This window comes from Streptomyces dryopteridis, assembly GCF_049606955.1.
Taxonomy (GTDB): domain Bacteria; phylum Actinomycetota; class Actinomycetes; order Streptomycetales; family Streptomycetaceae; genus Streptomyces.
On sequence record NZ_CP187113.1, the window covers coordinates 5,606,346 to 5,662,508 of the forward strand.

The window sequence follows — 56,163 nt, forward strand, 5'->3', positions numbered from 1 at the left end:
GAACCGCAAGCGATCTGACGGGTTTTTGCCCTTACCCGAACCACCGCCCCCCGGACCTCCCCGTACGGAATCGGCCCGTCCGCCGCGCCCCGCCCCCTCAGCCTGCCCGGGTCCCCTCCGGGGCGAGCCCCAGCCGGGGGATCTCGATCGCCGGGCACCGGTCCATCACCATGTCCAGACCCGCCGCCCGGGTCCGCTCGCAGGCGGCCCGGTCGATCACGTCGAGCTGGAACCAGACCGCCGACGCGCCCTTGGCCACCGCCTCGTCGGCGACCGCGCCCGCCAGGGAGGAGTTCACGAACACGTCCACCACGTCCACCGGGAACGGGATCTCGGCCAGCGAGGCGTACCCCCGCTCGCCGTGCACCGTCTCCGCCTTCGGGTGCACCGGCACCACCCGCTTGCCGAACCGTCGCAGGGTGCGCGCCACCCCGTACGCGGCCCGCCCGGTGTTGTTCGACAGCCCGACCACGGCCCAGGTGTCCCCGGTACCGGTCAGGATCCGCCGCACCAGCTCGTCGTCCCCGCGCCCGTCGAACTCCCGCTCGTCCCCGTGCCTCATCGTCACTCCCGCTCTTTCGTCACCGGGTCCGTCACCCGCTGTGAGGGATCAACGGCCGGCGCGACCAGGGGATTCCCGCCCCGGCCGCCGTAGGGTGGCACGGGTGAAGGCAGACAGCTACGTGACGCCGGCCCGCGCCGGCGTCCACGAGACCGAGATCAACCGCTCCCGCTTCCTGTGCTCGCTCGCCCCCGTCGCGACCGAGGCGGAGGCCCAGGAGTTCATCGCCGGCGTGCGCCGCGAGCACCCCGCCGCCACCCACAACTGTTGGGCGTACGTGATCGGCGCCGACGCCTCCGTGCAGAAGGCGTCCGACGACGGCGAACCCGGCGGCACCGCCGGCCTCCCCATGCTCCAGATGCTCACCCGCCGTGACATCCGCTACGCCGTCGCCGTCGTCACCCGCTACTACGGCGGCGTGAAACTCGGCGCCGGCGGACTCATCCGCGCCTACGGCGGGGTCGTCGGCGAAACCCTCGACGCCCTCGGCACCACCACCCGCCACCGCTACCGGCTGCTCACCGTCTCCGTGGACCACCAGCGCGCCGGCCGCACCCAGAACGACCTGCGGGCCGCCGGCCGCACCGTCGTCGACCTGCGCTACGGCGCCGAGGTCGAGATCGAGATCGCCTTGCCCGAGAGCGAACTGCCGGCCTTCACCGCCTGGCTCGCCGACTCCACCGCCGGCGCCGCCCGCCTCACCCTCGGCGGCGAGACCTACGCCCCGTGAGCCCTCCGCCCACACCCGGTGACCGGCCCCGCGCGACCCCCGCGACGGGTTAGCGTAGAGGGCGGACCCGCGCGCACCACGCGGGCCCGCGGTGCCCGGGGGCGCCGGGACACACCGACGGACACGATACGGCGACGGGGCGGGGACGAGACGTGAGCGGGGACGAGACGTGACACGACACGAGGGGGCGGCCCGCGGCCGCCGGGCGGCGGCCGCCGCGTGAGGCTCCTGCACACCTCCGACTGGCACCTCGGACGCACCTTCCACCGCGTGGACCTGCACCGCGCCCAGGCCGCCTTCCTCGACCACCTCGTGGACACCGTCCGCGACCGCGAGGTCGACGCGGTCCTCGTCGCCGGCGACGTGTACGACCGGGCCGTGCCCTCGCTGCCCGCCGTCGAACTCTTCGACAGCGCCCTGCACCGCCTCGCCGACCTCGGCGTGCCCACCGTGATGATCTCCGGCAACCACGACTCCGCCCGCCGCCTCGGCGTCGGCTCCGGCCTCCTCGACCGCGCCGGCATCCACCTGCGCACCGACCCGGCCGGCATCGGCGACCCCGTCCTCCTCGACGACCCCGAGGGTCCCGTGGCCTGCTACGGCCTGCCCTACCTGGAGCCGGCCCTGGCCCGCGACGCCCTCGGCGCCGCCGAGACCCGCCACGAGTCGGTGCTCGCCGCCGCCATGGACCGGGTCCGCGCCGACCTCGCCGGCCGACCGCCCGGCACCCGCGCCGTGGTCCTCGCGCACGCCTTCGTGGTGGGCGGCGAGCCCAGCGACAGCGAACGCGACATCACGGTCGGCGGCGTCGCCTCCGTGCCCACCGGCGTCTTCGACGGCGTGCACTACGCCGCCCTCGGACACCTCCACGGCTGCCAGACCCTCACCGAGCGGATCCGCTACTCCGGCTCCCCCCTCGCCTACTCCTTCTCCGAGACCACCCACCGCAAGAGCACCTGGATCGTCGACCTCGACGCTGCCGGCGGGGTGCGCGCCGAACGCGTGGACACCCCCGTGCCCCGCCCCCTGGCCCGGCTGCGCGGCCGCATCGAGGACCTCCTCGCCGACCCCGCCCACACCCGGCACGAGGAATCCTGGGTCGAGGCCACCCTCACCGACCCCGTCCGCCCCAAGGACCCCATGGCCCGGCTCCTGGAACGCTTCCCGCACGCCCTCGCCCTCGTCTTCGACCCCGAGGACCGCGAGGAGGCCCCCGAGCGCTCCTACGCCTCCCGCGTCGCAGGCCGCACCGACCAGGAGATCGCCGAGGACTTCGTCGCCCACGTGCGCGGCGGGGGCACCGCCGGCGCCGCCGACGAGGCCGAACGCGCCGTGCTCCGCGACGCCTTCGACGAGGTGCGGGTCGCCGACGGCCGGAGGGAACGGACCCGATGAGGCTGCACAGGCTCCGCGTCACCGCCTTCGGGCCCTTCGCCGGCACCCAGGAGATCGACTTCGACACCCTCGCCGGCGCCGGCCTGTTCCTGCTCCACGGCCCCACCGGCGCGGGCAAGACCACCGTCCTGGACGCCGTCTGCTTCGCCCTCTACGGCGGCGTGCCCGGCGCCCGCCGACAACACGCCGGCCGGCTGCGCAGCGACCACGCCGACCCCGACACCGCCACCTCCGTCACCCTCGAACTCACCGTCGCCGGCCGCCGCCTCGAACTCACCCGCAGCCCCGAACAGCAACGCCCCAAACGCCGGGGCACCGGCACCACCACCGAGAAGGCCAAAAGCCTGCTGCGGGAGAAGTCCCCCGGCCCCGACGGCGCCTGGCGCCCCCTCAGCGACTCCCACCAGGAGATCGCCGAGGAGATCGGCGCCCTCCTCGGCATGAACCAGGACCAGTTCTGCCAGGTCGTGCTCCTCCCGCAGGGCGAGTTCGCCGCGTTCCTGCGCGCCAAGCCCGACGACCGCGCCAAACTCCTCGGCCGGCTCTTCGACACCCGCCGCTTCGCCGCCGTCGAGGAACACCTCGCCGAACGCCGCCGCGAGGCCGACGCCCAGGTCCGCGCCGGCGACGAGAAGGTCCTCGCCACCGCCCACCGCCTCGCCCAGGAGGCCGGGGACGCCGCCCCGCCCCGCGACTGGCCCTTCCCCGACCACGAGGCCGGCGACCCCGGCCTCGGCGCCGCCCTGCGCGGCTGGATCGCCGTCGCCCGCACCGGCGCCGTCGAACGCCGCACCGTCGCCGAACTCGCCGCCCAGGAGACCCAGACCCGGCACGACGCCCTGCGCCACGCCGCCGAGGCGGCCCGCGAACTCGACCGGCTGCAACGCCGGCACGCCGAGACCGCCCGCCGGGCCGAGGCCCTCGCCGCCGACGGCCCCGAACGCGACCGGGTCCGCGCCCGCCTGGACCGGGCCCTGCGCGCCGAACAGGTCGCGCCCGTGCTCGAACTGCGCGGGCACGCCGACACCGCCCTGCGCGCCGCCCACCTCGCCGAAGAGACCGCCCGTCTCGCCCTGCCCCGCGACTTCCGGGAGGTCGGCGCGGACCGGCTGGAGGAGATGGAACGCGAACTCAGCGAGGAACGCGGCGCCGCCCAGGCCGCGCTGCGCGCCGAGAACCGCGCCGCCGACATCACCCGCGAACGCGACCTCCTCGACACCCGGGACCGGGCCGCCGCCGCCGAACTCGCCGACCACACCCGCTGGTCCGCCGGCCGCGCCGCGCGACGCGCCGAACTCGCCGACCGCCTCGCGCGCGCCGAGACCGCCGGCGGCCTCGCCGAACACCTCGCCGCCCGCATCGAACCGGCCCGACGACACCTGGCCGACACCCGGCGCCGCGAGGAGCTCGCCGCCCGCGTCACGGCCGGCGAGGACGAGCACGCCGCCGCCCGGGACCGGGCCGGCGCCGCCCGCGAGCACTGGCTCGACCTCAAGGAGGCCCGACTGCGGGGCATCGCCGCCGAACTCGCCCAGGCCCTCGCCGCCGGCGAACCCTGCGCCGTCTGCGGCTCCGCCGAACACCCGGCCCCCGCCCGCCCCGCCCCCGACCAGGTCGACCGGGCCGCCGAAGAGGAGGCCCGCGCCGCCCACGAACGGGCCGAGGCGCGGCGCACCGAACTCGACGGACGCCTCGCCGGCCTCCGCGACACCCTCGCCGAACTGCGCGAACGCGTCGGGGACGGCTCCGTCGCCGACGCCGAACGCGAACACGCCGACCTCACCGCCCGGCACGCCGAGGCCGCCCGCGCCGCCGCCGACCTGCCCGCCGCCCGCGCCGCCCGCGAACACGCCGAGGCCGAGGACGCCCGCCGCACCGAGGACCGCGGCCGCGCCGAATCCGCCGCCGCCGCCCGCGCCGCCCGGCGCACGGCCCTGGCCGAGGAGGAGGCCGAACTGACGGCGGAACTGCGGGCCGTCCTGATCGAGGGCGCCGACACCGTCACCGCCCGCATCGCCGAACTCGACCGCCGCATCCGCCTGGTCACCGGCGCGGCCCGCACCGGCCGCGCCCTGGCCGAGGCCGCCGACCGGCTCAAGGAGGCCGACGGCCGGGTCGCCGACGCCACCTACCGGGCCGGGTTCACCCACGCCGAGGAGGCCGCCGAGGCCCTGCTCGACGGACCGGCCCGCCGCGCCGCCCAAGGCGCGCTCGACGCCTGGCAGGCCGAGGAGGCCCTGCTCGCCGAACGCTTCGCCGAGACCGACGCCGAGGCCGCCGCCCGCCGCCCCGCCGCCGACCCCGTCGGCGCCGAGGAACGGGCCGCCCGCGCCCAGCACGCCGCCCGCAAGGCCGCCTCCACCGCCGACGCGGCCCGGGCCCGCTGCCGCGAACTCGACCGGCTCGCCGCGCGCGCCGACACCGAACTGCGGGCCCTGGGCCCGCTGCGCGAACGCCACGAGCGGGTGGCCCGGATGGCCGGCCTGACGGCGGGCACGGCCAGCGAGAACGAACGCAAGATGCGCCTGGAGTCCTACGTGCTGGCCGCCCGGCTGGAACAGGTCGCCGCCGCCGCCTCGCAACGGCTGCTGAAGATGTCCGACGGCCGCTACACCCTGGTCCACTCCGACTCCCGCACCGGCCGGGGCCGCGCCGGCCTGGGCCTGCACGTGGTCGACGCCTACACCGGCCGTGAACGCGACACCGCGACCCTCTCGGGCGGCGAGACCTTCTTCGCCTCCCTGGCCCTGGCCCTGGGCCTCACCGACGTGGTCACCGACGAGGCCGGCGGGGTCCGCATCGACACCCTCTTCGTCGACGAGGGCTTCGGCAGCCTCGACGACCAGGCCCTCGACCAGGTCCTGGAGGTCCTGGACTCCCTGCGCGAACGCGACCGCAGCGTGGGCATCGTCAGCCACGTCGCCGACCTGCGCACCCGGGTCGCGGCCCGCCTGGAGATCACCAAGGGCCGCACCGGTTCCCGGGCCGTCCTCCGGCTGGGCGCGGACACCGACTGACCCCCCTCAGGGGGACAGCGGCCGGCGGGGGAGGGGGCTGCTGTAGACGATGCTCGTCGTGACCGGGCCGAGCCCCGCGATGCGACCCGTGATGGTCTCCAGATCGGGCATGGAACGGGCCGCGACCTTCAGCACGAAGCAGTCGTCGCCCGTGACGTGGTGGGCCTCCAGGATCTCCGGTGAGCTCTCCAACAGGTCGTGGAACGGCTTGTAGTTGCCGTGCGGATAGCGCAGCCGGACCAGGGCCAGGATGGACTTGCCCAGCCGCTCGGGGTCCAGGACCGCCGTGTAGCCCGTGATCACCCCGGCCTCCTCCATGCGGCGGACGCGTTCGGTGACGGCGCTCGGGGACATCGCGACCTCACGGGCCAGCTCCGCGAAGCCCGCACGCCCGTTGCGCTGGAGGGCCTCCAGGATCCGCCAGTCCGTGGCGTCGGGGGAAAACGTGGTCATGGGGCAGGTGTAGCAGGGGAATCCCCGGTCGGGCAACGAGAACGGCGGGGATTCCCTCTTCAGCTCGGGGGCTCGGGCCCGTAGATTTCTGCCCATGACCAGCACCGAGAAGCTCGCCGCCCCGACCGCCCCCGTGAACCCCGTCCTGCGGGTTCCGCCGGCCGCCCCCGCCGCCGCCGCTGCCTACTTCGCGGCGAGCCTCGCCTTCCACGCCGACGTGTCCGACGTGGCCGCCGCCTTCCGCGCGCACCGGGAACAGGGCGCGGAGCTGGGCTTCGTACTGGTCGACTCGCGGTCCACCCCGGCCTGGGACCAGGCCCACGTGCCCGGCGCCGTGCACCTGCCGACCGCCCTCATCCCCGAACAGGCCGAGCGACTGCTCGACAAGAACGTGCCCGTGGTCACCTACTGCTGGGGCCCCGGCTGCAACGGCGGCACCCGCTCCGCCCTCGCCCTCGCCGAACTCGGCTACCAGGTCAAGGAGATGCTCGGCGGCATCGAGTACTGGATCCGCGAGGGCTTCGAGGTGGAGACCTGGCAGGGCCGCTCCCGGCGCCCCGAGGCCGACCCGCTGACCGCGCCCACCGACTCCGACGACTGCGGCTGCTGAGCCGGGCCCCCGAACGCCCGGACCCCGCGTCCGCCGACACCGTGACGGCCCGGCCGCGCCCCGCTTCCCGCGGGGCCCGACCGGGCCGTTCGACGTGTTCGGACCGGGGCGCGGATCAGAGCCGGGACAGCTCGTCCACCAGGTCGTCCAGGCCCAGCGAGCCCAGCGACAGCGCGGCCATGTGCCACGCCTTCAGGTCGAAGTCCTCGCCGTGCGCCGCCCGCGCGTTCTCGCGGCCCAGCAGCCAGGCCCGCTCGCCCAGCTTGTAGCCGATCGCCTGGCCCGGCATCGACAGGTAGCGGATCAGCTCGCTCTCCACGAAGTCGGCGGGCCGGCCGCTGTGCAGGCCGAAGAACTCCTGCGCCGTCTCCGGGGTCCAGCGCTCGCCGGGCCGGTACGGGGAGTCGGCCGGGATCTCCAGGCCCAGGTGCATGCCGATGTCCACGATGACCCGGCAGGCGCGCATCATCTGGCAGTCGAGGTAGCCCAGGCGCTGCTCGGCGTCCTTGAGGTGCCCCAGCTCGTCCATGAGCCGCTCCGCGTACAGCGCCCAGCCCTCGGCGTTCGCGCTGACCATGCCGATGCCCGCCTGGTAGCGGGAGAGGCGGTCCGCCACGTAGGTCCACTGCGCGAGCTGGAGGTGGTGGCCGGGGACGCCCTCGTGGTACCAGGTCGAGACCAGGTCGTACACGGGGAACCGGGTCTGGCCCATGGTCGGCAGCCAGGTGCGGCCCGGGCGGGAGAAGTCCTCCGAGGGGGAGGTGTAGTAGGGGGCCGCGGCGCCGCCCGAGGGGGCGATCCGCGATTCCACCCGCCGGACCGGCTCGGCCAGGTCGAAGTGGGTGCCGTCGAGGCTCTCGATGGCCTCGTCCATGAGGCCCTGGAGCCAGTCGCGGACCTCGTCGACGCCCTCGATGTGGGTGCCGTGCTCGTCGAGGTGGGCGAGGGCCTCCCACGGGCCGGCGCCCGGGAGGATCTTCGCGGCCTCGGCGGTCATCTCCGCGAGCAGCCGGTGGTACTCGGCCCAGCCGTACGCGTACGCCTCGTCGAGGTCGAGGTCGGTGCCGTTGAAGTAGCGGGACCAACGCGCGTAGCGTTCCCGGCCGACCACGTCCGGGCGGCCCGCCACGGTCGGCGCGTACACCTCGCCGAGCCAGTCGCGCAGCCGGCGCAGGGCGGCGGTCGCCCCCGCCGCCGCCTCCTCCAGCCCGGCCCGCAGCGCCTCGGGGGCGGGGGCGACGAAGGCCGCGAAGAACGCCTCGGGGGTCTCGCCGGCCTCGGCGCTCTCGCCGATCCACGTGCCGAGCTGGCCGACGAAGGTGACGGTGGCCTTCGGGCCCGCGTACAGGCCGCGCGACAGGCCCAGTTCGAGGGACTCGCGGTAACCGGCCACGGCGGCGGGCACGGCGCGCAGCCGGTCGGCGACGGCGTCCCAGTCCTCGTCGGTGTCGGTGGGGGTCAGCGAGAACGCCTCGCGGACCGCGTGGATCGGCGAGTGGATGTTGCTGATCGCCCGCAGGTCCTCGTCGGCGTCGTGGACGGCGAGTTCGGCGGTCAGGCGCTCGCGCAACAGGCGGGCGCAGCGGCGCTCCTCGTCGCCGTCCGCGCCGGGCAGGGCCTCGGAGACGGTGAGCAGGTCGAGGGTGCGGCGGGCGAGGTCGGCGACGGCGGCGCGCCCGGCGGGGGAGAAGTCCGGCAGCAGGCGCGCGCTGGGGGCGTGCCCGAGGTAGGTGCCGGTGATGGGGTCGAGGGCGATGTACTCGTCGACGTAGCGGTCGGCGAGCCGGCGGGGCAGCTCGCTGCCGGTGAGGGTGTCTGACATGTGGACATCTTCATATGAAGGGGCCGGTCGCGTCACCCGCGTCCGGGGGTGAAGCTCCTGTCCGGGGCCCGGGTTCGGCGGGAATGTCCCCCGGGATCCGCGCCGATGTCCGAAAAAGCTCCCTCCCGGGCACGGTTCGACGGCGTGCCGGGACCCCTCGCCGACCGTCGTGGCCGGTCCGCGCCCCGGGCCCGCACGCCCGGGTGCGGTGCCGGGCCGCCCGGGAGGGGGCCGGCCGGAACCCGACGGGCGGCCCGTGCGGGGACCCGTCCCGTGTGGGGCCCCCGACGATGTGTCAGGTCCGCGTGCCCGGTTCGACCCGGGGCCGGACCCGCGCGGGACCTCAGGCCGCGCCCGGCGGCAGCAGCGGGCCGCAGTCCCACTCCTGGAACACCAGCCGGGTCTCCACCCGGGCCACCTCCCGGTGCGAGGTGAACTCGTCGAGCACCAGGCGTTGCAGCTCCGCCGGATCGGCGACCGCCACATGCACCAGGTAGTCGTCCGGGCCCGTGAGGTGGAACAGCGCGCGCGAGGCCGGCAGGGCCCGGACCCGCTCCACGAACGGCCCGATCAGCTCCCGCCGGTGCGGCCGGACCTGCACGAGCAGCAGCGCCTCCAGGCCCCGGCCCAGCCGCGCCGGATCCAGCCGCAGCCGGTGGCCGAGGATCACCCCGGCCCGCCGCAGCCGGGCCACCCGGTCCAGACAGGTGGAGGGCGCGACGCCGACGGCGGCGGCCAGGTCGCGGTAGGTGGTCCGGGCGTCGTTCTGCAGCAACCGCAGAATCTGCAGATCGACCGGATCCAGAGCGAGGGATTCGGGCATCGGCCGAACGTAGCACGGTCATTTCCCGCCGGCCCCGGCCGGATCCGCACAGTGGCCCCCATGGAGACGAACGCCGCGACCCCACGACGGTCCCTGGCCACCGAAGCCGTCCACGCCGGACGCGAGGACCTCGCCCCCCTCGGACTGCACACGCCCCCGCTCGACCTGTCGACGACGTACCCCTCGTACGACAGTCGGGCGGAGGCCGCCCGCCTCGACGAGTTCGCCGCCCTCGGCGCCCGCCCGGCCGGACCCCCCGTCTACGCCCGCCTCGACAACCCCACCACCGCCCGCTTCGAGGACGCCCTCGCCCGTCTGGAGGGCGCGGAGGCGGCCGTGGCCTTCGCCAGCGGGATGGCCGCCCTGACCGCCGTGCTGCTGGCCCGGGCCGCGACCGGGGCCCGGCACGTGGTCGCCGTGCGCCCCCTCTACGGTTGCAGCGACCACCTGTTGGCCGGCGGACTGCTCGGCACCGAGGTCACCTGGGCCGAACCCACCCCCGCCGGGGTCGCCGCCGCGCTGCGCCCCGACACCGGGCTCGTGGTGATCGAGTCCCCGGCCAACCCGACCCTCGCCGAGGCCGACCTCGCGGCGGTCGCGGCGGCCTGCGGGCCGGTCCCGCTGCTCGTGGACAACACCTTCGCCACCCCGGTGCTCCAGCGCCCGCTGGAATCGGGGGCCGCGATCGTGCTGCACTCCGCCACGAAGTACCTGGGCGGGCACGGGGACGTGCTCGGCGGGGTGGTGGCCTGCGACGAGGACTTCGCCCGCGAACTGCGCCGGGTGCGGTTCGCGACCGGCGGGGTGCTGCACCCGCTCGCCGGCTACCTCCTGCTGCGCGGCCTGGCCACCCTGCCGGTCCGGGTGCGGGCCGCGTCCGCCACGGCCGCCGAACTCGCCGACCGGCTGCGCCGCGACCCGCGCGTGGGCCGGGTGCACCGGCCCTCCATCGGCGGGGCGATGATCGCGTTCGAGACGGTCGGCGACCCGCACGCGGTGATCGGCGCGGTCCGGCTGATCACCCCGGCGGTCAGCCTGGGCAGCGTGGACACCCTGATCCAGCACCCCGGGTCCATCAGCCACCGGATCGTCGCCGAGGCCGACCGGCACGCGGCCGGGGTGGTGGACCGGCTGCTGCGGATGTCCGTGGGTCTGGAGGACGTCGAGGACCTGTGGGCCGATCTCGACCGCGCCCTCGCCGCCTCGACCACCGCGACCGCCTCGACCACCGAGCCCGCCGAGCCCGCCGGAACGGGGTCGGGCCCGGACACCGCGCGGGTGTCCGGGCCCGGGGTCGGGCGGCGAGCGGTCACGACCGTTCCGGCCTGACCTCCCCCCGCACGGGCTCGGGGGCGGCGGCGCGGGCGTCGGCCCCGTCGAGCCGGGCCGTGATCACCAGCGTGCCCTCCTCCACCTGGTAGTCCAGCGGCAGCCCGAGCCCGCGCATGGCCGCGACCATGCCCGTGTTGGAGGACCGGGTGACGGCGTACACGCTCGCGCACCCGGCCTCCTCCGCCAGCCCGATCAACCGGCCCAGCAGCTCGGAGCCCACGCCCCGGCGCTGCCACTCGTCCTCGACGAGCAGGGCCACCTCGGTCTCGTCCCCGTCCCACAGCAGGTGCCCCAGGGCCACGATCCGCTCCCGGTCGGGGCCGGCGGTGACGGCGAGGGTGCGGCCGAAGCGGGGGCTGAGCAGGTGCCCGAGCCAGCTGTCGGCGTCGGCCGCGGGCCCGTGGTAGCGCAGGCCGAGGGTGTGCTCGGAGCACCGCTGGTGCAGGGCGCGGGCGGCCGGCAGGTCGGTCGGGTCCGCGCGGCGCACCGTGAGCTCCTCGCCCCGGGGCAGGGTCAGGGTGTCGCGTTCGCGGGGCACGCGGGGCCCGAGCCGGGAGTCCATCTCGACCAGGGCGCGGGCCCGGGCGAACTCGGTCGGGGTGAACGGCAGGTGCGGGCGGCTGATGACGAGCGCGCCGCCGGCCGGGTCGCGCAGCCGCATCTCACCGGCCTCCAGGACCCCTTCGGCGGGGACGGCGGCGTCGGCGCGGGGCCGACCGGCCAGGGTGCGGTCCGGCACCGAGCGGATCGTGCAGCGGCCGAGCAGTTGGCGCAGGGCCAAGGGGAGTTCGGCGGCGTCGAGGGCGGTGCGGGTGGCCAGGGCCAGCAGCCGGGTCGGGGCGTCCACCAGGTCGTGGGCGTCGGCCCGCTCGATCCACGGGTCCCGGCCCCCGGCCCGGGTGACGGCGGCGGTCAGTTCGGCGGCGGGCAGCTCGCGCGGGGCGCGCACCAGGAACTCGTCCACGGTCGCGCCCTCGGGCAGCGGGTGCGTCTGGAGGGTGAGGATGTCCACCCCGTGCCCGGCCAGCGCCGTGCACAGGGCGGCCAGGCTGCCGGGCCGGTCGGGCACGGTGGCCCGCAGCCGCCACAGGGCCCCGCCGGAGGCCGGGACCGGCCCGAGCGCCGGGTCCTGCGTCGCCGGGTCCTGCGTCATCGGGTGCGGCGCCGTCGGGTCGGGGGGAGGGGCGTGGCTGTGGCGCCGGGCCCACCAGGTGTGGAACGCGGCGGTGAGCAGCAGGGCCACCGCCGAGCCCACGAGGAGCACGGGGCCGCTCGGGCCGTGGGCGACGAGATTGGCGAGGGCGTCGGCGACCGCGACGGCGCAGAACAGGGCGGCGAGCTCGACGAGGTCACGGCGCCAGTGGTGTCGGCGGCGGGCGGCGGGGGGCTGGGTGTGGTGGCTCATGCACCCCACTGTGGCCGAGCGGTGTTGCGTGATCACGAACGGTCTGTGACCGCCCGGTTAAGCGTCCGACTGGAGAGTTCTGCGGCGTTGTGCGTGCTTTGCGCCGAGGTGTCGGCGGGGTTTCGGGCGGCGGGGTCCCGGGCCGAACCGGCCCCGCCGGCCGCCGCCCGCCGCTCGCCGCCGACCCCGCGCCGGCGCCGTCACCGGCACCGTCACTGGCCGACGAGGCCCGGCCGCAGCACCTGTGTGAACAGGGTCTTCCCGCCCTGTTGGCGCAGCCGCACGGTCAGCTCCCCGCTGTCCGCGTCGATCTCGACCTCCCCGAAGTGCGGGGGGTGCTCCAGCGGGGAGCTGTTCGGCCGGGTCGGCGCGCCCGCGAACACCGCGCGCGGACCGAACGTCGGGTCCAGCCGCCCCTCCGGGAACGCGCCGGCGCTGAGCGGCCCGGACACGAACTCCCAGAACGGGGCGAACTCCCCGAACGCGGCCCGCTCGGGCGCGTAGTGGTGGGCGGCGGTGTAGTGCACGTCGGCGGTGAGCCACAGGGTGCCGGTGACGCGCTGGTGCGCGATGTGCCGCAGGAGCTCGGCGATCTGGAGTTCCCGGCCGAGCGGCGCGCCCGGATCCCCTTGGGCCACGGCCTCGAAGTCCGCGGCCCCGTCGGGCACGAGCACGCCCAGCGGCATGTCGGCGGCGATCACCTTCCACGTGGCCCGGGAGCGGACGAGTTCGCGCTTGAGCCAGGCGAGCTGTTCGCGTCCGAGGATGCCGACCGGGTCGTCGGTCTGCCGGCCGGGGGAGTTGGCGTTGCGGTGCGTGCGCATGTCGAGCACGAACACGTCGAGCAGCGGGCCGTGCCGCACCACCCGGTACATGCGGCCCTCGGTGCGCCCGCTGCGCAGGTCGACGGCGGGGGTGTACTCGGCGAAGGCGCGGCGGGCGCGGGCGGCGAGGACGTCCACGTCCTTCACCGTGTAGCGCGGGTCGTCGAGGATCTGCCCGGGGTACCAGTTGTTGCGCACCTCGTGGTCGTCCCACTGGGCGATCACCGGGACCTGGGCGTGGAAGGCGGTGAGGTTGCGGTCGAGGAGGTTGTAGCGGAAGTTGCCCCGGTACTCGGCGAGGGTCTCGGCGACCTTCGCCTTCTCCTCCGTGGTGACGTTGTGCCACAGGGTGCCGTCGCCGAGGGGGACGCTCGCGGCGATCGGCCCGTCGGCGTAGATCGTGTCCCCGCTGAAGAGGAAGAAGTCGGGGTCGAGCCGGCGCATCTCCTCGAACACCCGGAAGCCCCCCAGCGTCGGGTTGATGCCCCAGCCCTGCCCGGCGAGGTCCCCGGACCACAGGAAGCGCACGTCGGAGCGGCGGCCGGCGGGCACGGTGCGGAAGGTGCCGCGCACCGGCTCGCCGGCGCGGCGGGGGTCGTCGGGGTCGGTGAGCAGCACCCGGTAGTGGATCTGCCGGCCCGGGGGCAGGCCGGTCAGGGTGGTGACCCCGGTGAAGTCGGTGCCGGGGCCGAGCAGGGGGCCGGGGTGCCGGCGCACCCCGTGCCGGAAGGACTCGGTGGGGGAGGTCTCCACGAACATGCGGGCGGGCCGGTCCGAGCGGGTCCACACGGTCGCGGAGAACGGGGTGACCTCCCCGCACTGCACGCCCCACACGGCCTGGGGTCGGTCGGCGCGGACGAGCGCGGGGGCGCCCTGTCGGGAGCGGGCGAAGGCCCGCCCCGGCAGGGCGAGGGCGGCGGCGGACAGGGCGAGGGAACCGCCGAGCAAGGACCTGCGGGTGTGCGGCATCGGTGCGCCTCCAGCGCCGGGCGGGACGGGGATCGGGGCCGCCAGTGTGGCGCCCGCCCCCGGCCCGCCCGCGTCGGGCGCGCGAAGCGGGGATGAACACTTCCCACCCGCAAGATCGCCCCGCCCGGGCGCCCGACCGGGCGGGCGGGGCGGCGGACGTGAGGGCGGGCGGGCGGGCGTGAGGGCGGGCGGGCGATGGGCCCCGCTCGGGCCGGCCCGGCGGGTCAGCCCCGGCCGGCTCCCACCGAGGCCCCGGCCGCCCCGGCCGCTCCGGCGCGCGCGGCCTCGGCGGCGTCCGCGGCGAGGGTGGTGTCGCGCACGACGCGGGCCACCAGCGCGGGGTCGTCGTTCATGGGCACGTGCCCGGCCCCCGGCAGCCGCACCAGCCGCGCGCCCGGCAGGATCCGCTTGGCCCGCACGCCCTGCCGGGGCGGCAGCAGCAGGTCCCGGTCGCCCCAGGCCACGGTCACGGGCACGTCGGGCACGTCGTCCGTGAAGCGCACGGTCCGCCCGGCGGCCAGGGTGGAGGCGAAACCGGGGGCCCCGCGCAGGGCGCGGGTCTCGGCGAGCACCGCCTCGGGGGAGCGCCGGCCGGGCCGGGCGTAGATCGCGCCGGTCAGGGCGGCCCGCCCGGCGGCGGTGCGCACCAGGCGGGCGGCGGCCGCGTCGGGCAGCGCCCGCGCCCCGCCCCGCATCGCCAGCAGGACGAGGAAGACGCGCAGGCGCTCGGGTTCGGTCCAGAAGCCGGCGGGGGAGAGGGCGGTGACGGAGCGGGCCAGCCCCACCCGGCCCATCTCCAGGGCGAGCAGGCCGCCGAGGGAGTTGCCGGCCACGTGCGGCCGTTCCACGCCGAGGGCCGCGCACAGCGCGCCGAGCACGGGCACCACGGACGCGAGGTCGTGGGGCACGCCCTCGGGCAGCGGGTCGGAGGCACCGAACCCGGGCAGGTCCACGGCGATCACGTCGTGGTCGGCGGCGAGCAGGGAGGTCACCGGGCGCCAGGCCGCCAGGTGGTGGCCGATGCCGTGCAGCAGGAGCAGGGGGGTGCCGGAGCCGACGCGTTCGACGCGGACGTCCACCGGGCGGGGGCCGTCGGGGCCGGTGACGTCGAGGGTGAGGGTGGTCTCGGGCATGGGTGCGCGCTCCTCGGGGTGGGGCCGGACCGGGGACCGGCCGACGACGGGCTTGTGAGACTCGCTGTCAGTAGTGCCCCCGCAGTACACCCCGCACCCCTGTTCCGCACGGCCCGATCGCCAAGTCTTTACGAACCCTTTGGGCCGCCGAAGAACTTCCTGTGAACGGCGTACCACGCCGTCCGGATCCGTCCCGAAAAGGGGTCAGCATTGGTCTTGACCAAGGGTCCCCGCGCCCCTATGGTCGCAGGGATAGTGCAGGAACCTTTATTAAACAAGGGCGCATAAACGAGGCGCGGAACTTCTAGCAGAACCAGGGGAGCCAAGGGTGGGGACCACGCAACTCGAATCGGTGCCGGAGCCGAAGTACTGGCACCTGCGGACCGTGCTCAGCGAGGCGCTGGACCGCGACTTCGCCGTGGGCGAGGTGCTGCCCAACGAACGCGAACTCGCCGCCCGCTTCGGCGTCGCACGGGCCACCCTGCGCCAAGCCCTGGAGCAGCTCGAACTCGAAGGCCGCCTCCAGCGTCGGCGCGGCGTCGGCACCACCGTCGCCCCGCCCCGGGTCGGCGTGGACGTCGGCACCGCCGGCCGCGCCTGGCCCGGCCTCGGCGAGGACGACTGGGCGCCGGTCGACGGCGCCGAGAGCCCGGCCCCCGCCGGCCCCGCCCGCCTCCTCGGCCTCACCGCCGGCGACCCCGTCCACATCGTGCGCCGCACCCGCCTCGCCCAGGGCCAGGCCGTCGCCGCCGAACTCCTCCACGTGCTCCCCGAGTCCGTGCCCGGCCTGCCCGCCATCGAGGAGGCCACCGGCCCGGCCCGCGCCCGCGCCGTGCTCCGCGAACTCGCCCGGCTGCCCCTCGAAGGCCAGGACCGCTCCGTCGAACTCGGCTCCGCCGGCGCCGACGAGGCCCGCGAACTCGACCGGCTGCCCGGCGCCCCCGTCCTCGTGGTCACCACCCGCTACCTCACCAGCGGCGGGGCCACCGCGGCCGTGTCCGTGGCCACCTACCGGGCCGACACCTGCCGGCTCACCTTCGACGCCACCGGCGCCGTCGAGATCACCCACCAGGCCGCGCCCGGCACCGGCGCCGCCGAGCCCGAGGCACGACCGGCGGTCGCCGCCTCCTGAACACGTGGGCCCGCCCCCGTTCCGACCCGAGCGCGGTCGGCGGGCCCGCACCGACGAGGGCGGTCGTCCGTTCCCCCAGGCGGGGGCACGGACGGCCGCCCTCGTGGCGTGCGGGCGCTGGCTGCGGGCCGTGCCAGGTTCGGCCCGCCCGGTGGCGCCCCGGTCGGCGGGGCCCCGGCCGACCGTGACCCGCCCGGTGGCGCCCCGGTCGGCGGCCGGACGGTCAGCGGCGCCCCGGTCAGCGGCGGGCCGTCACCGTGCGGTCCACCGCGAACAACTCCTCCTCGACGTGGTCCAGCGCCAGCCGCAACGCCCCCGTCGCCACCGCCGCCTCCCCGAGCAGCGAGAGCGCCACCCGCGGCGGCCGCAGGCAGAACTGCGCCAACTCCTCGCGCAAGGGCTCCAGCACCGCGTCCAGCCCCGCCGCCCAGCCCCCGATCACCACAAGCTCCGGATCGATCGCGAGCACCAGCGCCGCCACGTCGTGCACCAGGCGCCGCATGAACCGCTCCACGGCCGCGACCGCGTCCGCCTCCCCGTCCCGGGCCCGCGCGAACACCCCCGCCACCGCCTGCTCGTCGAGCGGCGGCAAGGGCTCGCCCGTCGTCGACAGCAAATGCTCCGGCGTCGCCTCCCGCCCCAACAGGTGCAGCGCCCCGATCTCCCCGGCCGCCCCGCCGAAGCCCCGGTGCAGCCGGCCGCCGATCAGCGACCCCGCGCCCGGACTCAGCCCCGCCAACACGAACACCACGTCCTCGACGCCCTGCGCCGCGCCCTTCCAGTGCTCCGCCACCGCCGCCGCGTTCGCGTCGTTCTCCACGAGGACCGGGCAGCGGAACGAACGCCGCAGCCGGTCGCCCAGCGCCAGCCCCGTCCACCCCGGCAACGCCGTGCCCAGCCGCACCACACCGTCCGCCGACACGATCCCCGGCCCCGCGACCCCCACCGCCCGCAGCGAATCCCGCGCCACCCCGGCCCGCCGCAACAGGTCCGCGACCACCACGCGCACCTTCTCCAGGCGCTCGTCCGCGCCCGCCTCCTCGGCGACCTCCCGCGTCCCGGCGCCCACGACCCGCCCGTCCAGCCCGGACAGCAACGCGGCCACCCGGTGCGAGCCGATCTCGATCCCCAACAGGTACCCGGACTCGGTGTGGAAGCGGAACCGGCGCGCCGGACGCCCCTGCCGACGTGTCCCGCCCTCCTCGGCCGCCGCCTCCACGACCAGGCCCGTGCCGACCAGACCGTCGACCACGCCCTCCACCGTGGGCCGCGACAGACCCGTGCTGCGCGTCAGGTCCGTGAACGTCGCCGTGCCCGCCTCGCGCAGCGCGCGCAGCACGACGGCGGAGTTGATCCGCCGGAGCAGCGAGGGGTCCCCGCCGGTGAGCTGCCCCAACGTCCCGTCCTTCCGATCGGGGCCCGCCGCCGACCGGCCGCGGACCACATCCACGCCCGTCGAACCACGACCCCGCGCCGGGCGAACGCGCGGAACCCGGCGACGCCGACCGGCCGGACCCCCGGCCGCACCCGTCGCCGGCCGCTCCGCGCACACACGCGGGACCGGCCCCGGACCCGCCCCACCGGACCGTCACGCCGCGCGCGAGGTCCCGGCCGAGGGCCCGTCGTCCGGATCGTACTGCCCGCCCGGCCCCCGGGCGAGAAGCGCCCCCGAAGCCCGTCACACCGCGTCCCCGCAGGTCGGACGTGATCAGTGCGGGGTAGGGCGGGACAGGGGTTCTGTCATGCCGGGGGTCGGCAGGGATCGGCGGGGGCCGTCGGGTCCGCGGCGAAGGCCGCCGCCCGCAGCCGGCCGAACTCCGCCGCCATCCGCTCCGTGGACCAGCCCGCGTTCAGACCGCTCGGATTCGGCAGCACCCACACCCGGGTCGCCCCGAACGTCCGCTCCTGCTCCCCGATCACCGCCCGGCGCTCGCCGAACGCCGACCGGTACGCCGTCACCCCCACCACCGCCAACCAGCGCGGCCGGAACTCCGCCACCCGCGCCGCCAGCGCCACGCCCCCCGCCCGGAACTCCTCCGCCGACAGTTCGTCCGCCCGGGCCGAGGCCCGCGCCACCACGTTCGTGACGCCCAGTCCCAGCCCGAGCAGCTCCTCCTGCTCGGCCGGCGCGAACCGGCGCGGCGTGAAGCCGGCCAGGTGCAGCACCGGCCAGAACCGGTTCCCGGGCCGGGCGAAGTGGTGCCCGGTGGCCGCCGACAGCAGCCCCGGGTTGATCCCGCAGAACAGCACGCGCAGGTCGGGCGCGATCACGTCCGGCAGGACCCGATCGCGCACCGCCTCCAACTCCTCGCGGGAGAAACCCACCGCCCGGCCCGCCCTCAGAGGATCGCGCCGGGAACGTACCCGGCGGCCTCCGGGTACCGCTTCGCGATCTCCTCGACCCGCGCCGCGACCTCCGCGACCTGCGCCGCCGCCGCGCCCGTGAAGGACAGCTTGTCCGCCATCAGCGCGTCCAGGGCCGCCCGGTCCAGCGGGATCCGCTCGTCCGCCGCCAGCTTCTCCAGCAGCTCGTTGCGCTCCGCGCCCCGCTCCCGCATGGCCAGCGCCGAGGCCACCGCGTGCTCCTTGATGACCTCGTGCGCGACCTCGCGGCCCACGCCCGCCCGCACCGCGCCCATCAGCACCTTCGTGGTGGCCAGGAACGGCAGGTAACGGTCCAGCTCACGGGCCACGACCGCCGGGAACGCCCCGAACTCGTCCAGCACCGTCAGGAAGGTCTCCAGCAGCCCGTCGAACGCGAAGAACGCGTCCGGCAGCGCCACCCGACGCACCACGGAACAGGACACGTCGCCCTCGTTCCACTGGTCGCCCGCCAGCTCACCGGTCATCGACGCGTACCCGCGCAGGATCACCATCAGGCCGTTCACGCGCTCGCAGGAGCGGGTGTTCATCTTGTGCGGCATCGCCGAGGAGCCGACCTGGCCGGGCTTGAAGCCCTCCGTCACCAGCTCGTGCCCAGCCATCAGCCGGATCGTCTTCGCGAGCGAGGACGGCGCGGCGGCCGTCTGCACCAGCGCCGTCACCACGTCGTAGTCCAGCGAGCGCGGGTAGACCTGGCCCACCGAGGTGAACGCCCGCCCGAAACCGAGGTGCGCCGCGATCCGGTCCTCCAGCTCGGCCAGCTTCCCGGCGTCCCCGCCCAGCAGGTCCAGCATGTCCTGCGCGGTGCCCACCGGGCCCTTGATCCCGCGCAGCGGGTACCGGGCCAGCAGCTCCTCCAGCCGCCCGAAGGCCACCAGCAGCTCGTCGGCGGCCGTCGCGAACCGCTTGCCCAGCGTCGTCGCCTGCGCCGCCACGTTGTGCGAGCGGCCCGCCATGACCAGCTCCGCGTGCTCGGCGGCCAGCGCCGTCAGCCGCGACAGCACGGCCACCGAACGGTCCCGGGCCAGCTCCAGCGACAGCCGGATCTGCAGCTGCTCCACGTTCTCGGTCAGGTCGCGGGAGGTCATGCCCTTGTGCACGTGCTCGTGGCCGGCGAGGGCGTTGAACTCCTCGATCCGGGCCTTCACGTCGTGCCGGGTGACCTTCTCGCGCTCGGCGATGGAGGCCAGGTCGACCTGGCCGAGAACCCGCTCGTAATCGGCGAGGGCGGCGTCGGGGACCTCGATGCCGAGGTCCTTCTGGGCGCGCAGAACGGCGAGCCACAGCCGCCGCTCCAGCGTCACCTTGTACTCGGGGGACCACAGGACGGCCAGCTCCGCGGAGGCGTAGCGGCCGGCCAGGACATTGGGGATGCGAGGCTTGGCAGTCACGTGGAGTGAGTCTACTGGGGCTTTCGCCGTACGTTCACGCAGGTCCCGGGCGGGGCTCCCCTTGTGGCAAGCCACAAGGGGAGCGGGGCCGGGCGGGCGCCCGGTGAGCGCGCGGTGAGCGTCCGGCGAGCGAGCGGCGAGCGCGTGGTGGCGGGCTCAGCGGAACGGGGACAGTTCCGGACGCTTCGGCGGCCGGTCGTCGCCCGAGGAGCGGCCCGTCAGCCGACGCCCCACCCACGGCAACAGGTGCTCGCGCGCGAACCGCAGGTCCTCCCCGCGCCGCACCGCCCACGTCGGCGGCTCGTGCGGCGGCAGCGGGGCCCGCCAGTCGTACCGGGCCGGCATCCCCAGCTCCTGCCACACCGCCTCCGCGACCCGCCGGTGCCCCTCCGCCGTCAGGTGCAGCCGGTCCACGTCCCACAGCCGCGGATCGCTCAGCACCGGCGCCCCGTACAGGTCCACCAGCAGCGCCCCGTGCTTCGCCGCCAGCCCCTCCAGCACCCCGAACAGCTCCTCCATGCGGGGCTTGAACCGCTCCATCACCGGGCCCGCGCGGCCCGGCGAACGCATCAGCACGAGGGTCCCGCAGGCCGGCGCGAGCCGCTCCACCGCGGACTCCAGGCGGTCCCGGACCCGCCCCATGTCCACCTTCGGCCGCAAGGTGTCGTTCAACCCGCCGACCAGGCTCACCACGTCCGGCCGCATCGCGACCGCCGCGTCCACCTGGTCGTCGACGATCTGCGCGATCAGCTTCCCGCGCACCGCGAGGTTCGCGTACCGGAACCCCGGGTCCAGCGCGCCGAACCGGGCGGCCAGCAGATCGGCCCACCCCCGGTAGGAGCCGTCCGGCAGCAGGTCGGACATGCCCTCGGTGAAGGAGTCCCCGAGGGCCACGAAACTGGTGTACGGCACATTCATCTCCATGAGGGGAGCGATGCTACCCCGACCGCCCCCGGCCCCCGGGGCCCCACCCCACCGGCCCCTCGGCGAGGTGGGTGGGCGGGCGGTACGGGGTCGGGGGTGGTGGGGGCGAGGTCGGTATCGGGGTCGGGGTCGGTGTGGGTGTCGCGTCAGTGCGGGTGCGGGCGGCCGAACAACTCCCGCAGCACGTCCTCCATCGTCACCAACCCGCTCAAGGTCCCGTCCGGGGCCCGCACCGCCGCCAGGTGCGCCCGCCCCCGACGCATCGCCGTCAGCACGTCGTCCAACGGCGCGTCCGCCCGCACCCGGGCGATCGGCCGCAACTGCCCGAGCGTGAACGCCGCGTCCCGGTCCACCGCGTCCAGGGCGTCCTTGACGTGCAGGTACCCCAGGATCCGCCGGTCCCCGTCGATCACCGGGAACCGTGAGTACCCGGTCCGCGCCGACAGCGCCTCCAACTCCTCCGGCGTGATCCCCAACCGGGCCGGCACCACCCGGTCCGCCCGCAACACCACCTCCGCCACCGGCCGGCGGCCCAGCTCCAACGCGTCGTGCAGCCGCTCCCCGGCCCGCTCGTCCAACAGGCCCGCCTCGTGCGAGTCCGTCACCATGCGGGCCAGCTCGTCGTCCGAGAACGTCGCCGACACCTCGTCCTTGACCTCCACCCGCAGCAACCGCAGCAGCGCGTTCGCGAACGCGTTCACCGCGAAGATCACCGGCCGCAGCCCCCGCGTCACCGCCACCAGCGGCGGTCCCAGCGCCAACGCCGTCCGCACCGGCTCGGCCAGCGCCACGTTCTTCGGGACCATCTCCCCGAACAGCATGTGCAGGTACGTCGCCAGCGCGAGCGCCACCGCGAAGGAGACCGCGTGCGACAGCCCGCCCGGCACGCCCACGAGGTCGAGCAGCGGGGTCAACAGGTGCGCGATGGCCGGCTCCGCCACGATGCCCAGCACCAGCGTGCACAGCGTGATCCCCAACTGCGCCGCCGCCATCAACGCCGACACGTGCCGCAGGCCCCACAACACGCTGTGCGCCCGCCGGTCACCCCGCTCGGCGTGCGGCTCGATCTGACTGCGCCGCACCGAGATCAGGGCGAACTCGGCGCCGACGAAGAACGCGTTGACGACCAGGGTCGCCAGACCGATCAACAACTGCACGAGCGTCATCGGCCGGACCCCCGATCGGACGGGTCGGTGGGGTCGGTGGGGGTGGACGGGGTGGACGGCGTCGGGTCGGGGGGTGTCGGGTCGGGTGGGGTGTGGTCGGGGGAGTCCTGGGCGCCTGCGGCTTGATCAGGGGTGGCTTGATCCGGGGTGGCCCGGTCGCCGCGACGGAGTCGGCGGCGGCGGGTGCGTCGTGCCGTCCGCCGGGAGCGCCCGGACCGATCCGGACCCGGGCGCGTGGCCCGCGTGCCGTCCGGGCTCGCCGTGCCGTCCACGCCCTCCGCGTCGCCGATGCCTCCGACCACCTCCGTCCCCGCGTGCCCGCTACCCGCCCCGGTCCCGGCGTCGGCATCGGCGTCCGGATCCGGTTCGGGCTCCGGGGAGCGCAGCAGCACGTGCGCCGCACGCCGCCCGGCCGCGTCCCGCACCTCCAGCTCCCACCCGTCCGGCTGCCGCACCACGTCGCCCACCGCCGGGATCCGGCCCAGCTCCGTCGCGATGAACCCGGCCAGGGTCTCGTACGGCCCGTCCGGCACCCGCAGCCCGATCCGCGCCACCTGGTCCGCCCGCGCCGAACCGTCCGCCGCCCACAGCGTCCGGCCCCGCCCGTCCGTCCCGGCCGGGGCCAGATCGGGGGTCTCGTGCGGATCGTGCTCGTCCCGCACCTCCCCGACGACCTCCTCGACGATGTCCTCCAACGTGGCCACCCCCGCCGTGCCCCCGTACTCGTCGATCACCACGGCCATCGTGCGCCCGCGCCCGCCCGACAAGCGGTCCAACAACCGGTCCACCGTCAACGACTCCGGCACCAACAACGGCTCCCGCAGCAGCCGCTCCACCGGACACCGGTGCCGCTCCGCCGCCGGCAACGCCAGCACGTCCTTGATGTGCACCGTCCCCACCACCGAATCCAGATTCCCCCGGTAGACGGGGAAACGGGACAGGCCCGTGGCCATCGTCGCGTTCGCCACGTCCTCCGCCGTCGCCCGCACCTCCAGCGCCGTCACCTGCACGCGCGGGGTCATCACGTTCTCCGCCGTCAGATCCGCCAGGTTCAAGGTCCGGACGAACAACTCCGCCGTGTCCTTCTCCAGCGCCCCCTCCCGCGCCGAATGCCGGGCCAACGCCACCAGCTCCTTCGGCGATCGGGCCGAGGCCAACTCCTCCGTCGGCTCCAGACCCAACCTGCGCACCAGATGGTTCGCGGTCGTGTTCAGATGCGAGATCAACGGCCGGAACACCCGGCTGAACACCCGCTGCGCCGACGCCACCCGCCGGGCCACCGCCAACGGCGACGAGATCGCCCAGTTCTTCGGCACCAACTCGCCCACCACCATCAACACCACCGTCGACAAGGCGGTCCCCAACACCAGCGCCGTCGAGGAGGCCGCGGACTCCGACAGCCCCAGGTCCGTGAACGGCCCCCGCAGCAGGCTCGCGATGGACGGCTTCGAGATCATGCCGATGACCAGCCCGGTCACCGTGATGCCGAGCTGCGCCCCGGACAGCTGGAAGGTCAGACTCCGCACGGCCGCGAGCGCGCTCTCCGCCCCACCGTCCCCCCGTTCGACGGCGGCCTCCAGCTCGGAGCGCTCCACCGTCGTCAACGAGAACTCGGCGGCCACGAACACACCACAGGCCAGGCACAACAACAGGGCGACGACGAGCAACACGACCTCGGTCACGACCTGACTCACCTCCGTCCCATGCGTCCCATGCTCGGCCGGCCCCCACGAACCCGCGCGCCACCGGCCACACCCGGCCCACCCACCGCCCCACCCGTGGCCCACCCGTGCCCCACCGGGGCGCGGCCCCGGACACCGAGCGCGACGAAGGCGCCGATTGCGCCGACCGGGCGACGGACCCGGTGGGGCGCCGGGCGCCGGGGCGGTGGCGGGGCGGTGCGCCTGGCCGGGTGCCGGGTGCCGGGCGGTCTGGTGGCTGGGTGGCCGGGTGGCCGGGTGGTCTGGTTGGACCGTCGATGCTTTCGGCGACCGTGTGCCCGCGCCCACGGCGATCACGCACCCGGGCTGTGCGCCGCTTCGGAGCGTCGTGATGGGATGCCGATCATGAAGACTTCGGAAGCCCCGCACATCCGCCCCGCCCGCCACGACGAACTCGACGCCGTCCTCGCCTTCTGGCGCGACGCGGCCAAGGGCACGAGCGTCAGCGACGACCGGGCCGGCATGGAGACCCTCCACGCCCGCGACCCCGAGGCCCTCCTCCTCGCCTTCGACGGCGACACCCTCGCCGGGACCCTCATAGCGGGCTTTGACGGCTGGCGTTGCTCCCTCTACCGCCTCGCCGTCCACCCCGCGCACCGCCGCCGGGGCATCGCCTCGGCCCTCCTCGCCACGGCGGAAGCCCGCTTCCGAGCCTTGGGCGGCCGCCGCGTCGACGCGATGGTGCTGCTCGACAACCCGGAGGGCCAGGGCTTCTGGACCGAAGCGGGCTTCGAACGCCAGACGACGTGGGCGCGGTGGGTGAAGCCGCTGGAGGGGTGAGGGCGGAAGGGTGCGGCGGGGGGATGCGGCCGTGTGGGGTAGGTGCCGTCGGCGGGGTGCGGGTGGGTTGGTGGTGTGTCGTGGGCTGGTGTGGTGTCGGGTCGTTCCCGTCAGCTCGATCGTCTCGCGTCGTCGGGGACGGCTTCAAGGGCGCTCCCTTCGGTCGCGTCGCTGCGCGATGGCGCTGCGCGCCACCCTTGACCCCGTCCCCGCCGACGCAAGCCAACCGCTCTGCCGGCACCGCCCCCAATCCGGAAAGAAACGTGCCGGGCGGGGGGCCAGTCTCCGGCGAAGGCCGTCCCCTGTCTGCGGCCCGGCCAGTGGAAGCGCACCAGGCCCGGCCGCGCCCGGGACGCCCATGCGTCAGACGGCTGGGGCATGTGGTGGCGCACCAGGCCCACCGCGCCCGGGACGCCCATGCGTCAGACGGCCGCTCGACGTGGCGACACGCCGGGCGGTACGCAGTCAGACCCGTCAGGTGTCAGACGGCCGCCCCGTGGGGCACACCAGCCCGGCCTCAGCCGGGCCTGCCAAGTGTCAGACGGCTGCTCGACGTGGCGACACGCCGGGCCGGTCGTAGTCGGGCCCGCCTGGTGTCAGACGGCCGGGGCTTGTGGTGCACGACGGGCCCGCACGCGCCCGAGACCGCCCGGTGAGCGCGGCGGATGGCGGGGCGCACGGTCGCATTTCATGAGGCGGACCACCCCAGCCGCCCCCGGGCCTCTCGCCTGCCGTGGACCAACCCCGACCCCGAGCGAACCGGCGAACGGCCACGGCCCAGACCCCGCCGCCCCCTCCGCCGCCCCTGGGAAAAGCTTTTGACCTACCCGCCGCCGGCAGGCGGCCACCCCGGCCGCGTACCCGCCCGCAGACGGCGACGCACCCCCGCCCCAGGCCCCTCCCCGCCGCCACCGGGAAACGCTGTTGACCTACCCGCCGCCGGCAGGCGGCCACACCCGCCGCGCACCCACCCGCAGGCGGCCACGCTCCGCGTCCCGCCCCGCGTCCCGCCACGCTCCGCGTCCCGCTCCGCCCCGCGCCCCGCCCCCCGGGTGTCGCTCAGCCCGCGTATGGCTCCGGGGACCAGTGGGTCGTGAAGGTTTCCGCTGACCAGGTGCCGCCCAGGCGGGGGGCCAGCCAGGTGGGGGCCTGGGTGCGGAAGGTGTGTGGGGGGAGGGTGCCCGCGCCCGTGGGGATCGCGCCCAGGAGGGGGGCGTTCGCCGCCGTGGGGAGGTCGGTGAGGTTGCAGCGGGTGGCCAGGTCGGGGTCGGTGGGCCAGCTGCCCACGACCACGCCCAGCGAGTCGATGCCGCGTGCCGCCAGCGCCTCCGCCGTGAGGGCGGTCGCGTTGAGGGTGCCCAGGCCGGCCTGGGCGACGGTCAGGACCGGGGCGTCCAGGGCGCGGGCCAGGTCGGCGAGGGTGTGGCCGGCCGCGTCGAAGCGGACGAGCAGGCCGCCCGCGCCCTCCACGAGCACCAGGTCGTGGGTCTCGGCCAGGTCCCGGACGGTCTCGGCGACCTCCTGCGGGTGCACGGTGGGCAGGCCGGCGCGCCGGGCTGCGGTGTCCGGGGCCAGGGGCTCGGGGTAGCGGGCCGATTCGACGGCGGTGAGTTCGGCGCCGGCCAGGCGCGCGACCTCCGCCACGTCGCCGTGCTCGCCGGGGGCCATGCCGGTCTGCGCGGGCTTGACCACGGCCACCGAGCGGCCGGCGGCGTGCGCGGCGGCCGCGAGGGCCGCCGTCACGACGGTCTTGCCGATCTCGGTGCCGGTGCCGGACACGAGGACGACGCGTCCGCGGCGCTGCGTGGGGGTGTGGGTCTCGGTCATCTTCTCGTCCGTTGGTTCGTTGGTTCGGTCGTGGTCGCTAGGTCGTCTCTTTTGGATCTTGCCGGTTAAGCCCGCGTCGTCTGGTGCCGTGCATCGCAAGGCGGAGGGGCGCCCTCGTACTGGGGTACGTGGGTGTTCCCGACAACGCGGCGTGGGGGTACCCCCGGGCGGAGCCTGGGGGAGTGCGGTGCCAGGCGGCGCGGGTCAGGCAAGATCCGGAAGAGACGGCCTAGCCCTCGCGGGCCGCCGCCACGACCGCGCGGGTGATGCGGGCCACGTCCTCGTCGCCCGTCACGAAGGGCGGCATCGTGTAGATCAGGTCCCGGAACGGGCGCAGCCACACCCCTTCGCGGACCGCCGCCGCCGTGGCCTTGGCCATGTCGACGGGGTGGTCGAGCTGCACCACCCCGATCGCGCCCAGCACCCGTACGTCGGCGACGCCCGGCAGGTCGCGGGCCGCTTCGAGGCCCGCGCGCAGGCCGGACTCGATGCGGGCGACCTCGGCCCGCCAGTCCTGGCCCAGCAGCAGGTCCACGGAGGCCAGGGCCACCGACGCGGCCAGCGGGTTGCCCATGAAGGTGGGGCCGTGCGCGAGGACCGGGACCTCGCCGCGGGAGATGCCGTCGGCGACCCGCTCGGTGCACAGGGCGGCCGCCAGGCTGAGGTAGCCGCCGGTGAGGGCCTTGCCCACGCACATCACGTCCGGGACCACCCCGGCGTGGTCGGCGGCGAAGAGGGCGCCGGTGCGGCCGAAGCCGGTGGCGATCTCGTCGAGGATCAGCAGGACCCCGTGCCGGTCGCACAGGTCCCGCAGGACCCGCAGCCAGGCGGGGGAGTGGAAGCGCATGCCGCCGGCGCCCTGGACCACCGGTTCCACGATCACCGCGGCCAGCTCCTCGGCGTGCGCGCCGATGAGGGCGTCGAGGTGGGCGGCGTAGGCCGGGTCGGGCTCGGCGTCGAAACCGGCGGGCGGGGCGTCGGCGAACACGTGACGGGGCAGGCTGCCCTGCCACAGGTCGTGCATCCCGCCGTCCGGGTCGCACACGGCCATCGGCTGCCAGGTGTCCCCGTGGTAGCCGCCGCGCCAGGTCAGCAGGCGGGTCTTGCCGGTGCGGCCCAGCGAGCGCCAGTACTGGAGGCACATCTTGACGGCGACCTCGACGGCCACCGAGCCCGAGTCGCAGAGGAACACGTGCTCCAGCCCGGGCGGGGTGATCTCCACCAGGCGGGCGGACAGTCGCACCGCCGGCTCGTGGGTGAGGCCGCCGAACATGACGTGCGACATGCGGTCGAGCTGGCCGCGCACCGCGTCGTTCAGGACGGGGTGGTTGTAGCCGTGGATCGCCGACCACCACGAGGACATGCCGTCGACGAGCTCGTCCTGCCCGTGCGCCGGAGCGGCCAGGCGCAGGCGGACCCCGGACGCCGAGTCGACGAGCAGGGGTTCCTGCCGGCCGGGCATCGGCCCGTAGGGGTGCCACACGTGCCGTCGGTCCAGGTCCAGCAGGTCGGCCGCGTCGTGGCCGGTGGGGGCCTGCGCGGGGACGCGCGGGAGGGTGTCCCGCGCGTCCCGGTGGTGCTGATCAGGCATTGGGCGCGAGGTCCGTTCCCGCGCCGCGCCGCCGCACGGTGACCAGTTCGGGGCGGACCCCGCCCGGTTCGGCCTGCTCGCCGGTCACGGCGACCGCCGGCTCGGTGCGGGCCGCGGGGACCTCGGCGTGCGAGCCGCAGCCGCCGCAGGAGCTGCCGCAGCCGGCGGCCTCGGCACCGGCGCCGCTGCCGCAGAGGGAGGCGCCGCCGCCGTGCGAACCGCAGCCGCCCTGGGCGCGCTCCACGCGTTCGGCGAGGTCGGCGCGGTGGGTGGGCAGGGTGCGGGTGTCCGCGCCCTCCACCTCGAAGCCGGCGTCCGCGATCATGTCGAGGTCGGCCTGGCCGGCCTGGCCCTCGCTGGTCAGGTAGTCGCCGAGGAAGATGGAGTTGGCCAGGTGCAGGGCCAGCGGCTGCATGGTCCGCAGGTGCACCTCGCGGCCGCCCGCGATCCGGACCTCCACGTCGGGGCAGACGAAGCGGACCATCGCCAGGATCCGCAGGGCGCGCTGCGGGGTGAGGTTCCACTCCTGGGCCAGGGGCGTGCCCTCGAACGGGATGAGGAAGTTGACCGGGACCGAGTCGGGGTCCAGGTCGCGCAGGGCGAAGACCACGTCCAGGAGGTCCTCGTCGCTCTCGCCCATGCCCGCGATCAGGCCCGAGCAGGCCGACAGGCCCGCCGCGTGCGCCTTGTTCACGGTGTCCACGCGGTCCTGGTAGGTATGCGTGGTGGTGATCTGCCCGTAGGTGCCCTCGGACGTGTTCAGGTTGTGGTTGTAGGCGTCGGCGCCCGCGTCGCGCAGGCGTTCGGCCTGGCCGTCGGAGAGCAGGCCCAGGCAGGCGCACACCTCGACGCCCTCGTTCTGGTCCTTGATCGCGGCGATGGTCTTCGAGACCCGGTCCACGTCCCGGTCCGTGGGCCCGCGACCGCTCGCGACCAGGCACACGCGCTTGGCGCCGCCCGCGACACCGGCCGCGGCGGCCTTCGCGGCGTCGTCCGCGCCGAGCCAGGTGTACTTGAGGATCTCGGCCTTCGAGCCGAGTCGCTGCGAGCAGTAGGAGCAGTCCTCGGGGCACAGCCCGGACTTCAGGTTGACCAGGTAGTTCAGCTTGACGCGTCGCCCGAACCAGTGCCGGCGCACCTTGCCGGCCGCGGCGACCACGTCGAGGAGTTCGTCGTCCGAGGTCGCCAAGACGGCGAGCGCTTCCTCGCGGGTCGGCGTCTCACGCCGGAGCCCCTTGTCCACCAAGGTGTTCAGCAGGTCCATGGGGCCGATCCTGAGCCATCGGCGGCCCGCTTGGCCAGCACGGAAGTGCACAGTACGGCACATCGCGAGTGTGTGGATCACCACACCTCGGGGTGGTTCGAGGGGGGTTAGGGTGCGGGGATCCCTGTGGACAGCCGACAAACGACGGGATCCCGCGCGGGAGGATCCGCACGGGACCGGGGTCGACCCGCCCGGACCGGCCCGGTTCGTTCCCGTCCGCTCCGGTCCGCCCCCGTTCGTCACCGCCTGTTCCCCGATCCGAGGACGCGTCGATGCCCCCGTTCGAAACCGCCCCGACCACCACCCCGGCCGGGTCCGTCCCGCCGCCCCGCCGCGCGCCCGCCGCGCCGGGCGAGGTCTTCGGGTGGATCGACGAGGCGGAGCGGGCCCGGGACCGGGCCGGGCTGACCCGGGTGCTGCGCCCCCGGCCCGCCCACAGCGAGCTGCTGGACCTGGCGGGCAACGACTACCTGGGCCTGACCCGGCACCCCGAGGCCCTCGCCGGCGCCCGGGAGGCCGTCACCCGCTGGGGGGCGGGCGCCACCGGCTCCCGGCTCGTGACCGGCACCACCGAACTGCACGCCGAGCTGGAGGCCGAACTCGCCGCGTTCTGCGGTTTCGAGGCGGCCCTCGTGACCTCCTCCGGGTACGCGGCCAACCTCGCGGCCGTCACCGCCCTGTCCGGGCGGGACGCGCTGGTCGTCTCCGACTCCGTCAACCACGCCTCCCTCGTGGACGCCTGCCGGCTCTCGCGCGCCGAGATCGCCGTCGCCCCCCACAAGGACCCCCGGGCGGTGGCCGCCGAACTCGCGGCCCGCTCCCACGCGCGGGCCCTGGTGGTCACGGACTCGGTGTTCTCGGTGGACGGGGACACCGCCCCGCTCGCCGAACAGGCCGCCGTCTGCCGGGCCGCCGGCGCGGCCCTCGTCGTGGACGACGCCCACGGCTTCGGGGTGCGCGGGGCGGGCGGCCGGGGCGAGCCGCACGCGGCCGGACTGGCCGGGGCCCCGGACGTGGTGGTGACGCTGACCCTGTCCAAGGCGATGGGCAGCCAGGGCGGGGCGGTGCTGGGCCCGGCGCGGGTGATCCGTCACCTGGTGAACACCGCGCGCAGCTTCATCTTCGACACCGGCCTGGCCCCGGCGGCCGTGGGCGCGGCCCTGGCGAGCCTGCGCCTGTTGGCGCGCGAGCCGGAGCGGGCGGCCCGGGTGCGCCGGGTGGCGACGGAACTGCACGCGGGACTGACGGCCGCCGGGCTCGGCTCGGTGCCGCCCGAGGCGGCCGTGGTGTCGGTGCGGGCGCCCTCGGCGGCGCAGGCCCTGCGGTGGGCGGCGGACTGCCGTGAGGCGGGGCTGGCCGTCGGCTGCTTCCGGCCGCCGTCCGTGCCGGACGGGATCTCGCGGCTGCGGCTCACCGCCCGGGCCGACCTCACGGGGGAGGAGATCGCCCGGGCGGTGGCCGCGGTGGTGCGGACCGCGCCCGCCGGGGCCTTCGGCCCCCGCTGAGCGGGTGGGTCAGTCGGCCGGGCGGAGCAGGGTGAGGAACCCGGTCCACGCGGCGTCCGAGACGCGGAGCACGGGTCCGGCGGGCCGTTTGGAGTCCCGGATCGCGAGCCGGCCCGGCGGGAGCGGGGCCGTCTCGACGCAGTTGTTCATCCCGGTGCTGTGGCTGCTGCGCCGCCACCGCATGCCGGCGGGGGTTGCGGACATGGGGGAGTGCCTCCTTACGCGCCGTCAGCGAGGGCGCAGATGAGGTCCGACGACTCCTGGGGCGACAGAGCGCGCTCCTGAATGGTGCGGAAGGCGGCGCCGTACGCGTCCAGGTCTTCCTTCCGTTCGAGATGGAGGCTACCCGTCAAATGGTCGAGCACCACCACGTCCAGATCGGCGATGTCCGGAAACGAGAAGATGACGAACGGGCCGGTGAGCCCCAGGTGGCCCCCCATGCTGAACGGCAGCACCTGGAGGCTCACGTGCGGCAGCCGTCCCATGTCGACCAGGTGCCGCAACTGTCGCTCCATCACCTCCGGTCCGCCGATCTGCCGGCGCAGCACCGCCTCGTCGATCACGGCGCTCAGCTCCAGCGGAGGGTTCGTCCGGAGCACGTCCTGACGGGTCAGGCGGACGTCCACGAGGGCCTCCACCGTCGATCCGTCCGAGGGCCCGAGGGCCGCACGTGTCACCTCCCGCGCGTACTCGGGGGTCTGGAGCAGGCCCGGAACCACCGAGAGCTCCACCGTGCGGGCGGTGCGGGCCGCCGCCTCCAGCGTGATGAAGTCCCGGTACTCGGAGGGCAGCAGGCCCCGGTAGGCGTGCCACCACTGGCGGTCCGCGGCAGGGTCGCCGACCGGGGCGGCGGAGACGGACAGCGCGTGCACCAAGGCCCGCAGGCGGGGCCCGACGTCCCCGTACAGATCGAGGAGGAGGGTGACGTCCTCGGGCTTGACCCCGCTGCGCCCGGTCTCGATCCGGCTGATTTTCGATTGGTGCCATCCCACCATGCGGGCGGCGTCGCCGCTCGTGAGGCCGGAACGGTCGCGCAGGGCGCGCAGTTCCTCGCCGAGCTTGCGTCGACGCACCGCGGGACCGTGCTGCATGGGCCCTCCTCCGCCGGGCCGGGCGCGTGCGCCCCGCCGCTCCCCTCCGCCACCACCGCCGACCGCGTGCGGGGGCCGGCGGGGCGTTCCGGGGCCGGCGCACACACGGCACCAGTGTGCAGTGCGGAGCGGCCCGCGCGGGGGTCGGTTCACCGCATCGAGGGACAGATATATGCACATCTCCGGGAACGGCGGTGCCGGGCGGGGCATCGGTGGCACTCTGGCGGACCCGCACAGAGCCGGGGCCCCGACCGCCCCGGAGGGAAGGACCGATCGCCATGGCGGACCATCAGGAACTCTCCTTCACCCTGCCGAGCGAGCCGGCCTCGGTCCCCGCGGCCCGTCGACGGGTGCTCGACACCCTCGTCGGCTGGGGGCCCGCGGAGGGCGGCGAGGACGGGCTGGACACGGTCCGCCTGATCCTGTCGGAACTCGTCACGAACGCCGTCCAGCACACCCTGGGCCAATCCCCGACCTTCACGGTGACGGCGCGCTGGGAGCGCGGCGAGAGCCTGTGGCTGGGGGTGACCGACGACCACCCGCGCCGGCCGCGCCGGTTGCCGGCCGCGGTGCAGCAGGACAACGGGCGCGGGATGCTCATCATCCGGACGTTGGTGGTGGAGGTGGGCGGGCGCCTGGCGGTGGATCCGACGGAGAGCGGGGGCAAGACCGTCTCGGTCACCCTGCCGTGGGTGGCCGATCCGCTGCGGGCGCCGGCGGGGGCCGTCGGGGTCTGAGGGCGGGGCAGGCTACTGCGCGGCCGCCGCCCGCGCCGCTCGTTCGGCCGGACCGCGGACCACGCAGAACTCGTTGCCCTCGGGGTCGGCGAGCACCGCCCAGCCCGTGCCGTCCGGTTCGCGGCGGTCGTCCAGCAGCCGGGCGCCGAGGGCGAGGATCCGGGTGACCTCCTCGTCCCGGGTGCGCTCGGTGGGCGAGAGGTCCAGGTGCAGGCGGTTCTTGACCGTCTTCTCCTCGGGGACGCGGATGAAGAGGAGCCCGGAGGCGTCGGGCGAGCCGGGGACGAGCTCGACCTCGGGGTCCCCGGGCCGGTCCTCGGCGCCGAGCGGCCAGCCCGTCACCCCGGACCAGAACAGGGCCTGGGCCCAGGGGTCCCGGGCGTCGACGGTGATGTGGTGGACGAGCTTGCGGAACACGGGTCTCCCGGGGTGTGGGCTCGGTCGGGCGCATGCGCCCGGTCACGTGGGGCATGGAATCAAAGGTCGCGGGGGCGGTCCACCCTTTTGTGACACGGGGGTTCGGGGCGAGGGTTTCGACACCTGTCGGAAACACGCGGCAACGCGGGGGAAAACCGGGCGTCCTACCGTTGCCCGTAAACCTCCGGCCTCGTTTCGATCATGGAACGGCAAAGGGCTAGTCTCAGATCCGCCAAATATTTCCATGTAGCAACCAAGAAGTTGCCTGAGGCGCTCCTGCCCTGTTCAACAAGATGTTGAACGGGGTTAGGGTTCGCACGCTTGGCGCCGAAGGCGTCCGATCAGGTTCACGAAACCGGGTGATATCAGTGCAACTTACTCCCCACGAGCAGGAACGACTGCTCATCCACGTCGCTGCCGACGTGGCCGAGAAGCGCCGGGCGCGAGGTGTGATCCTCAACCACCCCGAGGCCATCGCCCTCATCACCGCGCACATTCTCGAAGGGGCCCGCGACGGTCGCACCGTCTCCGAACTCATGGTCTCCGGGCGGAGCGTGCTGCGCCGCGAGGAGGTCATGGTCGGCATCCCCGAGATGATCCACGACGTGCAGGTCGAGGCGACCTTCCCCGACGGCACCAAGCTCGTCACCGTGCACGACCCGATCGTCTGAAGCATCCACCCGCCCGAGAGGAGGAACGATCGTGATTCCCGGTGAGATCCACTTCGCCGACGGGCCGATCCGGCTGAACGAAGGCCGCCCCGTCACCAGCCTGACCGTCCTCAACGCCGCCGACCGGCCCGTTCAGGTCGGCTCGCACTACCACTTCGCCGAGGCCAACCCGGGCCTCGACTTCGACCGCGTCGCCGCCCGCGGGCTGCGTCTGGACATCCCCGCCGGCACCGCCGTGCGGTTCGAGCCGGGCGTGCCCGTCGCCGTCGACCTCGTTCCCCTCGCCGGACTCCGGGTCGTGCCCGGACTGCGCGGCGAGATCGGAGGACCCCTCGATGTCTGAGATCTCCCGTCCCGACTACGCCGACCTCTTCGGGCCGACCACCGGCGACCGGATCAGACTGGCCGACACCGACCTGCTCGTCGAGATCGAGGAGGACCTCTCGGGCGGCCCCGGCCGCGCCGGTGACGAGGCCGTGTTCGGCGGCGGCAAGGTCATCCGCGAGTCCATGGGCCAGGCCCGGCTGACCCGCGCCGAGGGCGCCCCCGACACCGTCATCACCGGCGTCGTCGTGCTCGACCACTGGGGCATCGTCAAGGCCGACCTCGGCATCCGCGACGGCCGGATCGTCGGCCTGGGCAAGGCCGGCAACCCCGACACCATGGACGGGATCCACCCCGCCCTGGTCATCGGCCCCGAGACCGAGGTCATCGCCGGCAACGGCAAGATCGTGACGGCCGGCGCCATCGACGCCCACGTCCACTTCATCTCGCCGACCGTGCTCGACACCGCGCTCGCCACCGGCATCACCACCCTCGTCGGCGGCGGCACCGGCCCCGCCGAGGGCAGCAAGGCCACCACCGTCACCCCCGGCGCCTGGCACACCGCCCGCATGTTCGCCGCCCTGGAGGCATCGCCGATCAACATCGGCCTGCTCGGCAAGGGCAACACCATGTCCCGCGAGGCCATGCACGCCCAGCTGCGCGGCGGCGCCCTCGGGTTCAAGATCCACGAGGACTGGGGCGCCACCCCGGCCGTCATCGACGCCTGTCTGTCGGTGTGCGAGGAGACCGGGGCCCAGGTCGCCATCCACACCGACACCCTCAACGAGGCCGGGTTCGTCGGCGACACCCTCGCCGCCATCGCGGGCCGCACCATCCACGCCTACCACACCGAGGGCGCCGGCGGCGGGCACGCCCCCGACATCATCACCGTGGTCTCCGAGCCCCACGTGCTGCCCAGCTCCACCAACCCGACCCGGCCGCACACCCTGAACACCGTCGAGGAACACCTCGACATGCTGATGGTCTGCCACCACCTCAACCCCGCCGTCCCCGAGGACCTCGCGTTCGCCGAGTCCCGGATCCGGCCCTCGACCATCGCCGCCGAGGACGTGCTGCACGACCTGGGCGCGATCTCCATCATCTCCTCCGACTCCCAGGCCATGGGTCGGGTCGGCGAGGTGATCATGCGGACCTGGCAGACCGCGCACGTGATGAAGAAGCGCCGCGGCCCGCTGCCCGGCGACGGCCCCGCCGACAACAACCGGGCCCGCCGCTACGTGGCCAAGTACACGATCAACCCGGCCGTCGCGCAGGGCATCGCGCACCAGGTCGGCTCCGTCGAGGTCGGCAAGCTCGCCGACCTGGTGCTGTGGAACCCCGCGTTCTTCGGGGTCAAGCCCGAGGTCGTCATCAAGGGCGGCCAGATCGCCTGGGCGCAGATGGGCGACGCCAACGCCTCCATCCCCACCCCGCAGCCGGTGCTGCCGCGCCCGATGTACGGGGCGATGGGCCGGGCGCCCGCGCTCAACACCTTCAACTTCGTCTCGCAGGCCGCCCTCGACGACCACCTGCCCGAACGCCTCGGCCTGCACCGCACGTTCGTCGCGATCGAGAGCACCCGCAAGGTCACCAAGGCCGACATGCGCAACAACGACGCCATGCCCCGGGTCGAGGTCGACGCGGACACCTTCACCGTCACCATCGACGGCGAGGCCGTGGAGCCCGCGCCGGTCGCCGAACTCCCCATGGCCCAGCGCTACTTCCTGTTCTAGGACCGCGCCGGGCCGCCCGCACCACCCGTCCCACCCGCACCACATCACGCGATCGGAGTCCGCCATGAGCCGCGCGGCCCTGCTGATCCTCGCCGACGGCCGGTTCCCGGCCGGCGGTCACGCCCACTCCGGCGGGGCCGAGGCGGCCGTCACGGCGGGCCGGATCCGCGACGCCGTCGACCTCGCCGACTACTGTCGGGGCCGACTGCACACCACCGGCCTCGTGGCCGCCGCCCTCGCGGCGGCCGCGTGCGCCGGGGTGGACCCCGTGGCCCTGGACGCCGCGGCCGACGCCCGCACCCCCGTGCCCGCCCTCCGGCAGGCCGCCCGCAGGCTGGGCCGGCAGTTCCTGCGGGCCGCCCGGGCCACCTGGCCCACCCCCGAGCTGGAGGAACTGGCCCGGGCCTTCCCGCGCGGGGCGCACCAACCCGTGGTCCTGGGCCTCACCGCCCGGGCCGCCGGGGTGAGCCCGCTGGACGCCGCGCACATCGCGGCCTACGAGAGCGTCGGCGGCCCGGCCACCGCCACCGTCCGGCTGCTCGGCCTGGACCCCTTCGAGGCCAGCGGGGTCCTCGCGGCCCTCGCCCCGGCCCTGGACGAGGTGGCCGCCGAGGCCGCCCGCGCCGCCGAACGGGCCCTGACCGAGGGCGTCGCCGCCCTGCCCGCCGGTTCCGGCCCCCTCGCCGAGATCGCCGCCCAAGCGCACGCCGACCGCCCGGTCCGCCTCTTCGCGTCCTGACCCCCTCCTCTCACCCACCGCCTCCCGAACCACCCAGGAGCTGACGATGCACCTCGACCACGACCTCGCGGCCTTCCCGCACCGCCACACCCACAGCGCCGAACCCCTGCGCGCCGACGGCACCCGGCGGGCCCTGCGGATCGGCCTCGGCGGCCCCGTCGGCTCCGGCAAGACCGCCACCGTCGCCGCCCTGTGCCGCGCCCTGCGCGCCGAGTTCGGCATGGCCGTCGTCACCAACGACATCTACACCCGCGAGGACGCCGAGTTCCTGCTCCGCGAGGCCGTCCTGCCGCCCGAGCGGATCACCGCCGTCGAGACCGGCGCCTGCCCGCACACCGCGATCCGCGACGACATCTCCGCCAACCTGGAGGCCGTGGAGGAACTCGAGGACGAGCTCGGCCCGCTCGACCTGATCCTCGTGGAGTCCGGCGGCGACAACCTCACCGCGACCTTCTCCCGCGGCCTGGTCGACGCGCAGATCTTCGTCATCGACGTGGCCGGCGGCGACGACATCCCGCGCAAGGGCGGCCCCGGCGTGACCACCGCCGACCTGCTCATCGTCAACAAGACCGACCTCGCCCCGTACGTCGGCTCCGACCTGAAGCGGATGGCCGACGACGCCGCCGCCCAGCGCGGCGACCTGCCCGTGATCTTCCAGTCCCTGCGCGGGGACGAGGGCGTCGGCCCCGTCGCCGACTGGGTCCGCGCCCGCCTCGCGGCCTGGGTGACGGCGTGACCACCGCGCCGCCCGCCCCCACCCCCGAGGTGCCCGCCGTCGGCGTCCGGGCCACCGCCCGGATCCGGGCCGCCGCCGACGGCCGGGGCGGCACGGCGCTGCCCGTGCTCGCCGGCGAGGGCCCCTTCGCCCTGCGCCGGGTCCGCGCCCGGGGCCCCGAGGCCCGGGTCCTGGTGATCGGCGCCATGAGCGCCCCGCTCGGCGGGGACCGGCTCGGCATCGAGGTCGAGGCGGAGGCCGGGGCCCGGCTCTCCGTCGGCGCCGCCGCCGCGACCCTGGCCCTGCCCGGCCGGGGCGGCCTGCCCGCCCACTACGACGTGAGCCTGACCGTCGGCCCCGACGCCGCCCTGACCTGGCTGCCCGAACACCTCGTCTCCGTGCGCGGCAGCGACCTGCGGGCGAGCACGCTGGTGCGCACGGCGGCCGGCAGCCGGCTGGTGTTCCGCGAGGAACAGGTCCTGGGCCGGGCCGACGAGGCCCCCGGCACCCTCCGCTCCCGCCTGACCGCCTGGCACGCCGGCCGCCCGCTGCTGGACCAGGAACTCTCCTGCGGGCCCGGCGCCCACGCCGGCTGGGACGGCCCGGCCGGGATCGCCGGCCGCCGCGCGCTGGGCCAACTGCTCATCGTGCGCCCGGAGTTCGAGAACGACCCGCCGGCCGCGCGGATGCTCGGCGAGACCGCCGCCGTCTCCCCGCTGCCCGGCCCCGCCGTGCTCGTCACGGCCCTGGCCGAGGACGCCCTCGCCCTGCGCGCCGTCCTCGACGAGGCCCTCGCGGAGTTCACCGCCTGACGCGCCCCCACCGCAGGACGACGGCCGCGACGCACCACCCGCCCGGCGCGGGTTCCGCATCGCGGCCGTCCGGCATGTGGACAGCCCCTCGCCGCGCCGGCATGCTTGCCGCGCCCCGGGAGCGCGCCCGCCGTTCGTGACGGATCTGCCTGCCGCGCAAGGGAGTCGAGGGTGTGGGCTGCCCCCTCTCGGAGGGGTGATCGGGGGCGGATCGGACAGGTGGTCCGGTCAGCGGACAGATCGTTCCGGATACCGGCTTGGCAAAGAACCGCGCCCAGACCTGTTCTCATCCGCTTTTCACACGAAAGGATCCCCCTGCATCGACCAACCCGCCGCCCGCGCGCGGCGGATGACGCAGGGGGAACAACCACGTGATACGTCCCGCGGCGCTGGGGAGCGCCGCCACCCTCATCGCCGGCAGCCTCGTCGCCGGCCTGGTCCTCGCCGGTCCCGCCGGCGCCGCGCCCGCGACCGCCCCGACGGCCGCGCAGAGCCGCGACAACGGCGTCGCCGAGGCCCTCGGCGCGCAGATCGCCGCCGCCCGCGCCGAGCGCGCCGGCGTGACCTGGAAGGACTGTCCGGCCGACTGGGGCCTGGAGAAGCCCATCCAGTGCGGGTTCGTGAAGGTCCCGCTCGACTACGCCAAGCCCTTCGGCAAGACCATCGACATCGCCGTCGACCGCATCGGCAACACCGGCACCAAGGAAGAGCGCCAGGGCGCGCTCGTCTACAACCCCGGCGGCCCCGGCGGCTCCGGCATGCGCTTCCCGCGCCGCGTCACCACCAAGAGCCCGCTGTGGGTCAACGCCTCCAAGGCATACGACTTCGTCGGCTTCGACCCGCGCGGCGTCGGCCACTCCACCCCGATCTCCTGCGTCGACCCGCAGGAGTTCGTCAAGGCCCCCAAGGCCGACCCGGTCCCCGGCAACGAGGCCGACAAGCGCGCCCAGCGCAAGCTCGCCGCCGCGTACGCGGACGGCTGCAAGGAGCGCAGCGGCTGGATGCTGCCGCACATGACCACCGCGAACACGGTCCGCGACCTCGACGTGGTCCGCGCCGCCCTCGGCGAGAAGAAGCTCAACTTCCTCGGCGTCTCCTACGGCACCTACATCGGGGCGGTCTACGCGACCCTCTTCCCGAACCACGTGCGCCGCATGATCGTCGACAGCGTGGTCAACCCGAAGCAGGAGCAGATCTGGTACCAGGCCAACCTGGACCAGGACGTCGCCTTCGAGGGCCGCTGGAACGACTGGAAGGCGTGGGTCGCCAAGAACGACGCCTCCTTCCACCTCGGCGACACCCCCGCCAAGGTCGAGGCCCAGTGGCAGAAGCTCCGCGCCACCGCCAAGGCGAACCCGCTCGGCGGGAAGGTCGGCCCGGCCGAGCTGATCTCCTTCTTCCAGAGCGCCCCGTACTACGACTCCTCCTGGGTGCCCGTCGCCCAGACCTGGAGCGACTACGTGGCCGGTGACACCCAGGCCCTCGTGGACGCCGCCGCCCCCGACATGACCGACATCGCGGGCAACATCGCCTCCGAGAACGGCAACGCGGTCTACACCGCCGTCGAGTGCGCCGACGCCAAGTGGCCCACCAGCTGGAACCGCTGGGACCGGGACAACACCCGGCTGCACAAGGACTACCCGTTCATGACCTGGGCCAACGCCTGGATGAACCTGCCCTGCGCCACCTGGAAGTCCAAGCAGAGCAGCCCCGTCGCGGTCGGTGCCAAGCACATCGCCCCGGTCCTGATCGTGCAGTCCGAGCGGGACGCCGCCACCCCCTACGAGGGCGCGGTCGAGCTGCACCGCCGGCTCGCGGGCTCCCGCCTCGTCACCGAGCGCGGCGCCGGTTCGCACGGCGTGACCAGCCTGGTCAACCCCTGCGTCAACAGCCGCGTGGACGCCTACCTGCTCACCGGCAAGGTGGACGCCAAGGACGTGACCTGCGACCCGCACGCCACCCCGCAGGCCCCCGCGCCCAAGGCCGCCGCCAAGTCGGCCGCCCCGGCCCCGGCGCTCGCCCCGGCCGAGGAACTGCCCGGCGTGCCCACCCTGCGCTGACACCGGCACGGGACGCGGCACACCGGCACCACACCGGCAGCACACCGACGGGCCCCGGCGCGACACGCGCCGGGGCCCGTCTCCGTCCCCGTTCCCGCCTCCGTGCCTTCGCCCGGATCAGGCGGCGGGCGGGGGACCCTGCGCCCGCCGGCCCCTCCCGCGCCGGGCCGCCTCCTCGCGCTCGGCCTTCACCTCGTTCGCGTACCGGTCCACGTACTCCTGGCCCGACAGCTCCCGAACCGCGTACACGATCTCGTCCGTCACCGCCCGCAGCACCAGGCGCTCGCCCTCCAGACCCGCGTGCCGCGAGAACTCCAGCGGCTCCCCGAACCGGATGGTCACCCGGCGCCCCAGGCGCGGCAGCCGGCGCCCCGGCGGTTGCAGCTCGAAGGTGCCCACCATCGCGCACGGCACCACCACGACCCCCGCCGTCAGCGCCATCGCCGCCACCCCCACCTTGCCCTTGTACAGCCGCCCGTCGTGCGAGCGTGTGCCCTCCGGATAGATCCCCAGCAACTCCCCGCGCGCCAACACCCCCAGCCCCTCGCGCAACGCGGCCTGACCCGCCGCCCGCCCCGAGCGGTCCACCGGGATCTGCCCCGCCGCCCGGAAGAACGAGGCCGTCAACCGACCCTTGACCCCCGGCCCCGTGAAGTACTCGGCCTTCGCCAGGAACGTGATCCGGCGCGGCAGGATCGCGGGCATCAGGAAGTGGTCCGCGAACGACAGGTGGTTGCCCGCCACGATCGCCGCCCCCGACGCGGGCACGTGCTCCAGCCCCTCGATCCGGGGCCGGAACAACAGGCGCAACAACGGTCCCAACAGCACGTGCTTCAGCAAGAGGTAGAACACCGGGCGGCTCCCGTCGACGTGCCGAGGTGGGCACCGTGCACGCACGGTGCCCACCATCCTACGGACCGTCAGCTCGGCGGGGCGGGCGGCACGGGGGCCCCGGCCGGCGGTCGCAGGCGCGCGTACCCGCCCGAGCCCACCGGCACACCGGTGTCCACCCCCGCGTCCGCCCCCGGACCGCCGGCGCGCGGGAAGAACGCGTCCCGCTTCGCCCCCGGGTCCCAACCGGTGTCCACCACCCGCTTCTGCACCAGGATCGCCGCGCCCAGCACCGCCGCGCCGATCAGCAGCACCAGGATCAGCCCGACGACCTCGCCCGCCTTGCCCGCGTACCCGATCAAAGTCCCGAACCAGCCGAAGTCCGCGTCTCCGAAGGTGGTGTTCTCCTCGCCGAACGGGCCCAGCACCTTTAGCAGGATCGCGGGCAGGAACGTGATCAGCACGCCGTTGAGGAACGCGCCCAGCGCCGCCCCCCGCCGGCCGCCCGTCGCGTTGCCGTACACCCCGGCCGCGCCGCCCGTGAAGAAGTGCGGCACCAGCCCCGGCAACACCAGCGCCAACCCGAAGGCCGGCGAGATCCACCAGGTCATCAGCGCCAGGCTCACCAGACCGCCCGCGAAGCTGCACAGGAAGCCGATCAGCACCGCGTTCTGCGCGTACGGGAACACGATCGGCGCGTCCAGCGCCGGGATCGCCCCCGGCACCAGCTTCTGCGCGATGCCCTGGAAGGCGGGCACCAGCTCGGCGAGGATCGTGCGCACGCCGAAGAGGATCACCGCGACCGCGATGCCGAACTGCAGGCCCTGCATCACCGCCTGCATCAGGTAGTTCCCGACCCCGGTCGCCCCCGCGCCCCCGCCGGCCGGCGCGAACGCCCGGAACGCGCTCTCGCGCCCCACCTTGCCGAGGAAGACCAGCGCCATCACCAGGTAGATGATCAGCATGGACAGGGCGGTGGCCACCATCGAGTCCCGCAGGAACCGCAGGCCCTCCGGCAGCTTCAGCTCCTCCGTGCTCGGCGAGCGCTTGCCCACGGCCTGCCCGGTGGCGCCGGCCACGATGTACCCGGCGGTGCCGAAGTGCCCGATGGCCACCGTGTCCGACCCGGTCACCCGTTTGGTCCACGGGTGCGCGAACGCCGGCATCGCCACCAGCAGGATGCCCAGCAGCACCCCGCCGACCACGACCACCACGGCCGAGGGCTGCCCGGCGATGGCCAGCACCATGGTCAGCAGCGTGGCCATGAACAGCATGTGGTGACCGGTGAGGAACACGTACCGCAGCGGGGTGAACCGCGCCAGCAGCAGGCTCACCGCGAAGCCGAGGATCATCAGCCAGGCCACCCGCGCCCCGTACTGGGCCTGGGCGATGCCGACGATGGCCTCGTTGGTCGGGATCACGCCGTGGGCCCCGGTGGAGCCCTGGATCATGGTGCCCAGCGGGGCGAGGGAGTTCACGACCAGACCGGCGCCCGCGCCGATCAGCAGGAAGCCGAGGGTGGCCTTGATGGCCCCGCCGATCACCTGCCCGGCGCTGCGCCGCAGCGCGATCAGGCCGGCGGCCGTGATCAGACCGATCAGATAGGCCGGTTGGCTGAGGATCTCGTTGACGACGAACTGCGCGATGCTCACGAGCCAGTTCATGGGGGGTGTGCTGCCTTCCGGCTCAGACGTCGTAGAGGTCGCGCAGGACGCGGTCGACCTCGGTGGTGCTCGTGAAGTCCCCGACCACGCGCACCGGGATGCCCACGTCCCCCAACGTGCGGGCGATCTCCCGGGAGGTCAGGACCGCCTGGGCGGCTCCGGCCTTGCCCTTGGCGGAGATGGTGTCGGTGGCCTCGACGCTCACGTACGGGCCCCAGCCCCACCGCTCCAGCACCTTCTCCAGGGTGCTCTTGAGGAACAGGGACGTGCCCACGCCGTTGCCGCAGACCGTCAGCAGGTGGTGGTGGCCCAGCGCCTCCCCGGCCGCCGCGGCGCCCGCTCCGGACGCGGGGGCGGCGGGAGTGCCCGTCGGGCTCGCGGGGGGCGCCGTCAGCAGGGCGTGCGCCTCCCGGGCGGTGCGCACCGTGCGCAGGGCCGCGGAGACCTCGGGATCGGCCAGGCGCCCGGCCAGGGCGGCCATCGCGGCGGTGTGGTCCCCGGAGTCCCGGGCCGCGAGGCCCACCACCAGGGAGACCGGGTCGTTGCTCTCGTGGCCGAACTCCACCGGCCGCGCCAGGCGCACGAAGGACAGTCCGGTGCGGCGCACGGCGGGGGAGGGGCGGGCGTGGGCGAAGGCCAGGCCGGGGGCGATCACGATGTACGGACCGTTCTCCTCGACGTTGACGATCATCTCGGAGGTGTAGGCGTCCTCGGCGGCGCCGGTGGCGGTCAACAGGGACCCGGCGAGGGTCACCGCCTCCCGCCAGTCCCCGGCCGGGAGGTCCACGCGGACCGCCTCCGGAGGGAGCAGATCACTCAATTCGGGCATGGAGTGATCATCGCAAAATGTTACAGATCGCGCGAAGCGGCGAGCGCCGCCGTGAGCAGGCCCAGCACGACCCAGCCGAACCACAGCCAGCCGTTGCTGCCCAGGGCCACCGAGTAGGTGGCGACGACGAGCAGGAAGCCGCCCGTGAGCGCGGCCATCGTCTTGACGGAACCGGTCATGACGCCATCATGGCCCTCCCGGACCCGACCCGCCGGCGCCCACGCCGTAACGATTGACCCGTCGGTTCAGCCGCGGGCCCGCAGGGAGGCCAGGTAGGCGTTGTACTCCTCCAGCTCCTTGTCCCCGTCCCGGTCCGCGGCCCGGTCCGAACGCCGCGCCGCCCGCTGCTCCGAGTGGTACCACTGGTAGATCAGCGCGATCAGCACCAGTACCGAGGGGATCTCGCTGAAGGCCCACGCGATGCCGCCCGCCCACTGCTGGTCGTCGAGCGCGTCCACCCCGAGCGAGACCGGCGGGTTCGCGTACGTGGCGATCATCGGCTCCGAGCCCATCATCAGCGCGATCCCGAAGAACGCGTGGAAGGGCATCCCCGCGAACAGCTCCAGCATCCGCATCACGTACCCCGGCCGGTGCGGCCCCGGGTCCACGCCCATGATCGGCCAGAAGAACACCAGGCCCACGGCCAGGAAGTGCACCATCATCGCGATGTGCCCGGTCTTGCTGCCCATCAGGAAGTCGAACAGCGGCGTGAAGTACAGCCCGTACAGGCTCGCGATGAACATCGGGATCGTGAACACCGGGTGCGTGATCACCCGCATGTAGCGGCTGTGCAGCAGCGCCAGCAGCCACTCGCGCGGCCCCTTGCGGCCCCGCCCGGCCGGCGGCAGCGCCCGCAGCGCCAGGGTCATCGGCGCGCCCAGCAGCAGCAGGATCGGCGAGAGCATGCTGATCACCATGTGCTGCACCATGTGCACGCTGAACAGGACCATCCCGTAGTCGTTCAGCTTCGTGCACATCACCAGCGCCACGCTCAGCACGCCGACGGTGAACGCGACGGTCCGCCCGGCCGACCAGGAGTCCCCGCGCCGGCGCAGCCGCAGCACGCCCCAGCCGTACAGGGCCAGCGCGATCAGGCTGCCGAAGAGGAAGAACGCGTCGAAGGAGAACTCCAGACCCCGCCCGAGAGTGAACGGCGGCAGGTCCATGTCCATGCCCGACCCGTGTCCGCTGTGATCCATTCGTTCTCCCTTGAGCGTGATGCCCCACCACACTAGTGCGGCCCCCGGGATGCTCCGTCCCCGGGGGCCGCACCGTGCGCGAGGCCCGCTCAGAGGATGTTCTCGGCCTCCGCGTAGCGCGCCTGCGGCACCGTCTTCAGCTCGGCGACCGCGCTCGCCAGCGGCACCAGCTCTATCTCCGTGCCCCGCAGCGCCGTCAGCATCCCGAACCGGCCCTGGTGCGCCGCCTCCACCGCGTGCCAGCCGAAGCGGGTGGCCAGCACCCGGTCGTACGCGGTGGGGGTGCCGCCGCGCTGCACGTGCCCGAGGATCACCGGCCGGGCCTCCTTGCCGAGCCGGGCCTCCAGCTCCACCGCGAGCCGGTTGCCGATGCCCGCGAAGCGCTCGTGCCCGTACACGTCGGTGCCCCGGTCCTCCATGGTCAGGGTGCCCGGACGGGGCTTGGCGCCCTCGGCCACCACCACGATCGCGAACCGCTTGCCGGCCTCGAAGCGCTCCCCGACGATCCGGGTCAGCTCCTCGATGTCGAAGGGCCGCTCGGGCACCACGATCGCGTGCGCGCCGGCGGCCATGCCCGCGTGCAGCGCGATCCAGCCGGTGTGCCGGCCCATCACCTCCACCACCATGACCCGCTGGTGGGACTCGGCGGTGGTCTTGAGCCGGTCCAGGGCCTCGGTGGCCACGCCGACGGCCGTGTCGAAGCCGAAGGTGGCGTCGGTGGAGGCGATGTCGTTGTCGATGGTCTTGGGGACGCCCACGATCGGCAGTCCCGCCTCCGACAGCAGGTGGGCGGCCTTCAGGGTGCCCTCGCCGCCGATCGGGATGATCGCGTCGATCCCCAGCTCGGCCACGTGCCCCCGGGCCCGCTCCACCCCGTCGCGCAGGTGGGCCGGCTGCACCCGGGAGGAGCCCAGGATGGTGCCGCCGCGGGCCAGGATGCCGGAGACGGCGTCGAGGTCGAGCTTGCGCCAGTCGGCCTCCAGCAGGCCCTTCCAGCCGTCGAGGAAACCGATCACCTCGTCCCCGTGGTCCACGACGGCGCGGTGGACGACGGAGCGGATGACGGCGTTGAGACCGGGGCAGTCGCCCCCGGAGGTGAGCACACCAATGCGCATGTCTGGCAGGACCTTTGCAACGTGGGCGGGCGACCGGACCACGTCGTCCGGTTGGAACACGGCCACCCTACAAGCGGATCGGCAATGGACTGAACCATCCTCCACATGTCGGTTCCGTCACTGGTGCGATCCCACCGCGGGCACGCCGAAGGCCCGTCACCCGGTGCGGCGGGCGCGGGCCTTCGAAAGGGGCGTGCGAGGCGTCAGCTCGCGGGGGCGGTGGCCGCCGCGATCCGCTCCGCGCGCAGCGCGTCGTACCAGCGGTCGTCGATGGGCGGCAGCGCGTTCACGTCGAGGGCCAGCTTCAGCAGCAGGTCCGCGATCAGCGGGTTGCGGGCCATCACGGGCCCGTGCATGTAGGTGCCGAACACGGTGCCGTTGAAGGCGCCCTCGGTGCCGTCGCCGGTGCCGTTGCCGCGCCCGATGCGGGTGCGGGCGAAGGGCTGGGCGGTGGGTCCGAGGTGGGTGACGCCCTGGTGGTTCTCGAAGCCCGTCAGCGGGGGCAGGCCCAGGCGCGGGTCGATGTCGGCGAGCACGTCGCCCACGCACCGCTCGCCCTCGCCGCGCACCGTCACCACGTCGAGCAGGCCCAGGCCCTGCTGGCGCTGGCCCATGTCGTTGACGAACTCGCGGCCCAGGATCTGGTAGCCGGCGCAGACCGAGAACACGATCGCGCCGTTGGCCACGGCGCGCGGCAGTCCGCCGTCGCGCAGCAGGCGTTCGGCCGCCAGGCGCTGCGGGCGGTCCTCGCCGCCGCCGATCAGGTAGATGTCCCCGGAGGTGGGGATCGGCTGGTCGCTGCGCACGTCGACGCGCTGCACGTCGAGGCCGCGGCGGCGGGCCCGGCGCTCCACGACCAGGACGTTGCCCTGGTCGCCGTAGGTGCTGAGCAGGTCGGGGTAGACCCACACCAGACGCAGGCTGTTGTCACTCATCGCTGCTGTTGTCCTTGCGTAGTGGTGGCGGGTCAGTTGCCGACGCGACGGCGCACGTCCTGGAAGGCCGTGTAGTTCGCGATCAGCTCGATCTGGCCGGGCGGCGCGAGCTGCACGGCCTCGTCCAGGGTCTCGCAGACGCGGAAGTCCAGGCCGGCGACCTCCAGACGCACCGCGAGGTCGAGCTTGCGGTCGCCGATCACGAAGATCGGGTGGCCGGCCAGGCGCGGGTAGTCCACGTCCCACAGCCAGGAGGTGTCGGTGCCGTCCGCGCCGCGCGCGTTCACCGAGAGGATCACCGGGGTCGGCGGCGGGTCGATCAGGGAGAAGGTCTCCAGCCAGCCCGCCGGGTTCTTCGCCAGCAGCAGGCGCAGGTCCCGGTTGTTGAACTGCACCACGTCGTAGCGGCCGGCGACGGCCTGCACCTGGTACATGCGCTCCAGCGCCACCTGCGGCGGCACCCCGAAGACGGCGGCGACGGCCGCCGAGGTCGCGGCGTTGGCCTTGTTGGCGCGGCCGGGGAGCTGGAGGTGGATCGGCCAGGCCGAGCCGTGCGGGTCGAGCACGTGGTCGCCGGAGAGGGCCCAGGTGGGGGTCGGGCGGCGGAAGCCGCACTCGCCGCAGAACCAGTCCTCGCCCGGACGCTGCATCACGCCGCCGCAGGACGGGCACGACCAGGCGTCGTCCTTCCACTCCTGGCCGACCGCGACCCAGATCACGTTCTGCGAGGAGGAGGCGGCCCACACGATCAGCGGGTCGTCGCAGTTGGCGACGATCACGGCCTTGGAGCCGGAGAGGCCCTCGCGCCACTTCTCGGCCAGCATGCGGGTCTCGGCGGCGCGGTCGAGCTGGTCGCGCGAGAGGTTCAGCAGGGCGATCACCTTGGGGGTGACGTCCCGGGCCACGCCGGCCAGGTACTTCTCGTCGACCTCGATCACGCCGTAACGGGCGTCCGAGCCGCCCGCGAGGGCCGAGGTGATGCCGGCCGGCATGTTCGCGCCGAGCGCGTTGGAGACCACCGGGCCGCTGGCGCGCAGCGCCTCGGCGATGAGTCGGGTGGTCGTGGTCTTGCCGTTCGTGGCCGAGACCAGCACGACGTCGAGGTGCTGCGCGAGGGCCCCGAGCAGATCGGGGTCGAGCCGCAGCGCCACCTTTCCGCCGATCACCGATCCGCTGCCTCGTCCCGCGGCCCGCGACACCGCCGCCGCGGCCTTGCCCGCCGTCACGGCCAGCTTGGCCCGCGGCGACAGCGGCTCCGTGTTGCCTGCCATCGTCCCTGCTCCTCCTTGCGTCGGTCCCGCACAGCCTATCCAGAACCGGCCGGGGGCTTGACCGCGCAGTCCGTGACGGACCGCGCGCGATCCCTCATATCTTCACCCGGCGACCTCCCCCGTACCCTTACCGCCATGCGCAAGCGTCCGATTCCAGGCACCACGGGTGTCGTCCGCACGATGAGCCTGCTGGGCGATCCGGTGCTCCACTCGCCGTGCGCCGAGGTCACCGACTTCGGCCCCGACCTCGACCGGCTGGTCGAGGACATGTTCGCGACCATGTACGCGGCGAACGGGGTGGGGTTGGCCGCCAATCAGGTGGGCGTGGGCCTGCGGGTCTTCGTCTGGGACTGCCCGGACGACGACGAGGTCCGCCACCTCGGGCACATCGTCAACCCGCGGCTGGTGTCGGCCGACGGGGACGAGCTGCTCGGCCCGGAGGGCTGCCTGTCGCTGCCCGGACTGGAGGCGGGCACGGCGCGGTGGGACCGGGCGGTGGTGACCGGGGTCACCTCGGACGGCGCCCCGATCACGGTCACCGGCACCGGGTTCTTCGCCCGCTGCCTCCAGCACGAGTGCGACCACCTCGACGGCACGGTCTACGCGGACCGGGTCGAGGGACTGCGGGCGCGCCGGCTGCGGCGGGCCATCGGCCGCACCTCCTGGGGCCGGGCCGCCGCCGCCCGCGCCGGGGCCTGAGCGCTCCGCCCCGGCGGCGTCAGAAGCCGGGGCCGCCCGCGCGGTTGCCGGCCGTGGCCAGCCGGCCCCACAACAGGTCGGTGAGGGCGGAGACCAGCTCGGCGCGCTCGCAGGGGCGTTCGCCCAGCCACCAGTCCCCGGCCGCGTGCATCATGCCGACGATGCCGTGGCCCCAGATCCGGGCCGTGCGGTCCCCGCCGGGCCCGAGGTCCACGCGTTCGGCGACCACCTCGGCCAGGGCCTCGCCGAGCCTGCGCAGCAGCGGGGCGGAGTGCAGGCCCACGTCGAAGCCCGCGGCGGGGTCGGCGGCCTCGGCCTCCGGGCCCTCGCCGGCGCCGCTCTCGGCCGGGTGCATCAGGAAGCGGTAGACCTGCGGGCGGGCCTCGATGGCCACGAGATAGGTGTCGAGGGTGGCCTCGACCCGGGCCCGGCGGTCCTCGGCGGGGGCGTCGAGCGCGGCCCGCAGCGAGTCCAGCAGGGCGTCGGTGTGGCGCAGGGCGAGGGCCTGGTAGAGGCCGGCCTTGTCGCCGAAGTGCCGGTAGAGGATCGGCTTGGTGATGCCGGCCTCGGCGGCGATCGCGTTCATCGAGGCGCCCGGCCCGTCGCGCAGCACGACGCGGTCGGCGGCCTCCAGCAACTCGCGCCGGCGCTGTTCGGCCGTGGCGGCGTGCCGCCCGTCGGCCCGGGTCCGGCGCCGCGTGGGCTCGGATCCGGTCTGCCGCGTGGTGTCCATGACGTGTTCTCTCCCCGCCCGTGCGATGGTGCGTGCCGCCCACGCAACGTAACACCCCGAGCACGCCGCCGATCCCCTCGGTACGGGTCCGGGCCGGTGTCGACCGGCGGGCCGAGGTGTTGACAGCCCCTACCGGCCGGTAACAGACTGTGGTCGACATGTGATGTTACCGGTAGTAACACCCTGGAGGGGTCGTGGCGGAGTTCACCATGGATCTGAACGACGAACAAAGGGAGGTCCGGGACTGGATCCACGGTTTCGCCGCCGACGTCATCCGCCCCGCCGCCGCCGAATGGGACGAACGCGAGGAGACCCCCTGGCCCGTCATCCAGGAGGCCGCGAAGGTCGGCATCTACTCCCTCGACTTCTACGCCCAGCAGTTCTTCGACCCCACCGGCCTCGGCATCCCGATGGCCATGGAGGAACTGTTCTGGGGCGACGCCGGCATCGCCCTGTCCATCGTCGGCACCGGACTGGCCGCCGTCGGCGTCCTCGCCAACGGCACCGAGGAGCAGATCGGCACCTGGATACCCCAGATGTACGGCGACGCCTCCGACGTGAAGGTGGCCGCCTTCTGCTCCTCCGAACCCGACGCCGGCTCCGACGTGGGCGCCATGCGCACCCGCGCCGTGTACGACGAGGCCCGCGACGAATGGCTGCTCAACGGCACCAAGACCTGGGCCACCAACGGCGGCATCGCCAACGTGCACGTCGTGGTCGCCGTCGTCGACCCCGAACTCGGCACCAAGGGCCACGCCTCCTTCATCGTGCCCCCGAACACCCCCGGCCTGAGCCAGGGCCAGAAGTTCAAGAAGCACGGCATCCGCGCCTCCCACACCGCCGAGGTGGTCCTGGAGGACGTGCGGGTCCCCGGGCACTGCCTGCTCGGCGGCAAGGAGAAGCTGGACGAACGCCTGGCCCGGGCCCGCGAGCGCGCGGCCGGCGGGGCCGGGGAGCGGGTCAAGAACGCGGCCATGGCCACCTTCGAGGCATCCCGCCCGGCCGTCGGCGCGATGGCCGTGGGCACCGCCCGCGCCGCCTACGAGGTCGCCCTCGACTACGCCCGCACCCGCACCCAGTTCGGCCGCCCGATCATCGACAACCAGGGCATCGCCTTCCAACTCGCCGACATGCGCACCCGGATCGACGCCGCCCGGCTGCTGGTCTGGCGGGCCTCCTGGATGGCCACCACCGGCAAGCCCTTCACGGCCGCCGAGGGCTCCATGTCCAAGCTGTACGCGAGCGAGGTCGCCAAGCAGGTCACCGCCCAGGCCGTGCAGATCCTCGGCGGGAACGGCTTCACCCGCGAGTACCCGGTGGAGCGGATGCACCGCGACAGCGCCATCTACACCATCTTCGAGGGCACCAGCGAGATCCAACGCCTCGTCATCGCCCGCACCCTGGCGGGGATGCCCATCCGCTGACCGGCGGGGAGCGCGGGCGGTCGGCCCCGGCGGCCCCGGGGCCCACCGCCCGCCCGCGCGTACGACCCGGTAACGGGAGTTCCCGGTCGGGGACCCGCATGATTCGCGCCGGCCGGCGTGATCGCCAGGGCAATCGTCGGACAATCCCTCGAAAGGATGGCGTTCGAGCCGCCGGCTTGTGGAACACGACCGGCGTCGAAGATCGTTTCATCCGATCATCCGCAGGGGGCGGATGAGTGACACGGGGAACGAGACGACGACAGCCATGGCCGAACCCGACTTCCGCACGCCCGAACGACCCCACGCGGCCGCGCAGACCGGCGACGAGCACACCGCCGACCCCGCCGATCCCGACAGACGCGCCGACCGCCCCGCGGCCGCCGACCCCGACCCGGTCCGCGCCTCCGCCCGCGCCGGCCGCGTGGTCCTGTGGGAGGAGTCCGCCCGCGACGGCGCCCAGGCCAAGACCCTCATGAGCGCCGAGTTCCGGATCCGCCTCGCCCGCGCCCACGGCGCCCTCTTCGGCGCCGACGGCCCCCGACACGTGGTCTTCGCCGCCGGGTTCCCCGCCGTCGGACCCCAGGAGTGGGAGGCCGTCCGCCGCGTCGCCGACGAGGCCGCCGGCTCCGTGGCCGTCGCCGCCGTCTGCCGCAGCGCCGAACCCGACGTGCGCCAGGCCCTCGCCGCCGTGCGCGGATCCGCCGGCGCCCGGATCATGATCGTCGTCCCGGCCTCCGAGGCCATGGCCGCCACCATGCTCCACCGCACCGCCCGCGAGGCCCTCGAACTCGCCCTGGACCTGCTGAAGAGCGCCAAGGACCGACACCCCGAGATCGCCGTCGACCTCTGCCTCGCCGACGGACTGCGCGCCGACGTGGGCCTGGTCGCCGCCCACGCCCAGCGCGCCACCGAGGCCGGCGCCGGCGTGGTCGTCCTCGCCGACACCGTCGGCGACCGCCTGCCCGGCCAGATCTCCGCCCTCTTCGGGGCCGTCGGAGGCCGGGTCGACGACGAGGTCGTCCTCGCCTCGCACCTCCACAACGACCTCGGACTCGGCCTCGCCAACACCCTCGCCGCCCTCCACAAGGGCGTCCGCGTCCTGTCCTCCTCCTGGCTCGGACTGGCCGAACGCTCCGGCATGGTCGCCACCGAACAACTGATGTTCCTGCTCACCCAGCGCGCCGCCGACCTCCTCGACACCGGCTTCGAACCCTGGTGGACCACCCCCGACCTCACCGGACTGCCCGCGATCGCGCACATGGTCTCCGAGCACACCGCCACCCCCCTCACCGTCACCACCCCGATCGTCGGCACCGGCGTCGGCACCCTCTCCACCGGCACCCCCTTCGTCCGCCCCGAGCTGTTCCAGCCCTTCGATCCGCTGGCCGTCCTCGGCATCACCCCCCAACCCGTCCTCACCCACCTCGCCAGCGCCCGCGTCGTCACCGCCGTCGCCGCCCGGCTCGGCCACCGGCTCGACGGCCCCCAGGCCCGCGCCGCGATGCGCTGGGTCAAGGACGAGGCGTACCGCTCGGGCCGGGCCCTGGTGCCCGATCGGCTGTTCGCCGGGTGGCTCGCCGGTCTCGCGGCGGGCGAGGACGAGGAGTCGCCGCGATCATGAACGCCATGACACCCCCCGACGAGCCCGCGCACCCCGCCCCCGGCACCGCCCCCACCGCCCTCGACCCGGCCGCCGCCCGCGCCGCCCTGGCCCGGGGCGAGGCGGTGATCCTCCCGAACGCGGCCCCCCTCACCCACGTGGTCGCCGGTATCGTGCCCGGCGCCGTCAACGCCGCCAAGGGCCGCCCCCGCGCCCAGGCCGTGGCCCTGTGGGCCCACCACCCCCGGCTGCGCGCCGAACTCGCCCCGCGCCTCGCCCTCGACCCGGGCGGCTGGGCCACCGCCGTACGCCTCCTGGACCGGGAACGGATCACCCTGCTCGTCCCCCTCGCCGAAGGCCCGACGGGCCCGGCCGGCGCCCTCCCCGACTGGCTCGCCCCCGCCACCGTCGACGGCTGGACCCTGCTCTTCGGCGCTCGCGAACCCGCCCTCGCCGCCGTGCTCGACCCCTTCCCCCGGCTCTACGTCAGCAGCGCCAACCCCACCGGCCGCGCTCCCGTGGCGAGCGCCGCCGAGGCCCTGGCCGCGTTCCCCGCCGGCACCCGGGTCCTCGCCGACCACCCGGAACTCGCCGACCCGCCCGCGTTCCCCGGCCCCCGCCGGGCCACCACCACCCTGCGCCTGTGGCCCGACGGCCGCCTCGACCACCACCGCCCGGGCGCCCAGTGCGCCCCCCACCCCACCCCGGCGGCCTACCTGGCCACGCTGCGCCCGCCGGGGGCCTGAGCGGCGCCCAGGACGCGGTCCAGGGCTCGGGCGAAGAGGCGGCGGCCGGCGAAGGAGATCAGGGGGTCCGCCCAGCCCAGGCCGGGCAGGGAGATCTCCTCCCGCCACAGCACCCAGCCGGGCCGCACCTCGATCCGGGCCCAGCCGCGCACGATCCGGCCGCGCTTGACCAGGCGCACCACCCCGGGGGCGCCCTCGCGCGGCGGGTCCCAGCGGACGATCTCCATCGGGTCCGCGAACGAGAGGCGCCCCACGCCCGTGCGCGCCGTGAACACCGTCCCGACCCGTGAGGGCCCCGGCGGGGTCACGGTGGTCCGGGTGAGCGGCACCGAGGCCCCGTGTCGCTCCCAGTCGGTCACGAGCGACCACACCTCGGTCGGCGGACGATCGGTACGGCGCGAGATCCGGATATCGGGCATGAGCGCATCGTAGGCGGGCATGTGCTGTCCGAACGGGATCTCCCGAATGCCTTCCGCGGAGAGGTGGTGATCGGCAATACTCCTCGCCACCGTGGACGACGGCCCACCGGGAGACCGGCGGGCGACCCGCGTCCCGCCTGCGAGGAGGTGCGCTCATGTGCGACCACCAACCACCCTGCCCGTCCGTCGACAGCGCCGACCGGGACGCCGCCCGGGCCGTGGCCTCCCACCCCGAACAGGGGTGGAGCCTGTTGTGCAACGGCGCGGTGCTCTTCGACGACACCGGCGAACTGCTGCCCGACGGTCGCACGGTGGAACCCCACCGCCCGGCCCTGGTCTGAGCGAGGAGGCCCCCATGCGCCGACAGCTCGTGGTGCGCAAGCCCACCCCCAAGCCCGCTCCCCGGGATCTCGACCTCAGGACCCCTTCGGGCCGTCCCCTGCCGTACTGACCGCCGCCCCCGTCCCGCCGCCGATCGGGACGGGGGCGGCCCCGTTCTCAGTACGCCGGGTCCTTCGTGCCGTCGGTGTAGGCGGCCTCGAAGGCCCGATCGCCGATGCCGGCGCGGGCGCGCCGCTCGCCCTCGTCGCGCAGGGCCTTGAGCGAGGGGCTGTTCATCTGCGGCAGGCCGATCGTGCGCCACCAGGCGTGGCCGGTGCCCAGCAGGCGGGCCGCGGTGGCGCCGTCGCCCTGCGCGGCCGTCGCGGCGGCCAGCAGGTCCAGGCCGAGGGCGATGCCGATCCGGTCGCCGAGCAGGCGTTTGCCGCCGAGCATGGCCCGCACGTGGCGGGCCGCCTCCTCCGGGTGTCCCAGCCGCAGGGCGGCGACGGCCAGCACGTAGTCGGCGTAGGCCCGCAGCCAGTGTTCGTCGAGGTCCACGCATGCCTCCCGCAGCACCCGGGCCTCCGCCGCCGCCTCCTCGAAGCGGCCGAGGTCGCACAGGGCGTACCCCGTGACCAGTCGGCACATGAGCCGGCCGACGCCGTCCGCGCGCCCGCCGAGGGGCAGGTGCGCGGCCGGGCCGGAGAGGCGGAGGGCGAGGGCGGGGTCGCCCGGCATGAGGACGGCGAAGCCGTGCAGGTACGCGGCGCGCAGTCGGCGTTCGGGGTGTCCGCCGTCGCGGGCCGCGGCCTCGCAGCGGCGGGCCCAGTCGTGGGCGGTGCCCAGGTCCCCCTGGAGCAGGGCGGTGATCCCGAGGGCCCACATGGCCTGGGTGTGGGCGGGGCCCTCGCGGGGGGCGAGGTCCAGGGCCCGTTCGAGTCGGCGCCGGCCCTCGCGGGTGTGGCCGCAGCAGAACCACAGGAACCACAGGGCGCCGGCCATGGCCAGGGCGGCCGGCGGGTCGGTGGCCAGCAGGTGGTCGAGGGCGGTGCGCAGCTGGGGGTGGTCGGCGGTCATCCGGCGGTGCCAGTCGAGTTGGGCGGGGCCGAGCCAGCCCATGTCGGCGGCGTGGGCGAGGGCCGCGTACCAGTGGGCGTGGCGGTCGGCGACGGCGCCCGCCTCGCCGAGGGCGTCGAGCCATTCGTGGCCGTACTCGCGGATGGTGTCCAGCAGCCGGTAGCGGGGGCCGGCCGCGCCCTCCTCGGTGCGGTGGACCACGGACTTGGCGACGAGGGCGTCGAGGACCTCGTCCACGTCGTGCGGGGAGAGGGGGCCGCCGGCGCAGACGGCGCGGGCCGCGCCGAGGTCGAAGTCGCCGGTGAAGACGGACAGCCGGGCCCACAGGAGGCGTTCGAGGGGGGCGCAGAGCTCGTGGCTCCAGCCGATGGTGGTGCGCAGGGTGCGGTGGCGGGGGAGGGCGTCGGGGGAGTCGCCGGCGAGGACGTCGAAGCGGGTGCGCAGGCGGTGGGCCATCTGGTCCACGGTCCACTCGTGGAGGCGGGCCCCGGCGAGTTCGATGGCCAGGGGGATGCCGTCGAGGCGGCGGCAGATGTCGCCGGCGACGGCCCGGGTGCGGGGGTCCTCGAAGAGGTCGGCGCGGCGCCGGCCGGGGTGGGCCAGGGTGCGGGCCCGCAGCAGCCGCATGGCCTCGCTGTGCGGGCCGTCGGTGGGCAGCGGGGGGACGGGGACGAGGTGTTCGCCCCGGTTGCCGAGCGGTTCGCGGGTGGTGACGAGGACGGTGAGGTGGGGGGCGGACTGGAGGAGTTCGCCGATCAGGTGGCGGCAGGCGGTGACGAGGTGTTCGCAGGTGTCCAGGACGATCAGGGCCCGTTTGTCGGCGAGGTGGCCGCAGAGTTCCTCGTCGGGGGAGCGGGTGGTGTGTTCGGTCAGGCCGAGGGCGTGGGCGACGGTGGCGGTGAGGAGGGCGGGGTCGCGCAGGGGGGAGAGGTCCACCCACCAGACGCCGTCGGGTCGGTGGTGGCGCCGGTCGCGGCTGAGGGCGCGCAGCGCGAGTCGGGACTTCCCGACGCCCCCGACCCCGACGAGGCTGATCAGGCGGCGGGTGGGGAGCACGGCGTCGAGGAGGGCGAGTTGTTCCTCGCGCCCGACGAAGGTGGCCGTCTCCTGCGGCAGATTTCCCGGCATGGGGTCAGAGTCTCGCGCAGCCGGGTTCCGGGGCGAACCCGGCTGATCGCTGTTGATCGAGTACTCACCGAACACCGCTGTATTGTGCGCGGAGTTCGGCGTCGGGCAGAAGGTT

General features: G+C 74.8%; 50 protein-coding genes and 1 pseudogene. 21 read left to right on the forward strand and 30 right to left on the reverse strand.

The annotated features are described in order from the left end of the window. Positions 1 to 97: 97 nt before the first annotated feature. Entirely contained in the window at positions 98 to 562 is a 465-nt protein-coding gene (locus tag ACN20G_RS24265; protein WP_424215662.1) for a CoA-binding protein, read from the reverse strand. Positions 563 to 665: 103 nt separating this feature from the next. Between ACN20G_RS24265 and ACN20G_RS24270 the strand changes: the two genes are divergently transcribed. The 3 genes from ACN20G_RS24270 (at position 666) to ACN20G_RS24280 (ending at position 5,704) form a co-directional block, all read left to right on the forward strand. Continuing rightward, on the forward strand, positions 666 to 1,292 hold the full coding sequence (locus ACN20G_RS24270; protein ID WP_424214924.1) for a YigZ family protein: 627 nt from the start codon (positions 666 to 668) through the stop codon (positions 1,290 to 1,292). A gap of 219 nt (positions 1,293 to 1,511) precedes the next feature. Further along, positions 1,512 to 2,687: an exonuclease SbcCD subunit D gene (locus ACN20G_RS24275; protein WP_424214925.1), complete on the forward strand. Its 1,176-nt coding sequence runs from the start codon at positions 1,512 to 1,514 to the stop codon at positions 2,685 to 2,687. Beyond that, the gene (locus ACN20G_RS24280) at positions 2,684 to 5,704 is read left to right on the forward strand and encodes an AAA family ATPase (RefSeq protein ID WP_424214926.1); all 3,021 of its coding nucleotides are present in this window, start codon (positions 2,684 to 2,686) and stop codon (positions 5,702 to 5,704) included. Before ACN20G_RS24275 ends, ACN20G_RS24280 begins: the two co-directional genes overlap by 4 nt. Before the next feature lie 6 nt (positions 5,705 to 5,710). Here the strand turns inward: ACN20G_RS24280 and ACN20G_RS24285 are convergent, their stop codons facing one another. Further along, the gene (locus ACN20G_RS24285) at positions 5,711 to 6,157 is read right to left on the reverse strand and encodes an Lrp/AsnC family transcriptional regulator (protein ID WP_424214927.1); all 447 of its coding nucleotides are present in this window, start codon (positions 6,155 to 6,157) and stop codon (positions 5,711 to 5,713) included. A gap of 94 nt (positions 6,158 to 6,251) precedes the next feature. Between ACN20G_RS24285 and ACN20G_RS24290 the strand changes: the two genes are divergently transcribed. Continuing rightward, complete coding sequence (locus ACN20G_RS24290; RefSeq protein WP_424214928.1) at positions 6,252 to 6,767, forward strand: rhodanese-like domain-containing protein; 516 nt, start codon at positions 6,252 to 6,254, stop codon at positions 6,765 to 6,767. Between the two features lie 115 nt (positions 6,768 to 6,882). Here ACN20G_RS24290 and ACN20G_RS24295 read toward each other — a convergent pair whose 3' ends face one another. Both ACN20G_RS24295 and ACN20G_RS24300 read right to left on the reverse strand, forming a co-directional pair. Beyond that, the gene (locus ACN20G_RS24295; protein ID WP_424214929.1) at positions 6,883 to 8,589 is read right to left on the reverse strand and encodes a DUF885 domain-containing protein; all 1,707 of its coding nucleotides are present in this window, start codon (positions 8,587 to 8,589) and stop codon (positions 6,883 to 6,885) included. 343 nt (positions 8,590 to 8,932) lie between these two features. Further along, positions 8,933 to 9,412: an Lrp/AsnC family transcriptional regulator gene (locus ACN20G_RS24300; protein WP_424214930.1), complete on the reverse strand. Its 480-nt coding sequence runs from the start codon at positions 9,410 to 9,412 to the stop codon at positions 8,933 to 8,935. A 60-nt stretch (positions 9,413 to 9,472) separates the two neighbouring features. Between ACN20G_RS24300 and ACN20G_RS24305 the strand changes: the two genes are divergently transcribed. After that, a complete protein-coding gene (locus ACN20G_RS24305; protein WP_424214931.1) occupies positions 9,473 to 10,741 on the forward strand; it encodes a trans-sulfuration enzyme family protein in 1,269 nt (422 codons plus the stop codon). Here the strand turns inward: ACN20G_RS24305 and ACN20G_RS24310 are convergent. The 3 genes from ACN20G_RS24310 to ACN20G_RS24320 form a co-directional block, all read right to left on the reverse strand. Further along, positions 10,722 to 12,149: a GNAT family N-acetyltransferase gene (locus tag ACN20G_RS24310; protein ID WP_424214932.1), complete on the reverse strand. Its 1,428-nt coding sequence runs from the start codon at positions 12,147 to 12,149 to the stop codon at positions 10,722 to 10,724. The two genes, ACN20G_RS24305 and ACN20G_RS24310, sit on opposite strands and share 20 nt — an antisense overlap. Before the next feature lie 212 nt (positions 12,150 to 12,361). Further along, positions 12,362 to 13,942, reverse strand: coding sequence for an alkaline phosphatase D family protein (locus ACN20G_RS24315; RefSeq protein WP_424214933.1), 1,581 nt, complete (start codon positions 13,940 to 13,942; stop codon positions 12,362 to 12,364). 224 nt (positions 13,943 to 14,166) lie between these two features. Further along, positions 14,167 to 15,075, reverse strand: coding sequence for an alpha/beta fold hydrolase (locus tag ACN20G_RS24320; protein ID WP_424214934.1), 909 nt, complete (start codon positions 15,073 to 15,075; stop codon positions 14,167 to 14,169). Positions 15,076 to 15,403: 328 nt separating this feature from the next. Between ACN20G_RS24320 and ACN20G_RS24325 the strand changes: the two genes are divergently transcribed. Further along, on the forward strand, positions 15,404 to 16,207 hold the full coding sequence (locus tag ACN20G_RS24325) for a GntR family transcriptional regulator (protein WP_424214935.1): 804 nt from the start codon (positions 15,404 to 15,406) through the stop codon (positions 16,205 to 16,207). A gap of 238 nt (positions 16,208 to 16,445) precedes the next feature. On the opposite strand, the gene ACN20G_RS24330 is transcribed toward ACN20G_RS24325, so the two are convergent. From ACN20G_RS24330 to ACN20G_RS24355, 6 genes and pseudogenes are all read right to left on the reverse strand, one after another. Continuing rightward, complete coding sequence (locus ACN20G_RS24330; RefSeq protein WP_424214936.1) at positions 16,446 to 17,603, reverse strand: ROK family transcriptional regulator; 1,158 nt, start codon at positions 17,601 to 17,603, stop codon at positions 16,446 to 16,448. A gap of 344 nt (positions 17,604 to 17,947) precedes the next feature. Next, complete coding sequence (gene mug, locus ACN20G_RS24335; RefSeq protein WP_424214937.1) at positions 17,948 to 18,532, reverse strand: G/U mismatch-specific DNA glycosylase; 585 nt, start codon at positions 18,530 to 18,532, stop codon at positions 17,948 to 17,950. Between the two features lie 14 nt (positions 18,533 to 18,546). Further along, the gene (gene purB / locus ACN20G_RS24340) at positions 18,547 to 19,980 is read right to left on the reverse strand and encodes an adenylosuccinate lyase (RefSeq protein WP_424214938.1); all 1,434 of its coding nucleotides are present in this window, start codon (positions 19,978 to 19,980) and stop codon (positions 18,547 to 18,549) included. 156 nt (positions 19,981 to 20,136) lie between these two features. Then, positions 20,137 to 20,904 (reverse strand): SGNH/GDSL hydrolase family protein, encoded by a 768-nt coding sequence (locus ACN20G_RS24345; RefSeq protein ID WP_424214939.1) that lies wholly within the window; start codon positions 20,902 to 20,904, stop codon positions 20,137 to 20,139. Between the two features lie 146 nt (positions 20,905 to 21,050). Next, entirely contained in the window at positions 21,051 to 22,070 is a 1,020-nt protein-coding gene (locus ACN20G_RS24350; RefSeq protein WP_424214940.1) for a hemolysin family protein, read from the reverse strand. Positions 22,071 to 22,405: 335 nt separating this feature from the next. Beyond that, positions 22,406 to 23,752: pseudogene (locus ACN20G_RS24355) on the reverse strand (hemolysin family protein); the annotation flags it as partial. Between the two features lie 384 nt (positions 23,753 to 24,136). On the opposite strand from ACN20G_RS24355, the gene ACN20G_RS24360 reads away from it, so the two are divergent. Then, positions 24,137 to 24,571: a GNAT family N-acetyltransferase gene (locus ACN20G_RS24360; protein WP_424214941.1), complete on the forward strand. Its 435-nt coding sequence runs from the start codon at positions 24,137 to 24,139 to the stop codon at positions 24,569 to 24,571. Positions 24,572 to 25,630: 1,059 nt separating this feature from the next. Here the strand turns inward: ACN20G_RS24360 and bioD are convergent. From bioD to bioB, 3 genes are all read right to left on the reverse strand, one after another. After that, on the reverse strand, positions 25,631 to 26,398 hold the full coding sequence (gene bioD / locus ACN20G_RS24365; protein WP_424214942.1) for a dethiobiotin synthase: 768 nt from the start codon (positions 26,396 to 26,398) through the stop codon (positions 25,631 to 25,633). A 229-nt stretch (positions 26,399 to 26,627) separates the two neighbouring features. Further along, on the reverse strand, positions 26,628 to 27,860 hold the full coding sequence (locus ACN20G_RS24370; RefSeq protein ID WP_424215663.1) for an adenosylmethionine--8-amino-7-oxononanoate transaminase: 1,233 nt from the start codon (positions 27,858 to 27,860) through the stop codon (positions 26,628 to 26,630). A gap of 121 nt (positions 27,861 to 27,981) precedes the next feature. Beyond that, positions 27,982 to 29,253 carry a biotin synthase BioB gene (gene bioB, locus ACN20G_RS24375; protein WP_424214943.1) on the reverse strand — a complete coding sequence of 424 codons (1,272 nt, stop codon included), beginning with the start codon at positions 29,251 to 29,253 and terminating at the stop codon, positions 27,982 to 27,984. A 272-nt stretch (positions 29,254 to 29,525) separates the two neighbouring features. On the opposite strand from bioB, the gene ACN20G_RS24380 reads away from it, so the two are divergent. Beyond that, complete coding sequence (locus tag ACN20G_RS24380) at positions 29,526 to 30,758, forward strand: 8-amino-7-oxononanoate synthase (RefSeq protein WP_424214944.1); 1,233 nt, start codon at positions 29,526 to 29,528, stop codon at positions 30,756 to 30,758. A 9-nt stretch (positions 30,759 to 30,767) separates the two neighbouring features. Here the strand turns inward: ACN20G_RS24380 and ACN20G_RS24385 are convergent, their stop codons facing one another. Together ACN20G_RS24385 and ACN20G_RS24390 are read right to left on the reverse strand one after the other, a co-directional pair. Further along, positions 30,768 to 30,962 (reverse strand): DUF397 domain-containing protein, encoded by a 195-nt coding sequence (locus ACN20G_RS24385; protein WP_424214945.1) that lies wholly within the window; start codon positions 30,960 to 30,962, stop codon positions 30,768 to 30,770. A gap of 14 nt (positions 30,963 to 30,976) precedes the next feature. Beyond that, on the reverse strand, positions 30,977 to 31,849 hold the full coding sequence (locus ACN20G_RS24390) for a helix-turn-helix domain-containing protein (RefSeq protein ID WP_424214946.1): 873 nt from the start codon (positions 31,847 to 31,849) through the stop codon (positions 30,977 to 30,979). A gap of 278 nt (positions 31,850 to 32,127) precedes the next feature. Between ACN20G_RS24390 and ACN20G_RS24395 the strand changes: the two genes are divergently transcribed. After that, positions 32,128 to 32,586 carry an ATP-binding protein gene (locus tag ACN20G_RS24395; RefSeq protein ID WP_424214947.1) on the forward strand — a complete coding sequence of 153 codons (459 nt, stop codon included), beginning with the start codon at positions 32,128 to 32,130 and terminating at the stop codon, positions 32,584 to 32,586. 12 nt (positions 32,587 to 32,598) lie between these two features. Here ACN20G_RS24395 and ACN20G_RS24400 read toward each other — a convergent pair whose 3' ends face one another. Beyond that, positions 32,599 to 33,003: a VOC family protein gene (locus ACN20G_RS24400; protein ID WP_424214948.1), complete on the reverse strand. Its 405-nt coding sequence runs from the start codon at positions 33,001 to 33,003 to the stop codon at positions 32,599 to 32,601. A 368-nt stretch (positions 33,004 to 33,371) separates the two neighbouring features. Between ACN20G_RS24400 and ACN20G_RS24405 the strand changes: the two genes are divergently transcribed. From ACN20G_RS24405 to ACN20G_RS24435, 7 genes are all read left to right on the forward strand, one after another. Continuing rightward, entirely contained in the window at positions 33,372 to 33,674 is a 303-nt protein-coding gene (locus ACN20G_RS24405; protein WP_424214949.1) for an urease subunit gamma, read from the forward strand. A 31-nt stretch (positions 33,675 to 33,705) separates the two neighbouring features. Next, a complete protein-coding gene (locus ACN20G_RS24410) occupies positions 33,706 to 34,017 on the forward strand; it encodes an urease subunit beta (RefSeq protein WP_424214950.1) in 312 nt (103 codons plus the stop codon). After that, positions 34,010 to 35,731, forward strand: a complete 1,722-nt coding sequence (locus ACN20G_RS24415; protein WP_424214951.1) for an urease subunit alpha — start codon at positions 34,010 to 34,012, stop codon at positions 35,729 to 35,731. The genes ACN20G_RS24410 and ACN20G_RS24415 overlap by 8 nt, the downstream gene beginning before the upstream one ends. A gap of 64 nt (positions 35,732 to 35,795) precedes the next feature. Next, on the forward strand, positions 35,796 to 36,470 hold the full coding sequence (locus tag ACN20G_RS24420; RefSeq protein WP_424214952.1) for an urease accessory protein UreF: 675 nt from the start codon (positions 35,796 to 35,798) through the stop codon (positions 36,468 to 36,470). A gap of 46 nt (positions 36,471 to 36,516) precedes the next feature. Further along, on the forward strand, positions 36,517 to 37,206 hold the full coding sequence (gene ureG, locus ACN20G_RS24425) for an urease accessory protein UreG (protein WP_424214953.1): 690 nt from the start codon (positions 36,517 to 36,519) through the stop codon (positions 37,204 to 37,206). Continuing rightward, positions 37,203 to 37,997, forward strand: a complete 795-nt coding sequence (locus ACN20G_RS24430) for an urease accessory protein UreD (RefSeq protein WP_424214954.1) — start codon at positions 37,203 to 37,205, stop codon at positions 37,995 to 37,997. The genes ureG and ACN20G_RS24430 overlap by 4 nt, the downstream gene beginning before the upstream one ends. Positions 37,998 to 38,368: 371 nt before the next feature. Next, positions 38,369 to 40,057, forward strand: coding sequence for an alpha/beta hydrolase (locus ACN20G_RS24435; protein WP_424214955.1), 1,689 nt, complete (start codon positions 38,369 to 38,371; stop codon positions 40,055 to 40,057). Positions 40,058 to 40,174: 117 nt separating this feature from the next. Here the strand turns inward: ACN20G_RS24435 and ACN20G_RS24440 are convergent, their stop codons facing one another. The 8 genes from ACN20G_RS24440 to ACN20G_RS24475 all read right to left on the reverse strand — a co-directional run bounded on the left by ACN20G_RS24440 (position 40,175) and on the right by ACN20G_RS24475 (position 47,901). After that, positions 40,175 to 40,909: a lysophospholipid acyltransferase family protein gene (locus tag ACN20G_RS24440; protein WP_424214956.1), complete on the reverse strand. Its 735-nt coding sequence runs from the start codon at positions 40,907 to 40,909 to the stop codon at positions 40,175 to 40,177. A gap of 68 nt (positions 40,910 to 40,977) precedes the next feature. Then, positions 40,978 to 42,552 carry a PTS ascorbate transporter subunit IIC gene (locus tag ACN20G_RS24445; RefSeq protein WP_424214957.1) on the reverse strand — a complete coding sequence of 525 codons (1,575 nt, stop codon included), beginning with the start codon at positions 42,550 to 42,552 and terminating at the stop codon, positions 40,978 to 40,980. Between the two features lie 22 nt (positions 42,553 to 42,574). After that, a complete protein-coding gene (locus ACN20G_RS24450; RefSeq protein WP_424214958.1) occupies positions 42,575 to 43,381 on the reverse strand; it encodes a PTS sugar transporter subunit IIA in 807 nt (268 codons plus the stop codon). Between the two features lie 20 nt (positions 43,382 to 43,401). Next, complete coding sequence (locus ACN20G_RS24455) at positions 43,402 to 43,560, reverse strand: hypothetical protein (RefSeq protein ID WP_424214959.1); 159 nt, start codon at positions 43,558 to 43,560, stop codon at positions 43,402 to 43,404. 66 nt (positions 43,561 to 43,626) lie between these two features. Further along, positions 43,627 to 44,580: a cytochrome c oxidase assembly protein gene (locus ACN20G_RS24460; protein WP_424214960.1), complete on the reverse strand. Its 954-nt coding sequence runs from the start codon at positions 44,578 to 44,580 to the stop codon at positions 43,627 to 43,629. Positions 44,581 to 44,669: 89 nt separating this feature from the next. Continuing rightward, the gene (locus ACN20G_RS24465; RefSeq protein WP_424214961.1) at positions 44,670 to 45,695 is read right to left on the reverse strand and encodes a 6-phosphofructokinase; all 1,026 of its coding nucleotides are present in this window, start codon (positions 45,693 to 45,695) and stop codon (positions 44,670 to 44,672) included. Positions 45,696 to 45,898: 203 nt separating this feature from the next. Continuing rightward, positions 45,899 to 46,630 (reverse strand): type 1 glutamine amidotransferase, encoded by a 732-nt coding sequence (locus ACN20G_RS24470; protein ID WP_424214962.1) that lies wholly within the window; start codon positions 46,628 to 46,630, stop codon positions 45,899 to 45,901. Between the two features lie 32 nt (positions 46,631 to 46,662). Then, positions 46,663 to 47,901, reverse strand: coding sequence for a MurT ligase domain-containing protein (locus tag ACN20G_RS24475; protein WP_424214963.1), 1,239 nt, complete (start codon positions 47,899 to 47,901; stop codon positions 46,663 to 46,665). Between the two features lie 135 nt (positions 47,902 to 48,036). Between ACN20G_RS24475 and def the strand changes: the two genes are divergently transcribed. Then, on the forward strand, positions 48,037 to 48,600 hold the full coding sequence (def, locus tag ACN20G_RS24480) for a peptide deformylase (protein ID WP_424214964.1): 564 nt from the start codon (positions 48,037 to 48,039) through the stop codon (positions 48,598 to 48,600). A 19-nt stretch (positions 48,601 to 48,619) separates the two neighbouring features. On the opposite strand, the gene ACN20G_RS24485 is transcribed toward def, so the two are convergent. Next, positions 48,620 to 49,333, reverse strand: a complete 714-nt coding sequence (locus ACN20G_RS24485) for a TetR family transcriptional regulator (RefSeq protein WP_424214965.1) — start codon at positions 49,331 to 49,333, stop codon at positions 48,620 to 48,622. 194 nt (positions 49,334 to 49,527) lie between these two features. Between ACN20G_RS24485 and ACN20G_RS24490 the strand changes: the two genes are divergently transcribed. From ACN20G_RS24490 to ACN20G_RS24500, 3 genes are all read left to right on the forward strand, one after another. Then, positions 49,528 to 50,757 carry an acyl-CoA dehydrogenase family protein gene (locus tag ACN20G_RS24490; RefSeq protein WP_424214966.1) on the forward strand — a complete coding sequence of 410 codons (1,230 nt, stop codon included), beginning with the start codon at positions 49,528 to 49,530 and terminating at the stop codon, positions 50,755 to 50,757. A 265-nt stretch (positions 50,758 to 51,022) separates the two neighbouring features. Further along, positions 51,023 to 52,378, forward strand: coding sequence for a 2-isopropylmalate synthase (locus tag ACN20G_RS24495; protein WP_424214967.1), 1,356 nt, complete (start codon positions 51,023 to 51,025; stop codon positions 52,376 to 52,378). Beyond that, positions 52,375 to 53,103, forward strand: coding sequence for a hypothetical protein (locus ACN20G_RS24500; RefSeq protein WP_424214968.1), 729 nt, complete (start codon positions 52,375 to 52,377; stop codon positions 53,101 to 53,103). The genes ACN20G_RS24495 and ACN20G_RS24500 overlap by 4 nt, the downstream gene beginning before the upstream one ends. On the opposite strand, the gene ACN20G_RS24505 is transcribed toward ACN20G_RS24500, so the two are convergent. Next, positions 53,070 to 53,522: an SRPBCC family protein gene (locus tag ACN20G_RS24505; protein WP_424214969.1), complete on the reverse strand. Its 453-nt coding sequence runs from the start codon at positions 53,520 to 53,522 to the stop codon at positions 53,070 to 53,072. The genes ACN20G_RS24500 and ACN20G_RS24505 overlap by 34 nt on opposite strands. A gap of 155 nt (positions 53,523 to 53,677) precedes the next feature. On the opposite strand from ACN20G_RS24505, the gene ACN20G_RS24510 reads away from it, so the two are divergent. After that, positions 53,678 to 53,863: a DUF5999 family protein gene (locus ACN20G_RS24510; RefSeq protein WP_424214970.1), complete on the forward strand. Its 186-nt coding sequence runs from the start codon at positions 53,678 to 53,680 to the stop codon at positions 53,861 to 53,863. A gap of 157 nt (positions 53,864 to 54,020) precedes the next feature. Here ACN20G_RS24510 and ACN20G_RS24515 read toward each other — a convergent pair whose 3' ends face one another. Continuing rightward, on the reverse strand, positions 54,021 to 56,048 hold the full coding sequence (locus tag ACN20G_RS24515; RefSeq protein ID WP_424214971.1) for an ATP-binding protein: 2,028 nt from the start codon (positions 56,046 to 56,048) through the stop codon (positions 54,021 to 54,023). Positions 56,049 to 56,163: the final 115 nt, after the last annotated feature.

Excerpts from the sequence above, each read along its gene's own strand:
- ACN20G_RS24265 (WP_424215662.1), bottom strand. The coding sequence starts at position 562 with ATGAGGCACGGGGACGAGCGGGAGTTCGACGGGCGCGGGGACGACGAG.
- ACN20G_RS24280 (WP_424214926.1), top strand. The coding sequence starts at position 2,684 with ATGAGGCTGCACAGGCTCCGCGTCACCGCCTTCGGGCCCTTCGCCGGC.
- ACN20G_RS24285 (WP_424214927.1), bottom strand. The coding sequence starts at position 6,157 with ATGACCACGTTTTCCCCCGACGCCACGGACTGGCGGATCCTGGAGGCC.
- ACN20G_RS24290 (WP_424214928.1), top strand. The coding sequence starts at position 6,252 with ATGACCAGCACCGAGAAGCTCGCCGCCCCGACCGCCCCCGTGAACCCC.
- ACN20G_RS24295 (WP_424214929.1), bottom strand. The coding sequence starts at position 8,589 with ATGTCAGACACCCTCACCGGCAGCGAGCTGCCCCGCCGGCTCGCCGAC.
- ACN20G_RS24300 (WP_424214930.1), bottom strand. The coding sequence starts at position 9,412 with ATGCCCGAATCCCTCGCTCTGGATCCGGTCGATCTGCAGATTCTGCGG.
- ACN20G_RS24305 (WP_424214931.1), top strand. The coding sequence starts at position 9,473 with ATGGAGACGAACGCCGCGACCCCACGACGGTCCCTGGCCACCGAAGCC.
- ACN20G_RS24310 (WP_424214932.1), bottom strand. The coding sequence starts at position 12,149 with ATGAGCCACCACACCCAGCCCCCCGCCGCCCGCCGCCGACACCACTGG.
- ACN20G_RS24315 (WP_424214933.1), bottom strand. The coding sequence starts at position 13,942 with ATGCCGCACACCCGCAGGTCCTTGCTCGGCGGTTCCCTCGCCCTGTCC.
- ACN20G_RS24320 (WP_424214934.1), bottom strand. The coding sequence starts at position 15,075 with ATGCCCGAGACCACCCTCACCCTCGACGTCACCGGCCCCGACGGCCCC.
- ACN20G_RS24345 (WP_424214939.1), bottom strand. The coding sequence starts at position 20,904 with ATGGAGATGAATGTGCCGTACACCAGTTTCGTGGCCCTCGGGGACTCC.
- ACN20G_RS24350 (WP_424214940.1), bottom strand. The coding sequence starts at position 22,070 with ATGACGCTCGTGCAGTTGTTGATCGGTCTGGCGACCCTGGTCGTCAAC.
- ACN20G_RS24360 (WP_424214941.1), top strand. The coding sequence starts at position 24,137 with ATGAAGACTTCGGAAGCCCCGCACATCCGCCCCGCCCGCCACGACGAA.
- bioD (WP_424214942.1), bottom strand. The coding sequence starts at position 26,398 with ATGACCGAGACCCACACCCCCACGCAGCGCCGCGGACGCGTCGTCCTC.
- ACN20G_RS24370 (WP_424215663.1), bottom strand. The coding sequence starts at position 27,860 with ATGCCCGGCCGGCAGGAACCCCTGCTCGTCGACTCGGCGTCCGGGGTC.
- bioB (WP_424214943.1), bottom strand. The coding sequence starts at position 29,253 with ATGGACCTGCTGAACACCTTGGTGGACAAGGGGCTCCGGCGTGAGACG.
- ACN20G_RS24380 (WP_424214944.1), top strand. The coding sequence starts at position 29,526 with ATGCCCCCGTTCGAAACCGCCCCGACCACCACCCCGGCCGGGTCCGTC.
- ACN20G_RS24385 (WP_424214945.1), bottom strand. The coding sequence starts at position 30,962 with ATGTCCGCAACCCCCGCCGGCATGCGGTGGCGGCGCAGCAGCCACAGC.
- ACN20G_RS24390 (WP_424214946.1), bottom strand. The coding sequence starts at position 31,849 with ATGCAGCACGGTCCCGCGGTGCGTCGACGCAAGCTCGGCGAGGAACTG.
- ACN20G_RS24395 (WP_424214947.1), top strand. The coding sequence starts at position 32,128 with ATGGCGGACCATCAGGAACTCTCCTTCACCCTGCCGAGCGAGCCGGCC.
- ACN20G_RS24415 (WP_424214951.1), top strand. The coding sequence starts at position 34,010 with ATGTCTGAGATCTCCCGTCCCGACTACGCCGACCTCTTCGGGCCGACC.
- ACN20G_RS24420 (WP_424214952.1), top strand. The coding sequence starts at position 35,796 with ATGAGCCGCGCGGCCCTGCTGATCCTCGCCGACGGCCGGTTCCCGGCC.
- ureG (WP_424214953.1), top strand. The coding sequence starts at position 36,517 with ATGCACCTCGACCACGACCTCGCGGCCTTCCCGCACCGCCACACCCAC.
- ACN20G_RS24445 (WP_424214957.1), bottom strand. The coding sequence starts at position 42,552 with ATGAACTGGCTCGTGAGCATCGCGCAGTTCGTCGTCAACGAGATCCTC.
- ACN20G_RS24450 (WP_424214958.1), bottom strand. The coding sequence starts at position 43,381 with ATGCCCGAATTGAGTGATCTGCTCCCTCCGGAGGCGGTCCGCGTGGAC.
- ACN20G_RS24455 (WP_424214959.1), bottom strand. The coding sequence starts at position 43,560 with ATGACCGGTTCCGTCAAGACGATGGCCGCGCTCACGGGCGGCTTCCTG.
- ACN20G_RS24460 (WP_424214960.1), bottom strand. The coding sequence starts at position 44,580 with ATGGATCACAGCGGACACGGGTCGGGCATGGACATGGACCTGCCGCCG.
- ACN20G_RS24465 (WP_424214961.1), bottom strand. The coding sequence starts at position 45,695 with ATGCGCATTGGTGTGCTCACCTCCGGGGGCGACTGCCCCGGTCTCAAC.
- ACN20G_RS24470 (WP_424214962.1), bottom strand. The coding sequence starts at position 46,630 with ATGAGTGACAACAGCCTGCGTCTGGTGTGGGTCTACCCCGACCTGCTC.
- ACN20G_RS24475 (WP_424214963.1), bottom strand. The coding sequence starts at position 47,901 with ATGGCAGGCAACACGGAGCCGCTGTCGCCGCGGGCCAAGCTGGCCGTG.
- def (WP_424214964.1), top strand. The coding sequence starts at position 48,037 with ATGCGCAAGCGTCCGATTCCAGGCACCACGGGTGTCGTCCGCACGATG.
- ACN20G_RS24485 (WP_424214965.1), bottom strand. The coding sequence starts at position 49,333 with ATGGACACCACGCGGCAGACCGGATCCGAGCCCACGCGGCGCCGGACC.
- ACN20G_RS24495 (WP_424214967.1), top strand. The coding sequence starts at position 51,023 with ATGGCCGAACCCGACTTCCGCACGCCCGAACGACCCCACGCGGCCGCG.
- ACN20G_RS24500 (WP_424214968.1), top strand. The coding sequence starts at position 52,375 with ATGAACGCCATGACACCCCCCGACGAGCCCGCGCACCCCGCCCCCGGC.
- ACN20G_RS24505 (WP_424214969.1), bottom strand. The coding sequence starts at position 53,522 with ATGCCCGATATCCGGATCTCGCGCCGTACCGATCGTCCGCCGACCGAG.
- ACN20G_RS24510 (WP_424214970.1), top strand. The coding sequence starts at position 53,678 with ATGTGCGACCACCAACCACCCTGCCCGTCCGTCGACAGCGCCGACCGG.
- ACN20G_RS24515 (WP_424214971.1), bottom strand. The coding sequence starts at position 56,048 with ATGCCGGGAAATCTGCCGCAGGAGACGGCCACCTTCGTCGGGCGCGAG.